We start from the raw sequence: 57,328 nt of genomic DNA on the forward strand, positions 1-57,328 counted from the left end.
TGGCGGCAGCTTGCGTTGGGCTGCTGCGCGGTAATCGGTAGCGGCAGAAATGATCATGGGGTCTCGCAGCGTTGGGTGAAGGGGAGCTGCCGGGCGCACCACAACGCGCGCCCGGCCCCTGACACTTTAGTGAACCAGCATGCCGGTCAGCCAATAAGCCTGGATCAAGGTGATCAGGCCAACGATAGTGGCGAAGAACAAGCTGTGCTTGAGGGTGAAGCGGAACAGGTCCGACTCTTTGCCGACCAGGCCGGTAGCGGCGCAGGCCACGGCGATCGACTGCGGCGAAATCATTTTGCCGGTCACGCCGCCGCTGGTGTTGGCGGCCACCAGCAGGGTGTCGTTGACCCCGATCTGGTGCGCGGTGGTGGCCTGCAGCGAGCTGAACAGGGCGTTCGACGAAGTATCGGAACCGGTCAGGAACACGCCCAGCCAGCCGAGGAACGGCGAGAAGAACGGGAACGCCGCGCCAGTGCCGGCCAGTACCAGGGCCATGGTCGACGACATGCCCGAGTAGTTGGTGACGAAGGCAAAGGCCAGGACCATGCCTATCGACAGGATCGGCCAGCGCAGTTCGAAGAAGGTCTCTTTCAAAGTGGTCAGACCAGTTTTGAAATTGATCTTCAGCACCAGCATCGAGATCAGCGCCGAGAAGAAAATCGCGGTACCGGTGGCAGAAATCGGGTCGAGCTTGAACACCGCCGGGATCGCCGTCGGGGTGGCGACGATCGGTGCGGTCTTGATCACCAGTTGGTCAAGGTGCGGGATGGCGAAGTTGAATACCCAGCTGTACATCGAGCCACCGGCGGCGAAAGCGGCCTTGAACGGCTTGAGGGTCCAGATGGTGACCAGCACGGTGAGGATCAGGAACGGCGACCAGGCTTTGAAGATCTCGCCGAAGCTGTACGGCGAAGGCTGGCTGCCACCGCTCTGTACCACAGCGGCGCCAACACTACCGGGGGCGGCGGCGAACGAACGCTTGGGCTGCCAGACCTTGAGGAACAGGGTCAGGGAAATCAGGCTGGCCAGGGCCGAGGTGATGTCCGGCAGTTCCGGGCCAATGAAGTTCGAGGTGAAGTACTGGGTTACGGCAAAGCTCAGGCCGGCCACCAGGGCGGCTGGCCAGGTCTCTTTGACGCCGCGCAGGCCGTCCATCATGAACACCAGCCAGAACGGTACGAACAGCGACAGCAAGGGCAACTGGCGGCCGGTCATGGCGCCGATCTTGAACGCATCGATACCGGTCACCTGGCCGGCCACGATGATCGGGATGCCCAGGGCGCCAAAGGCCACAGGCGCGGTGTTGGCGATCAGGCACAGGCCGGCGGCGTATAGCGGGTTGAAGCCCAGGCCCACGAGCAGGGCGGCGGTGATCGCCACCGGGGCGCCGAAACCTGCCGCACCTTCAAGGAAGGCGCCGAAGCAGAAACCGATCAACAGCACCTGCAGGCGCTGGTCGTCGGTAATCGACAGCACCGAGCTGCGGATCACTTCGAACTGGCCGCTCTTGACCGTCAGCTTGTACAGGAACACTGCGGCGACAATGATCCAGGCAATCGGCCACAGGCCATAGGCAAAGCCGTATCCGGCGGCGGCAAGGGCCATGTCGGCAGGCATCTGGAAAGCAAAGATCGCCACCAGGATCGACAGGCCCAGCGTGATGCTGCCAGCCACATGACCCTTGAGGCGGAACACCGCCAGCGCGAGGAAGAAGAACACGATCGGGATGACTGCCGCGAGCGCGGACAGGCCAAGACTACCAAGCGGACTGTAAAGCTGTTGCCAGGTTTGCATATGGGGTGGCCCCTAATTGTTGTTGGTCAGGCACTGGCATTGGATAATTGGTAAGACCAATTTACAATGTCGAGGCGCTAGGTTAAAAGCCTCGAAGTGGCTGTGTCAATTTGTCCCAGGAAACTTTTCTTGGGATGGTTGAAGGGGAGCGGGCCTGAACGGCAGGGAAATTTGCCAACTGATTAGTGTCGGCGGGTCGCGGATGCGCCAGAATAGACAGCCCCGAACGCACTCGGGATTGTGGAGAGCATGTGATGGTTTTTGATCAGGTCCGCCAACGCCGTTTGTCCGACGATATCGTCGAACGGCTGGAAGGGATGATTCTCGAAGGCACCTTGACGGCCGGTCAGCGCCTGCCTGCCGAGCGGGCGCTGGCCGAGCAGTTCGGCGTGTCACGACCGTCGTTGCGCGAAGCGATCCAGAAGCTGGTGGCCAAGGGCTTGTTGGTCAGCCGCCAGGGCGGTGGTAACTATGTGGCCGAATCGCTCGGCTCGACCTTCAGTGACCCGCTGCTGCAGTTGCTCGAAAGCAACCCTGAAGCGCAGCGCGACTTGCTGGAATTTCGGCATACTCTGGAGGCATCCTGTGCCTATTATGCGGCGATCCGTGCCACCGAGCCGGATCGCCTGCGGCTCAAGGCGGCGTTCGATACCCTGCAGGACTGCTACGCCCGCGCTGATGAAGTCGACCGGGCCGAGGAGGGCGCGGCCGATGCGCGTTTTCATCTGGCAATCGCCGAAGCCAGTCATAACGCGGTGTTGTTGCACACCATTCGCGGCCTGTTCGACCTGCTCAAGCGCAACGTGGTGACCAACATCGGCGGCATGTACAAACAGCGCAGCGAAACCCGCGACATGCTCATCAGCCAGCACCGCGAGCTGTACCTGGCGATTGTCGAAGGGCGTGCCGAAGATGCACGCGAAGTCTCCAGCCGGCACATTACCTATGTGCAGGAAGTGCTCGATGAAGTGCGCCAGGAGGTTCAGCGGGTGGCGCGGGCGGAGCGGCGCAGCGGGCGCTAGCAATCGTGGGGCAAACTCGCCCCTGTAGGAGCGGGCTTGCCCCGCGATGAGGGCGCTTCAGGCTGGAATCAGTCTTCCTTGCCCTTGTTGCGTACCGCGCGCTGCAACTCGCGGTCGGAATCGCGCTCGCGCTGGGTATCGCGCTTGTCGTATTCCTTCTTGCCCTTGCCCAGTGCGATTTCGCACTTGATCAAGTGCTTGCTCCAATAGATCGACAAGGCCACGCAGGTGTAGCCCTTCTGCTGGACAGCCGCATGCAGGCGTTCCAGCTCTCGACGGTTGAGCAGCAGTTTGCGGGTACGTGTCGGGTCGGCGATGACGTGAGTACTGGCGGCTGTCAGCGGCGTGATGTGGCTGCCCATCAGCCAGGCCTCGCCATCCTTGAGCACCACGTAACTGTCGGTCAGGTGCGCCTTGCCGGCACGCAGACTTTTTACTTCCCAACCGGACAGGACCAATCCGGCCTCGAACTTGTGCTCGATGAAGTAATCGTGACGCGCCTTTTTATTCTGCGCGATAGTCCCTGTCGGATGTTTCTTTTGTTTAGCCATAGGGGCGGCATTATAGGCAGTCGCCGCGCTGTCGGCTATGGGTAGCGGTGCGCTTGAGCCATTGCCGTGAATCCCGGACAATGCGCGCACTTGATGCGCTCAATGGCGCCCATCGGCATTCGGGTTGCGTTTGCCGCTCAGCTTTGGAATCGACCCCTGGATGACTACCCATATTCAACGTTCGGCCCTGCTGCCATATCCCGCCCAGGCCCTGTACGACCTGGTCAATGATGTCGCGCGCTACCCGGAGTTCCTGCCCTGGTGTTCGTCCAGCACCGTGATCGAAGAAAGCGACACGCACATGCGCGCACGCCTTGAGGTAGCCAAGGGCGGGATGAGCCAGCAGTTTGTAACCAGCAATGTGCTGGTGCCGGGCCAGTCCATCGAAATGAACCTTGAAGAAGGGCCATTTTCCCAGCTGCATGGTGTCTGGGTGTTCAAGCCGTTGGGCGAGAAAGCCTGCAAGATCAGCCTCGACCTGTCGTTCGATTACGCCGGGCCATTGGTGCGTGCCACCTTGGGGCCGTTGTTCAACCAGGCCGCCAACACTCTTGTCGATGCTTTCTGCCAGCGTGCCAAGCAGCTCCATGTCTGAAGCCTTGCTGACCGTCGAGGTGGTGTATGCCGTGGCTGAGCGGCAGGTGCTGCTCAGTGTTGAGGTGCCGGCGGGTGCGACTATCAATGAAGCAGTAAAACTGTCGGGGATCGCCGCGCATTTTCCCGAGGCCGATATTCAGGCCTGCCCGGTCGGGGTCTTTGGCCGGGTGATCGCCAATCCTGAAGCGCACAAGGTTGAGGCGGGTGATCGCATCGAGCTTTATCGGCCCTTGCTGGCAGACCCGAAAGAGGTGCGCAAGCAGCGCGCGGCCAAGGTCGCTCGGGTATTCAAGAAAGCCAAACGCTGAATTTCAGGCAATAAAAAGCCCGGACGGGTCCGGGCTTTTTTGTACGCGCTGCAGGCTTACTGCGGCGAGGTATCCAGTGGCTCGGGCACCGGCACCGGGATAACCTCAATGGTATCGACGTCTTTCTGGATGGTGTCTTCCAGCGAGCCTGGCTTGGCAGGTTTTTCCTGCGCAGCGGGTTCGGTGCTGCCAGTCGGGCTGACAGTCGTATCGCCGCTGCCACCGAGGATTTCCTGGTCGCGGCTGACACCTGGCATGAAGTCGCCGGACAGGCTGCTGAGCTGATCGTTCTCGTTGAAGAAGATGCTCATGCGCTCCTGTTGGCGCTCACCGCCGCCAGGCTGCAGGCTGTACAGGTAATCCCAGCGATTGGTATGGAACGTATCCTGGATCAGCGGGTTGCCCATGATAAACCGTACTTGCCGACGGGTCATTCCGGGGCGCAATTGGTCTATCATGTCTTGCGTGACGACATTGCCCTGCTGGATGTCGATTTTGTAAACCCCGGGGAACGAGCAACCGGCGAGTGCGAGCAGTCCCACGAAGGTGAGGCTGGTTAGCAAGAGCTTGGTGTTTTGCATCGGTGGGCGACTTCCACTATCTTGGCTGGACAACGTAAACCCCGATCATACCCGTATTCAGAGAAGCTGCGAAGCAGCATCGGCGAGAAAGCTGACCATGGTTGAAAATAGCGAACTGCGCAAAGCCGGTCTCAAGGTGACACTGCCTCGAGTGAAAATTCTACAGATGCTCGACTCTACCGAGCAGCGTCACATGAGTGCTGAGGATGTCTACAAGGCGCTGATGGAGGCAGGCGAGGACGTCGGTCTGGCCACGGTTTACCGTGTTCTGACTCAGTTCGAAGCCGCAGGCCTGGTCGTGCGCCACAACTTCGATGGCGGCCACGCCGTGTTCGAGCTGGCTGACGGTGGTCACCACGATCACATGGTCAACGTCGATTCCGGCGAAGTCATCGAGTTCTTCGACAGTGAAATCGAGAAGCGCCAGAAGCAAATCGTGGAAGAGCACGGTTTCGAGCTGGTGGACCACAATCTGGTCCTGTACGTACGCAAGAAAAAGTAAGCAATTATTACATTGCTGCATATGTACTGAAGGCGACCCTGGGGTCGCCTTCGTGCTTTCTGGCTGGCAGCTTTTTATAGCCGCGCGTTTCAGGCCTTGCTGGTGACCACCATCTTGCGGGCGTGGGCCAGGGACTCTTTGGTGAGGTCGATGCCGCCGAGCATGCGTGCAACCTCTTCAACGCGCTCGCGCTTGCCCAGGTTGGCCACTGCGGTGTGGGTGGCATCGCTGTCGCGCACCTTGTGCACGAACAGGTGGTGATGGCCCTGGGCTGCTACTTGAGGCAAGTGAGTGACGGTCAGCACCTGGCCGCGTTCACCCAGGCGGCGCAGCAGTTGGCCGACGATCTCTGCCGTTGGCCCGCCGATGCCCACGTCGACTTCGTCGAACACCAGGGTCGGGATGCGCGAGGTCTGCGCAGTAATCACCTGGATTGCCAGGCTGATCCGCGACAGCTCGCCACCGGAAGCCACCTTGGCCAGGGCCTTGAGCGGCTGCCCGGGGTTGGCGCTGACCAGCAGCTCGACCTGCTCCAGGCCCTGGGGTTGCAGTTCGTCGCTGCTGTTGGGTCGCAGCTCGATGCTGAAACGCCCGCCTGGCATGCCCAGGCGCTGGATTTCCTGCTCCACTGCACTGGCCAGCTGGCTGGCGGCTTGCTGGCGCAGGGCGCTCAGTTCGCCGGCCTTGTCCTGGTAGTGGCGGGCATAGGCGGCCAGTTCTTCACCCAGGCGCTCGATCGATTCGTCGTTGGCGTTGAGGTTCTCCAGCTCCTCCATCAGGCGCTGCTGCAGGCCAGCCAGCTCGGTGGGGTGCACCCGGTGTTTGCGGGCGAGGGTATAGATGGTGTCGAGGCGCTCTTCGAGCTGCTGCAGGCGCGCCGGGTCGGCGTCGAAGTTGTCGAGGAAGCGGTTCAGCTCGCCAACCGCTTCTTCTACCTGGATCTGCGCACTGGCGATCATGCTGGCTGCCTCGCCCAGGGCCTTGGGCGCGTTGTGCACGGCGGTCAGGCGGTTGAGGCTGGCGGTCAGGGCATTGAGCACGTTGCCCGAGTCGTTCTCGCTGCAGTGGTCGATGACCTGGCGGCAGATGCCGAACAGTGCTTCGGCGTTGGTCAGGTTCTTGTGTTCCTGCTCCAGCAGTTCCAGCTCGTTCTCGCCCAGGCCAAGGTTGTCGAGTTCTTCGAGCTGATAGCTGAGCAGCTGGTGCTGCGCGCGCTGCTCATCGCCGGAATTGGACAGCCGCTCCAGCTCCTGGCGGGTCTGGCGCCAGCGCTGGGCGGCAAGCTGGACCTGGCGGGCGAGGTCGGTGGCGCCGGCGTATTCATCGAGCAGGCGCCGATGCGTGTCGGTTTTCAGCAGTGACTGGTGTTCGTGCTGGCTGTGGATGTCGATCAGCAGCTCGCCCAGGGCCTTGAGGTCGCCGAGCGGGCAGGGCGTGCCGTTGATATAGCCACGGCTACGGCCTTCGGCGGTGATCACCCGGCGCAGGATGCACGGGCCGTCGCTGTCGAGGTCGCGTTCGGCGAGCCAGCTGCGCGCCTCGGGGATGTCGACCAGGTCGAAGGTGGCAAGGATGTCGGCCTTGTCGGCCCCTGGGCGCACCACGCCACTGTCGGCGCGATCGCCCAGGGTCAGGCCCAGGGCGTCGAGCATGATCGATTTGCCGGCCCCGGTTTCACCGGTGATGACGCTCATCCCGCGAGCGAGCTCGAGGTCCAGGTGTTCGACGATGGCGTAGTTGTGTACGGACAGGTGCACCAGCATTGGGGCGGCTCCCAGGCGTTAGGTCTGGTTATTTATACAGTGTTTTTAAATCCACTGACAATGCTGATGTTTAGTTCAATTTGGTAATCGCGGCGCGGTTCTGATTGCGCTGGGTTATGAGCGAATGTGTACAAGCTGTGTTGCCGGCCCTTGAACCTGGGTTTTGCGACCCCATATAGCCGGCAGACGCGCGAGTAATGCTCGCAGACCTTATTCGAGAGGAGAGATTTTATGGCTGACGAACAGCTGGATGAACAGAATCTGAACGCCGAAGCGACTGGCGACCAAGAGCTGAGCGCCCGCGTGCAGGTGCTCGAAGAGCAGCTGGCGGCGGCCCAGGATCAATCCCTGCGCACCGCCGCCGACCTGCAGAACGTGCGCCGCCGCGCCGAGCAGGACGTAGAAAAGGCGCACAAGTTCGCCCTGGAAAAATTCGCCGGTGACCTGCTGCCGGTCATCGACAGCCTCGAGCGCGGCCTGGAACTGTCCAGCCCCGACGACGAGAGCATTCGCCCGATGCGCGAAGGTATCGAGCTGACCCTGAAGATGTTCCACGACACCCTCAAGCGCTACAACCTCGAGGCCATCGACCCGCACGGCGAACCGTTCAATGCCGAGCACCATCAGGCGATGGCCATGCAGGAAAGCGCCGAGGTCGAGCCCAACAGCGTGCTCAAGGTGTTCCAGAAGGGCTACCAGCTCAACGGTCGCCTGCTGCGCCCGGCCATGGTCGTGGTCAGCAAGGCCCCAGCGGTTTCGCCGTCGATTGACGAGCAGGCTTGAAATCGTTTTCGGCGCCCCCATCTAGGTGTCAAGCATTCAAGTATTACCGCAGTTAGCCACCACTGCTGCGGCAACCAAATTCAAGTTTCGGGAGAGTTAACATGGGTAAAATCATCGGTATCGACCTGGGGACCACCAACTCCTGTGTCTCCATTCTGGAAAACGGCAACGTCAAGGTCATCGAGAACGCCGAAGGCGCTCGTACCACGCCGTCGATCATCGCCTACGCCAACGACGGCGAAATCCTGGTTGGCCAGTCGGCCAAGCGCCAGGCGGTCACCAACCCGCACAACACCCTGTACGCGGTAAAACGTCTGATCGGTCGTCGCTTCGAAGAAGAAGTGGTGCAGAAAGACATCCAGATGGTTCCGTACAAAATTGTCAAAGCTGACAACAACGACGCCTGGGTTGAAGTGAACGGCCAGAAAATGGCGCCGCCACAAATCTCGGCTGAAATCCTGAAAAAGATGAAGAAGACCGCCGAAGACTACCTCGGCGAGCCAGTGACCGAAGCGGTGATCACCGTTCCGGCCTACTTCAACGACAGCCAGCGCCAGGCCACCAAAGACGCCGGTCGTATCGCCGGTCTGGACGTCAAGCGGATCATCAACGAGCCGACCGCGGCTGCGCTGGCCTATGGCATGGACAAGGCCAAGGGCGATCACACCGTGATCGTTTATGACCTGGGTGGCGGTACCTTCGACGTTTCGGTAATCGAAATCGCCGAAGTCGATGGCGAGCACCAGTTCGAAGTTCTGGCCACCAACGGTGACACTTTCCTCGGTGGTGAAGACTTCGACATCCGCCTGATCGACTACCTCGTCGACGAGTTCAAGAAAGAAAGCGGCATGAACCTCAAGGGTGACCCGCTGGCTATGCAGCGCCTGAAAGAAGCCGCTGAAAAGGCCAAGATCGAGCTGTCTTCGAGCCAGATGACCGACGTCAACCTGCCGTACATCACTGCAGACGCCACCGGTCCTAAGCACCTGAACGTGAAGATCTCCCGCGCCAAGCTGGAATCGCTGGTAGAAGACCTGGTTCAGCGCACCATCGAGCCATGCCGCATCGCCATGAAAGACGCCGGTATCGACGTCAGCAAGATCGACGACGTGATCCTGGTCGGCGGTCAGACCCGTATGCCGCTGGTGCAAAAAGCGGTTACCGACTTCTTCGGCAAAGAAGCGCGTAAAGACGTCAACCCGGACGAAGCGGTTGCCATGGGTGCTGCCATCCAGGGTGCGGTACTGGCCGGTGACGTCAAGGACGTATTGCTGCTGGACGTCAGCCCGCTGACCCTGGGTATCGAAACCATGGGCGGCGTGATGACCGCGCTGATCGAGAAGAACACCACTATTCCGACCAAGAAGTCGCAAGTGTTCTCGACTGCCGATGACAACCAGGGCGCCGTGACCATTCACGTGCTGCAAGGTGAGCGTAAGCAGGCTGCTCAGAACAAGTCCCTGGGCAAGTTCGACCTGGCCGACATTCCACCTGCTCCACGTGGTGTGCCACAAATCGAAGTGACCTTCGATATCGACGCCAACGGCATCCTGCACGTCGGCGCCAAAGACAAGGCCACTGGCAAGACCCAGTCGATCGTGATCAAGGCCAACTCCGGCCTGTCTGATGAAGAAATTCAGCAGATGATCCGCGACGCTGAAGCGAACTCGGAAGAAGACCGCAAGTTCGAAGAGCTGGCCGCTGCCCGTAACCAGGGTGATGCACTGGTTCACTCGACTCGCAAGATGGTCGTTGATGCTGGTGACAAGGTCACTGCTGACGAGAAAACCGCGATCGAAGCGGCCGTGGTTGCCCTGGAAGCCGCCATCAAGGGCGACGACAAGGCTGCCATCGACGCTAAAGTCGAAGAGCTGTCGAAGGTCTCGGCTCCGGTTGCCCAGAAGATGTACGCCGAGCAGTCGGCTGAACAGCCTCAGGGTGGCGCTCAGCAAGCTGAGCCGGAAGCCAAGCACGACGACGTCGTCGATGCCGAGTTTGAAGAAGTCAAAGACAACAAGTAATTGCTACAGGTTGTCGGCCAGTTGACTGTTTATTGATGGTTGGCTGGTAGGATGTCGCCGCGCGGGGGCTTGCTCCCGCGTTGGCGTGTCTGCAATACCCGAATTTTTACAGCATCTGTCAGCCGCCCGTGGGGCAGGTGAGGCGGGTGCTGGCGGCACAGCGCGGAATGCGCAGAGGTTTGCCGAACGTCCTCAAGAGTGCAAAGACTTATGGCAAAGCGTGACTATTACGAAGTTCTGGGAGTTGAGCGCGGCTCCAGTGAAGCGGACCTGAAGAAGGCCTATCGCCGCCTGGCGATGAAGCATCACCCGGACCGTAATCCTGATGACAAGGACTCGGAAGAGAAATTCAAGGAAGCCAACGAGGCTTACGAAGTGCTCTCCGATGCCAGCAAGCGTGCGGCCTATGACCAGTATGGTCATGCCGGCGTGGATCCGAGCATGGGTGGCGGCGGTGCCGGTTTCGGCGGCGCGAACTTCTCGGATATCTTCGGCGATGTGTTCAGCGATTTCTTCGGCGGTGGCCGTGGTGGTTCGCGCGGTGGCGCCCAGCGTGGCAGCGACCTGCGCTACACCCTGGAACTGAACCTGGAAGAAGCCGTGCGCGGCACCACGGTCAATATCCGTGTGCCGACGCTGGTCAACTGCAAGCCGTGCGACGGTTCCGGGGCCAAGAAAGGCTCGTCGCCGTCGACCTGCCCGACCTGCGGCGGTATCGGCCAGGTGCGCATGCAGCAGGGCTTCTTCTCGGTCCAGCAGACCTGCCCGCGCTGCCACGGCCAGGGCAAGATCATCACCGACCCGTGCGACTCGTGCCACGGCGAAGGGCGCATCGAAGAGTACAAGACACTGTCGGTCAAGGTCCCGGCTGGCGTTGATACCGGCGACCGTATTCGTCTGTCTGGTGAAGGTGAAGCCGGTTCGCACGGCGGCCCGACTGGCGACCTGTACGTTGTCATCAACGTGCGTGAGCACCCGATTTTCCAGCGCGACGGCAAGCACCTGTATTGTGAAGTGCCGATCAGCTACACCGACGCTGCCCTGGGTGGCGAGCTGGAAGTGCCGACCCTCGATGGCCGGGTCAAGCTGAAGATCCCGGAAGGCACCCAGACCGGCAAGCAGTTCCGTCTGCGCGGCAAAGGTGTGGCACCGGTTCGCGGTGGTGGTGCCGGTGACCTGATGTGCCGGGTCGCGGTGGAAACCCCGGTCAACCTCAGCCGTCGCCAGCGTGAGCTGCTCGAAGAGCTGCGTGATTCGCTGGAGGGCGACAGTTCCCACTCGCCGAAAGCCAATGGCTGGTTCGAAGGCGTGAAACGCTTCTTCGGCGATCTGTAAGAAGGAATAGGGCATGCGACGTATAGCGGTAATGGGCGCTGCAGGGCGCATGGGCAAGACCCTGATCGAAGCGGTGCAGCAAACCCCGGGTGCCGGGCTGACCGCAGCGATCGATCGCCCGGACAGTTCGCTGGTCGGCGCTGATGCCGGTGAACTGGCGGCTCTGGGCCGAATCGGTGTGTTGCTGTCGGACGACCTGGCCAAGGTTGCCGACGAGTTCGACGTGCTGATCGACTTCACTCACCCCTCGGTGACCCTGAAGAACCTGGCGTTCTGCCGCAAGGCAGGCAAGGCGATGATCATCGGCACCACCGGTTTCTCGGTCGAAGAAAAGCAACTGCTGGCCGAGGCGGGCAAGGACATTCCTATCGTCTTCGCCGCCAACTTCAGCGTTGGCGTCAACCTCAGCCTCAAGTTGCTGGACATGGCGGCGCGGGTGCTGGGCGATGATGTCGATATCGAGATCATCGAGGCGCACCACCGGCACAAGGTCGATGCGCCGTCGGGTACCGCGCTGCGCATGGGTGAAGTGGTTGCCAATGCCCTGGGCCGTGACCTGCAGGAAGTGGCGGTATATGGCCGTGAAGGCCAGACCGGCGCCCGTGATCGCAAGACCATCGGTTTTGCCACTGTGCGCGCTGGCGATGTGGTCGGTGATCACACCGTGCTGTTCGCTGCCGAAGGTGAGCGCCTGGAGATCACCCACAAGGCCTCCAGTCGCATGACCTTCGCCAAGGGTGCGGTACGTGCCGCGCTGTGGCTGGACGGGCGCGAGCCTGGCTTGTACGACATGCAGGACGTGCTCGACCTGCGTTGACCTGCGCTGTATCCCCTGTGGGAGCGGGCTTGACCCGCGATTGCGGTTTGTCTGTCACGCCGCAATCGCGGGTCAAGCCCGCTCCCACAAGACCCTCCCAGTGCGCCCTGTCGCATTCCTGCGCCTTTCAGGCACATCAGTGGTAGACCAAAAAAGCGTTTTTCTGTAAGCTACAGCTTTAGTGTGTCCACTAAAAGCGCGCAGATAATTCGACGAAGAAAGCGGGGTGACGTGTCTATACGTCATTCCGCTTTTTTGCAACCTGCGATCGCCCCTTCAGGCTTGATTTACGGGAGGTCTTCTTGACTAAGCCAGCCATACTCGCCCTTGCCGATGGCAGCATTTTTCGCGGTGAAGCCATTGGAGCCGACGGACAAACCGTTGGTGAGGTGGTGTTTAACACCGCAATGACCGGCTATCAGGAAATCCTGACTGACCCTTCCTATGCGCAGCAAATCGTTACCCTGACTTACCCGCACATCGGCAACACCGGCACCACGCCGGAAGACGCCGAGTCCGACCGCGTCTGGTCGGCGGGCCTGGTGATTCGCGACCTGCCTCTGATCGCGAGCAACTGGCGCAACAAGCAATCCCTGCCTGACTACCTCAAGGCCAACAACGTAGTGGCGATCGCAGGTATCGACACCCGTCGCCTGACCCGCATCCTGCGTGAGAAGGGCGCGCAGAACGGCTGCATCCTCGCCGGCGACAACATCAGCGAAGAGGCTGCAATCGCCGCCGCTCGCGGTTTTCCGGGCCTGAAGGGCATGGACCTGGCGAAAGTCGTCAGCACCAAGAGCAGCTACGAATGGCGCTCCAGCGTCTGGGAGCTGAAGACCGACAGCCACGCCACAATCGAGGCGTCCGAGCTGCCTTACCACGTGGTTGCCTACGACTTCGGCGTCAAGCTGAACATCCTGCGCATGCTGGTTGCCCGCGGTTGCCGCCTGACCGTAGTGCCGGCGCAAACCCCGGCCAGCGAAGTTCTGGCACTCAACCCTGATGGCGTGTTCCTGTCCAACGGCCCTGGCGATCCGGAGCCTTGCGACTACGCGATCCAGGCGATCAAGGACATCCTCGAAACCGAGATCCCGGTATTCGGCATCTGCCTGGGCCACCAGTTGCTGGCCCTGGCCTCCGGTGCCAAGACCGTGAAAATGGGTCATGGTCACCACGGCGCCAACCACCCGGTCCAGGACCTGGACACCGGCGTGGTCATGATCACCAGCCAGAACCACGGCTTTGCGGTTGACGAAGCGACCCTGCCGGGCAACGTGCGCGCCATCCACAAGTCGCTGTTCGACGGTACCCTGCAGGGTATCGAGCGCACCGACAAGAGCGCGTTCAGCTTCCAGGGCCACCCTGAAGCCAGCCCGGGCCCGACCGACGTCGCGCCACTGTTCGACCGTTTCATCGATGCCATGGCCAAGCGCCGCTGAGCATCTGGCGAGAAGGCCCTGGACCGGTGCAAGCCGCGTTCAGGTGCCGCCCCCAAGATTGTTCAATGCGGCTTGCCGACTGACCTGCGGAATTGAGTGACAACCCATGCCAAAACGTACAGACATCAAAAGCATCCTGATTCTCGGCGCTGGCCCGATCGTGATCGGCCAGGCCTGCGAATTCGACTACTCCGGCGCCCAGGCCTGTAAAGCCCTGCGCGAAGAGGGCTACCGCGTCATCCTGGTGAACTCCAACCCGGCCACCATCATGACCGACCCGGCCATGGCCGACGCCACCTACATCGAGCCGATCAAGTGGCAGACCGTTGCCAAGATCATCGAGAAGGAGCGTCCTGACGCGCTGCTGCCGACCATGGGTGGCCAGACTGCCCTGAACTGCGCCCTGGACCTGGAGCGCGAAGGCGTTCTGGAAAAGTTCGGCGTAGAGATGATCGGCGCCAACGCCGATACCATCGACAAGGCTGAAGACCGTTCGCGCTTCGACACCGCCATGAAGGCCATTGGCCTTGAGTGCCCGCGCTCCGGCATCGCCCACAGCATGGAAGAGGCCAACGCGGTGCTCGAGAAGCTCGGCTTCCCGTGCATCATCCGTCCGTCCTTCACCATGGGTGGCACCGGTGGCGGCATCGCCTACAACCGTGAAGAATTCGAAGAAATCTGCGCCCGTGGTCTGGACCTGTCGCCAACCAAAGAGCTGCTGATCGACGAATCGCTGATCGGCTGGAAAGAGTACGAGATGGAAGTGGTCCGCGACAAAAAGGACAACTGCATCATCGTCTGCTCGATCGAGAACTTCGACCCGATGGGCGTGCACACCGGTGACTCGATCACCGTGGCGCCAGCACAGACCCTGACCGACAAGGAATACCAGATCATGCGCAACGCCTCGCTGGCGGTGCTGCGTGAAATCGGTGTCGAGACCGGCGGTTCCAACGTGCAGTTCGGTATCTGCCCGGACACCGGCCGCATGGTCGTGATCGAGATGAACCCGCGGGTTTCCCGTTCCTCGGCGCTGGCCTCGAAAGCCACCGGCTTCCCGATCGCCAAGATCGCCGCCAAGCTGGCCGTCGGTTACACCCTCGACGAGCTGCAGAACGACATCACCGGCGGCCGTACCCCGGCGTCCTTCGAGCCGTCGATCGACTACGTCGTCACCAAGCTGCCGCGTTTCGCCTTCGAGAAATTCCCGAAAGCCGACGCCCGCCTGACCACCCAGATGAAATCCGTGGGTGAAGTCATGGCCATCGGCCGGACCTTCCAGGAATCGCTGCAGAAAGCCCTGCGCGGCCTGGAAGTTGGCGTTTGCGGCCTGGACCCGAAAGTCGACCTGGCCAGCCCTGACGCTGCCAGCATCCTCAAGCGCGAGCTGACCGTGCCGGGCGCCGAGCGCATCTGGTACGTCGCCGACGCCATGCGTTCGGGCATGACCTGCGACGAAATCTTCGCCCTGACCGGTATCGATCACTGGTTCCTGGTGCAGATGGAAGACCTGATCAAGGAAGAAGAGAAGGTCAAGACCCTGGCCCTGTCGGCGATCGACAAGGACCTGATGCTGCGTCTGAAGCGCAAGGGCTTCTCTGACCAGCGTCTGGCCAAGCTGCTGGGTATCACCGACAAGAACCTGCGTCGTCACCGCCACAAGCTGGAAGTGTTCCCGGTCTACAAGCGCGTCGACACCTGCGCCGCCGAGTTCGCCACCGACACCGCCTACCTGTACTCGACCTATGAGGAAGAGTGCGAGGCCAAGCCGTCGACCCGTGACAAGATCATGATCCTCGGTGGCGGTCCTAACCGTATCGGCCAGGGTATCGAGTTCGACTACTGCTGCGTGCACGCAGCACTGGCCCTGCGTGAAGACGGTTACGAGACCATCATGGTCAACTGCAACCCGGAAACCGTCTCCACCGACTACGACACTTCCGACCGCCTGTACTTCGAGCCGCTGACCCTGGAAGACGTGCTGGAAGTGGTTCGCGTCGAGAAGCCCAAAGGCGTGATCGTCCATTACGGCGGCCAGACCCCGCTGAAACTGGCCCGCGCCCTGGAAGAAGCCGGCGTACCGATCATCGGTACCAGCCCGGACGCCATCGACCGCGCCGAAGACCGCGAGCGTTTCCAGCAGATGGTTCAGCGCCTGAACCTGCTGCAGCCGCCAAACGCCACCGTGCGCAGCGAAGACGAAGCGATTCGTGCTGCCGGCGTGATCGGTTACCCGCTGGTGGTGCGCCCGTCCTACGTACTGGGCGGCCGCGCCATGGAGATCGTCTACGAGCTGGACGAGCTCAAGCGCTACCTGCGTGAAGCGGTGCAAGTGTCCAACGACAGCCCGGTGCTGCTCGACCACTTCCTCAACTGCGCGATCGAGATGGACGTGGATGCGGTCTGCGACGGCACCGATGTGGTGATCGGCGCGATCATGCAGCACATCGAACAAGCCGGCGTTCACTCCGGTGACTCGGCGTGCTCGCTGCCACCGTACTCGCTGCCGGCCCATGTGCAGGACGAAGTCCGCGAACAGGTCAAGAAAATGGCCCTGGAGCTGGGCGTTGTCGGCCTGATGAACGTGCAGCTGGCCCTGCAGGGCGACAAGATCTACGTGATCGAAGTCAACCCGCGCGCCTCGCGTACCGTACCGTTCGTCTCCAAGTGCATCGGCACCTCGCTGGCGATGATTGCCGCGCGCGTCATGGCTGGTAAATCGCTGAAGGAAATCGGCTTCACCAAGGAAATCATTCCTAACTTCTACAGCGTCAAGGAAGCGGTGTTCCCGTTCGCCAAGTTCCCGGGTGTTGACCCGATCCTCGGCCCTGAGATGAAATCCACCGGTGAAGTCATGGGTGTCGGCGACAGCTTCGGTGAAGCCTTCGCCAAGGCCCAGATGGGTGCCAGCGAAGTGCTGCCGACTGGCGGTACCGCGTTCATCAGCGTGCGTGACGACGACAAGCCACAAGTGGCCGGCGTTGCCCGCGACCTGATCGCCCTGGGCTTCGAAGTGGTTGCCACCGTCGGTACCGCCAAGGTCATCGAAGCGGCTGGCCTGAAAGTGCGTCGCGTGAACAAGGTGACCGAAGGTCGTCCGCACGTGGTCGACATGATCAAGAACGACGAAGTGTCGCTGATCATCAACACCACCGAAGGTCGTCAGTCGATCGCCGACTCCTACTCGATTCGTCGCAATGCGTTGCAGCACAAGATCTACTGCACCACCACCATTGCGGCCGGTGAAGCCATCTGCGAAGCGCTGAAGTTTGGTCCGGAAAAGACCGTTCGCCGCTTGCAGGATCTGCATGCAGGACTCAAAGCATGAGCATTACCAAGTACCCGATGACCGTCCAGGGCGCTCGCGCCCTGGAGGAAGAGCACCTGTTCCTGAGCAAGACCGAGCGTCCGCGCCTGAGCCAGGCCATCGGTGAGGCCCGTGAGCTGGGCGACCTCAAGGAAAACGCCGAGTACCACGCTGCCCGTGAAGAGCAGGGTATGGTCGAGGCGCGTATCCGCGATATCGAAGGCCGTCTGCAGAACTCGGTGGTGATCGACGTCACCACCATTGCCCATACCGGCAAAGTGATTTTCGGCACCACCGTAGTGTTGGCCAACACCGAAACCGACGAAGAGGTGACCTACCAGATCGTTGGTGAGGACGAGGCGGACGTCAAGAACGGCAAGCTCTCGGTCGGTGCGCCGATCGCTCGCGCCATCATCGGCAAGGAAGAGGGCGATACCGTGGTGATCAAGACGCCAAGCGGTACGGTCGAGTACGAGATTGTCGAAGTCAAACACATCTGACCGACGCCGCGGCTTTGCCGCGGCCGCGGTGATCTGGCAACTGACCCAGGTGTTCTGGGTTGGCGGCCTGTGGATGTTGCATTTCGGTTTGCTGCCGGCGTTGGGCAAGATTGGCCTGGCGCCGCTGCTGATCGAGGATATCGGCAGCCTGATGGCATCGTTGCTGGTCGCGTTTGCGGCGTTTTGCGCAGGCGTGCAGGCATTGGTGCTGATGCAGGCTCAGGGCCTGGCCAGTCTGTGGCGGGATATGCGGGGGCAATTGCTGTCGATGGCGATGCTGGCGTGCGTGGTGTATTTCGCCTTGCGCGTGGGCATGCCGGAGGAGTTGCGCTGGCAGCTGTTCTGCTACCTGGTGCTGGGCCTGACCGGCCTGCTGCTGGTCATGCAACCCGTGCCGGGCAGGGCGCGCAAGGCGCGCCACTGACCGCGGCGAACATCACTTGTAACGGTGGATGTTCGACAGCTGTTTGTTCGGCTGTGGATTGCGGCGATAGATCAGCGCCTTCTTGCCGATGGTCTGTACCAGTTCGGCGCGGCCGGCCTTGCACAGCGCGGCGATTGCGGCGGCACGTTCTTCGCGGTCTTCGGAGCGAATTTCGACCTTGATCAGCTCGTGATCGGCCAGGGCGCGTTCGAGTTCGGCGATAACCCCTTCAGTCAGCCCATTGCCTGCCACAATCAGAACTGGTTTCAGATCGTGGCCAATGGATTTGTACTGTTTCTTCTGCTCGTTATTGAGCGGCATAATCTGACCCTTTGTCTGATTCTGTAAAAATGGCGGCCATTTTACCCGAGGGCCCGTGGATCCGCCCAGTTAATCACGACCCTTATCATCGAGGTGCCCAATGGCGCGTTCCAAGACAAGCCTTGGCTGGCTGAAAGAACACTTCAACGATCCTTACGTTAAAAAAGCGCAAAAGGATGGTTATCGCTCGCGTGCGAGCTATAAATTGCTGGAAATCCAGGAAAAGTACCGGATTATCCGCCCCGGCATGAGTGTCGTCGACCTCGGCGCGGCGCCCGGTGGCTGGTCGCAGGTGACCAGTCGTCTGATCGGCGGTCAGGGCCGTTTGATCGCCTCCGATATCCTCGAAATGGACAGCATTCCCGACGTTACCTTCATCCAGGGCGACTTTACCCAGGACGAAGTGCTGGCGCAGATTCTCGAAGCAGTGGGTAATTCACACGTAGACCTTGTGATTTCCGATATGGCCCCCAATATGAGTGGTACGCCTGCCGTGGATATTCCCAAGGCCATGTTTCTCTGTGAGCTGGCCCTTGATCTGGCGACCCGGGTACTCAAGCCGGGTGGCGATTTTTTGATCAAGATTTTCCAGGGCGAAGGGTTTGACGTATACCTCAAGGACGCTCGTCAGAAATTCGACAAGGTCCAGATGCTCAAGCCTGATTCTTCGCGGGACCGCTCCCGCGAGCAGTACTTGCTGGCGCGGGGGTATCGCGGCGAGTAGGGGCGTCAGGCCGGCGGCTTCCAGGGTATCCGATAGTTTTTTCCAATCGGCTCTCCTGCCTGACCTGGATGTACTTCGTGTAGTCTAGGTTTCACAAAGGGTTACAGACGGCGCCTGCAGATGTGTAGGTTATGTAGTAAGTTAAGCCGGTGAATATCATGCGAGGCACGGCTGCGCCGTCAGCCGGCTTCAGAGGGTAGCTAATTGAACGATATGGCAAAGAACTTGATCCTGTGGTTGATCATCGCGGCTGTCCTGGTGACGGTGATGAACAACTTCTCCAGCCCGAATGAGCCGCAGACCCTCAACTATTCCGACTTCATTCAGCAGGTCAAGGATGGCAAGGTCGAGCGCGTTGCGGTCGACGGCTACGTCATTACCGGTAAACGCACCGATGGCGACAGCTTCAAGACTATCCGTCCGGCCATTCAGGACAACGGCCTGATCGGTGATCTGGTCGACAACCACGTCGTGGTTGAAGGCAAGCAGCCAGAGCAACAGAGCATCTGGACCCAACTGCTGGTCGCCAGCTTCCCGATCCTGGTCATCATTGCCGTATTCATGTTCTTCATGCGCCAGATGCAGGGCGGCGCCGGTGGCAAGGGCGGGCCGATGAGCTTCGGCAAGAGCAAGGCGCGCCTGCTCTCCGAAGACCAGGTAAAAACTACCCTGGCCGACGTTGCCGGTTGCGACGAAGCTAAAGAAGAAGTCGGCGAGCTGGTTGAGTTCCTGCGCGATCCGGGTAAATTCCAGCGCCTGGGCGGTCGTATTCCGCGCGGCGTGCTGATGGTCGGCCCGCCAGGTACCGGTAAAACCCTGCTGGCCAAGGCCATTGCCGGCGAAGCCAAGGTGCCGTTCTTCACCATTTCCGGTTCCGACTTCGTCGAGATGTTCGTCGGTGTCGGTGCCAGCCGTGTTCGCGACATGTTCGAGCAGGCCAAGAAGCACGCACCGTGCATCATCTTCATCGACGAAATCGACGCCGTCGGTCGCCATCGTGGCGCCGGCATGGGTGGCGGTCACGACGAGCGCGAGCAGACCCTCAACCAGTTGCTGGTAGAGATGGACGGCTTCGAAATGAACGACGGCATCATCGTCATCGCCGCGACCAACCGTCCGGACGTACTCGACCCGGCGCTGCTGCGTCCAGGCCGTTTCGACCGCCAGGTTGTCGTTGGCCTGCCGGATATCCGCGGTCGTGAGCAGATCCTCAAGGTGCACATGCGCAAGGTGCCGATTGGCGACAACGTCAATCCAGCCGTTATTGCCCGTGGTACCCCGGGCTTCTCCGGTGCCGACCTTGCCAACCTGGTCAACGAAGCCTCGTTGTTCGCTGCCCGTGGCGGCAAGCGCGTGGTCGAGATGAAAGAGTTCGAGCTGGCCAAAGACAAGATCATGATGGGCGCCGAGCGCAAGACCATGGTCATGTCCGAGAAAGAGAAGCAGAACACTGCTTATCACGAAGCTGGCCATGCCATTGTCGGTCGCGTCGTGCCCGAGCACGATCCGGTCTACAAAGTGTCGATCATCCCTCGCGGCCGGGCATTGGGTGTAACCATGTTCCTGCCTGAGGAAGACCGTTACAGCCTGTCCAAGCGCGCGCTGATCAGCCAGATCTGCTCGCTGTACGGCGGCCGCATCGCCGAAGAAATGACCCTGGGCTTCGATGGCGTCACCACCGGTGCCTCCAACGACATCATGCGGGCCAGCCAGATTGCCCGCAACATGGTCACCAAGTGGGGGCTGTCGGAAAAACTGGGTCCTTTGATGTATGCCGAAGAAGAGGGCGAGGTGTTCCTTGGTCGCAGCGCTGGTTCCCAGCACGCCAGCGTCTCCGGTGAAACCGCCAAGCTGATCGACTCCGAAGTGCGCAGCATCATTGACCAGTGCTATGCCACGGCCAAGCAGATCCTCACCGAGAACCGCGACAAGCTCGACGCCATGGCCGACGCGCTGATGAAGTACGAGACCATCGATGCCGATCAGATCGACGACATCATGGCCGGTCGCGAGCCACGCGAGCCGCGTGACTGGGAAGGTGGGTCAGGCACTCCGGACGCCTCGGCTCCACGCCCAGAGTCGCCGATCGGCGGTCCAGCGGCGCAAGTCTAAGGGCATATATGACCTCACAGCAGTACCCGACCCGGTTGCCTTGCGGCAACCGGGTTCTTGATTTGTCCCGTACCCATGTCATGGGTATCCTCAATATCACCCCCGATTCCTTCTCCGATGGCGGTCGCTTCACCCAGCGCGATGCGGCCTTGCGCCACGCCGAGGCGATGGTGGCTGCCGGCGCAACCCTGGTCGATGTCGGTGGCGAGTCCACTCGCCCAGGCGCTCGCGCGGTGTCGGCACTGGAAGAGCTGGAGCGTGTCGCGCCTATCGTCGAAGCGATCAATCGCGAACTCGATGTGATCATCTCGGTCGATACCTCGACGCCAGCCGTAATCCGCGAGTCGGCCAGGCTTGGTGCCGGGTTGATCAACGATGTGCGCTCGCTCAGTCGTGATGGCGCCCTGGATGCTGCGGCAGCCACTGGTTTGCCGGTGTGCCTGATGCACATGCGCGGTGAGCCCGGCGACATGCAGGACGATCCTCAATACCAGGATGTCACCGCCGAGGTGGCGAGCTATCTTGAAGAGCGAATGGCTGCGTGTGCGGCCGTGGGCATCGAGGCCGAACGGATCATCCTTGATCCGGGTTTCGGCTTTGCCAAGACCCTCGGGCACAACCTCAGCCTGTTCAAGCACATGGACGCGCTCTACCGCTTGGGGCGTCCGTTGCTGGTGGGCGTTTCACGCAAGAGCATGATCGGTCTGGCCCTGGGCCGTCCGGTCGGTGAGCGGCTCTATGGCAGCCTGGCCCTGGCTGCGCTGGCGATGACCAAGGGCGCGAGCATACTGCGCGTTCACGATGTCGCCGAAACCGCCGATGTAGTGCGGATGATTGCTGCGGTGCAAGCCGCCGAATAAGAGTGATGGAGCATCTATGAGCAGAAAATATTTTGGTACCGACGGTATTCGTGGCCGTGTCGGCGAATACCCCATCACCCCTGACTTCATGCTCAAGCTCGGCTGGGCGGCTGGCATGGCCTTTCGCAAGCAGGGTGCCTGCCGGGTGTTGGTGGGTAAAGACACGCGCATTTCCGGCTACATGTTCGAGTCGGCTCTGGAAGCAGGCCTTTCCGCCGCCGGCGCCGATGTGATGCTGCTGGGGCCGATGCCGACCCCGGCCATCGCCTACCTGACCCGTACCTTCCATGCCGAAGCGGGCATCGTCATCAGTGCCTCGCACAACCCCCATGACGACAACGGCATCAAGTTCTTCTCCGGCCAAGGCACCAAGCTGCCGGATGAAGTCGAGCTGATGATTGAAGAGTTGCTCGACCAGCCGATGACCGTGGTCGAATCGAGCAAGCTGGGCAAGGTCTCGCGCATCAACGATGCGGCCGGTCGCTACATCGAGTTCTGCAAGAGCAGCGTGCCGAGCAGCACCGATTTCGCCGGCCTCAAGCTGGTGGTCGACTGCGCCCACGGCGCTACCTACAAGGTTGCGCCCAGCGTGTTCCGCGAGCTGGGTGCTGATGTCACCGTGCTATCGGCGCAGCCTGACGGCCTGAACATCAACGAGAACTGCGGCTCGACCCATATCGAGTCGCTGCAGGCGGCGGTGCTGGTTGGTCATGCCGATCTGGGTATTGCCTTCGATGGCGACGGCGATCGGGTGCTGATGGTGGACCACACGGGCACCATCGTCGATGGTGACGAACTGCTGTTCATCATCGCCCGTGACCTGCACGAGCGCGGCAAGCTGCAGGGCGGGGTGGTGGGTACCCTGATGAGTAATCTGGGCCTGGAACTGGCCCTGAAGGACCTGGATATCCCGTTCGTGCGCGCCAAGGTCGGTGACCGCTACGTGATGGCTGAGCTGCTGGAGCGCGATTGGGTGATCGGTGGCGAGAACTCCGGGCACGTGGTGTGCTGCAACCACACCACCACCGGTGATGCGATCATCGCCGCGCTGCAGGTGCTGATGGCCCTCAAGCGCCGTGAGGAAACCCTCGCCCAGGCTCGCCAGGCCCTGCGCAAATGCCCGCAGGTACTGATCAATGTGCGCTTCGGCGCGAGCAAGGTCGACCCGCTTGAGCATCCGGCCGTTCAGGAAGCCAGTGCCAAGGTTACCGAGGCCCTGGCCGGTCGTGGCCGTGTGCTGCTGCGCAAGTCCGGGACAGAGCCTCTGGTGCGGGTAATGGTCGAAGGCGAGGACGAAAGTCAGGTGCGCGGCCACGCCGAAGCCCTGGCAAAACTGGTAAGTGAAGTTTGCGTTTGAAATAGGCTTGCCAGAGGTGATCGGGTTGGGTAACATCTGCGCCCTCTTTGACCGACGAGGTACAGCATGCGTCGCCCTATGGTAGCTGGTAACTGGAAGATGCACGGTACCCGCGCCAGCGTCGCTGAGCTGATCAAGGGCTTGAGTAATCTCGCCCTGCCGAGCGGTGTCGAGGTCGCGGTGTTTCCCCCCGCCCTGTACATCAATCAGGTAATTGATGGCGTACAAGGCAAGGCGATCGCCGTCGGCGCTCAGAATTCTGCGGTACAGCCTGAGCAAGGCGCACTGACCGGTGAGATTGCACCGAGTCAACTGGCCGAGGCAGGTTGCGAGCTGGTACTGATTGGGCACTCCGAACGCCGCCAGATCATTGGCGAGAACGACGAAGTCCTCAATCGCAAGTTCGCTGCGGCACAGGCTTGCGGTTTGAAGCCGGTGCTCTGTGTAGGGGAAACCCTCGAAGAGCGCGAAGCGGGTAAAACGCTTGAGATTGTCGGGCGTCAGCTGGACAGCGTCATCGAAGCGTTCGGTGTCGAAGTCTTCGCCAGTGCGGTGATTGCCTATGAGCCTGTATGGGCCATCGGTACAGGGCTGACGGCCTCGCCACAGCAGGCTCAGGATGTGCATAAAGCCATTCGCGAGCAGCTGGCGGCAAAGAACCCGGAAGTCGCGGCGAATGTGCGGCTTCTATACGGCGGCAGCGTGAAGGCGGCCAATGCGGCTGAACTGTTCGGCATGCCGGATATCGATGGGGGCCTGATTGGTGGGGCTTCCCTGAACGCAGACGAATTCGGTGCAATTTGTCGCGCCGCAGGAAACTGAAAAATGCTGGAAACAGTGATCGTTGTTTTGCATCTGTTGGGCGCGCTGGGTTTGGTAGTGCTGGTGTTGCTGCAACAGGGTAAAGGTGCGGAAGCGGGTGCATCTTTCGGCGCAGGTGCTTCAAATACTGTGTTCGGAAGCCAAGGTTCTGCTACCTTTCTGAGTAAGTTTACTGCTATACTAGCTGCCTCTTTCTTCTTAACTGCTCTTGGGTTAGGATACTTTGCTAAGGAGAAAGCTCACGAGCTGACTCAAGTAGGGTTGCCAGATCCAGCGGTCTTGGAAGTGAAGCAGCAAAAGCCGGCAACAGATGATGTACCGGTGCTCCAGGAGCAGAAGAACGAAGCCACTAACACTGGCGATGTTCCTCCCGCTCAAGAGCAGAAGTAACGGGTTTCAAAGTAGTATTGCCGAGGTGGTGGAATTGGTAGACACGCAACCTTGAGGTGGTTGTGCCCATAGGGTGTAGGGGTTCGAGTCCCCTTCTCGGTACCAATTGAAACAAGACAGCCCGCTACAGCGGGCTTTCTTGTAGGTGGAGGTTAGATTGACCCTGTCGGGGTTCGGTCGTATACTTTCGCCCCAGCTTTGTCGCGGGGTGGAGCAGTCTGGTAGCTCGTCGGGCTCATAACCCGAAGGTCGTTGGTTCAAATCCAGCCCCCGCAACCAGTTTCAGCGGAGCCCCTTTTGCAGGGGCTTTTTCTTGGCTGAACAGTCATAACGCCGGTATTCAACGGCGTATCAGGGATGGGCGCTTTGCCCATTTTTTATTTGCATAGCATGCACGAGGGGGTTCAGGTGTCGAGCAAGCTAGAACAGTTGCAGGCCTTGTTGGCCCCGGTGGTCGAGGCTCTTGGCTATCAATGCTGGGGGATCGAATTCATCTCTCAAGGCAAACATTCGGTACTGCGTATCTATATCGATAAAGAGGATGGAATCCTGGTTGATGACTGCGCGATTGTCAGTCGTCAAATCAGCGGTGTTCTCGATGTCGAAGATCCGATCAGTTCCGAGTACACCCTTGAAGTGTCCTCTCCTGGCATGGAACGCCCACTGTTCACCTTGGAACAGTTCGCTTCGCATGCCGGTGAACAAGTGAAGATCAAGCTGCGTACGCCCTTTGAAGGTCGTCGTAACTTTCAGGGCCTTCTCCGTGGCGTGGAGGAGCAGGATGTTGTGGTCCAGGTGGATAACAACGAATTCCTGTTGCCGATCGACTCGATCGACAAGGCCAACATTATTCCCAGTTTTGACTGAGACGTGCCGGATCCCGCGGACCGCGCGGATCCAATGGCTTGCGAAAGGCGAGGCGTACGATGAGCAAAGAAGTACTGCTGGTTGTTGAGTCGGTATCCAACGAAAAGGGCGTACCGGCCGGCGTAATTTTTGAAGCGCTGGAAGTGGCCCTGGCCACTGCAACCAAAAAACGTTTTGACGACGAAGTCGACCTGCGTGTGGAAATCAACCGCCACACCGGTAGCTACGAAACCTTCCGTCGCTGGACTGTCGTCGAAGAAAAGGATCTGGACGATCCGGCGATCGAAGTGTGGCCAGCGAAGATTCAGGACACCCATCCTGAAGCCAAGGTCGGTGACGTGATCGAAGAGAAGATCGAGTCGATCGAGTTCGGCCGCATTGCCGCCCAGACCGCCAAGCAAGTCATCGTCCAGAAGGTCCGTGAAGCCGAGCGCGCTCAAGTGGTAGATGCCTACCGCGAGCGTCTGGGCGAGATCATCTCCGGCACCGTCAAGAAGGTCACCCGTGACAACGTCATCGTTGACCTGGGCAACAACGCCGAAGCGTTGCTGGCCCGTGAAGACATCATCTCCCGCGAGACTTTCCGTGTCGGTGTGCGCCTGCGTGCACTGCTCAAGGAAATCCGCACCGAGAACCGCGGCCCGCAGTTGATCCTGTCGCGTACCGCGCCACAGATGCTGATCGAACTGTTCCGCATCGAAGTGCCGGAAATCGCCGAGGGCCTGATCGAAGTCATGGCCGCGTCCCGTGATCCGGGTTCGCGCGCCAAGATCGCCGTGCGCTCCAAGGACAAACGCATCGACCCGCAAGGTGCCTGTATCGGCATGCGCGGTTCGCGTGTCCAGGCGGTGTCCGGTGAACTGGGTGGCGAGCGTGTGGACATCGTCCTCTGGGACGACAACCCTGCACAGTTCGTCATCAACGCCATGTCGCCGGCTGAAGTCGCGGCGATCATCGTCGATGAAGACGCCCACGCCATGGACATCGCCGTGGGTGCCGACAACCTGGCCCAGGCGATTGGCCGTGGTGGCCAGAACGTGCGCCTGGCCAGTCAGTTGACCGGCTGGACCCTGAACGTGATGACCGAATCGGACATCCAGGCCAAGCAGCAAGCTGAAACCGGTGACATCCTGCGCAACTTCATCGACGAGCTGGAAGTCGACGAAGAGCTGGCACAGGTGCTGGTCGATGAAGGCTTCACCAGCCTGGAAGAGATTGCCTACGTACCGCTGGAAGAAATGCTCAACATCGACGGCTTTGACGAAGACATCGTCAACGAGCTTCGTGCTCGCGCCAAGGATCGCCTGTTGACCAAAGCCATCGCTACTGAGGAAAAGCTGGCAGACGCCCATCCGGCCGAAGACCTGCTCTCGCTTGAGGGTATGGACAAGGATTTGGCGATGGAACTGGCGGTGCGCGGCGTAGTTACCCGCGAAGACCTGGCCGAGCAGTCGATTGATGACCTGCTCGACATCGACGGCATCGACCAAGAGCGTGCCGGCAAGTTGATCATGGCCGCCCGAGCCCACTGGTTCGAGTAATTAGGCGCGGCCTGAGGAGAGAAGTGCATGACGCAAGTCACGGTGAAAGAATTGGCCCAAGAGGTCGCTGCACCGGTAGAGCGCCTGCTGCAGCAGATGCGTGAGGCAGGTCTGCCGCACACCGACGCCGGTCAGGTAGTGACCGACAATGAGAAGCAGGCATTGCTGGCTCATTTGAAGAGCAGCCACAAGGCAAAAGTGGAAGAGCCGCGCAAGATCACCTTGCAGCGCAAAACCACCAGCACCCTGCGTGTCGCCGGTAGCAAGAGCATCAGCGTAGAAGTACGCAAGAAGAAAGTATTCGTTCAGCGCAGCCCGGAAGAAATCCAGGCCGAGCAGAAGCGCGAGCTGGAAGAGCGCCGTGCAGCGGAAAACGCTGCCCGCGAAAAGGCCGATGCCGAAGCACGTCAGCGTGCCGAGGAAGAGTCCCGTCGCCAGCCAGCCGCTGCCAACGCCGCACCGGCTGCTGCCGCTGCGCCGGCTCCAGCGCCTGTAATCGAAGCCGCAGCCGCCGATGCTCCGGCACCGGTTGCCGAGCGCAAGAAAGACGACGTGCGTCGCAGCGACAAGTCGCGTGACGACGAGCGCCGTGGCGGCGAGCGCCGTAACGAAGCGCCGCGTGTTTCGGTCAAGGTCAAGGAAAAGGAAAAGGCGCCTACCCCGCGTGCCGCTCCGCGTACCACCGACGAAGAAAGCGATGGCTTCCGTCGTGGTGGCCGTGGCAAGGGCAAGCCGAAGAAGCGCAACGCCCACGGTTTCCAGAACCCGACCGGTCCGGTTATCCGCGACGTGCAGATCGGCGAGACCATCACGGTTTCCGACCTGGCCAACCAGATGTCCGTCAAGGGCGCTGAAGTGGTCAAGTTCATGTTCAAACTGGGCACTCCGGTGACCATCAACCAGGTGCTCGACCAGGAGACAGCTCAGCTGATCGCCGAAGAGCTGGGCCACAAGGTCACCCTGGTCAGCGACACCGCCCTGGAAGATTCCCTGGCCGAGTCGTTGAAGTTCGAAGGCGAGACCTTCTCCCGTGCACCAGTCGTGACCGTAATGGGCCACGTTGACCACGGTAAGACCTCGCTGCTCGACTACATCCGTCGTGCCAAGGTTGCTGCTGGCGAAGCCGGTGGTATTACCCAGCACATCGGTGCGTACCACGTGGAAACCGACCGCGGCATGGTCACTTTCCTCGACACCCCTGGCCACGCCGCGTTTACCGCCATGCGTGCCCGTGGTGCCAAGGCAACCGACATCGTGATCCTGGTGGTTGCGGCGGACGACGGCGTGATGCCGCAAACCCGCGAAGCGGTCCAGCACGCCAAGGCTGCCGGTGTTCCGCTGGTGGTTGCGGTGAACAAGATCGACAAGCCAGGTGCCGACCTCGATCGTATCCGTAACGAACTGGCCGTCGAAGGCGTCACTTCCGAGGACTGGGGTGGAGATACCCCGTTCGTCAAGGTGTCGGCGAAGATGGGTACCGGTGTCGACGAACTGCTCGAAGCGGTCCTGCTGCAAGCCGAGATCCTCGAACTCAAGGCCACTCCATCGGCCCCGGGTCGTGGTGTGGTAGTTGAATCGCGTCTGGACAAGGGCCGTGGCCCGGTGGCTACCGTACTGGTTCAGGACGGTACCCTGCGTCAAGGCGACATGGTCCTGTGCGGTTCCAACTACGGTCGCGTACGGGCAATGCTCGACGAGAACGGCAAGCCTGTTAAGGAAGCCGGCCCGTCGATCCCGGTCGAGATCCTCGGCCTGGATGGCACTCCGGACGCCGGTGACGAGCTGTCGGTAGTGGCTGACGAGAAGAAAGCCCGTGAAGTTGCCCTGTTCCGTCAAGGCAAGTTCCGCGAGGTCAAACTGGCTCGCGCTCACGCTGGCAAACTCGAGAACATCTTCGAGAACATGGGCCAGGAAGAGAAGAAGACCCTCAACATCGTGCTCAAGTCCGATGTTCGTGGTTCTCTCGAGGCCCTGCAGGGCTCCCTGAGCGGCCTGGGCAACGACGAAGTACAGGTTCGCGTGATTGGCGGCGGTGTCGGTGGTATCACCGAGAGCGATGCCAACCTGGCCCTGGCGTCCAATGCAGTACTGTTCGGCTTCAACGTGCGTGCCGATGCCGGCGCGCGCAAGATCGTCGAGCAGGAAGGTCTGGATATGCGTTACTACAACGTGATTTACGACATCATTGAAGACGTCAAGAAAGCCCTGACCGGCATGCTCGGCAGCGATGTTCGCGAGAACATCCTGGGTATCGCCGAAGTGCGTGACGTGTTCCGTTCGCCGAAGTTCGGCGCCATCGCCGGCTGCATGGTCGTCGAGGGTGTGGTCTACCGCAACCGTCCGATCCGCGTACTGCGCGAGGACGTGGTGATCTTCGAAGGCGAGCTGGAATCGCTGCGTCGCTTCAAGGACGATGCGTCTGAAGTACGTGCCGGCATGGAATGCGGTATCGGCGTCAAGAGCTACAACGACGTCAAGGTCGGCGACAAGATCGAAGTCTTCGAGAAAGTCCAAGTGGCTCGTACGCTCTAAGCCGCGAGCATGGGAACCGCCAATCGCCCGCACCAGGGCGCCGCTTGGCGGCTCTGAACGCAACGCCCGGTCCGGCTCTAGCCTGGCCGGGCGTTTGCCGCTTTAGTTACAGGTAGCAAAAATGGCAAAAGAATATAGCCGTACCCAACGCATCGGCGATCAGATCCAGCGCGAGCTGGCCCAGTTGATCCGTCGTGAAGTCAAGGACCCGCGCGTCGGCGTGGTCACCATTACCGCTGTGGATGTCAGCCGCGATGTCGGCCATGCCAAGGTGTTCATCACCTCCATGGGCCAGGAAGGCGCGGAAGACATCAAGCAGACCCTCAAGGTGCTCAACGGCGCGGCCAGTTTCCTGCGCGTGCACCTGGGCAAGGAAATGCAACTGCGTAGCGTGCCGCAACTGCATTTCCACTATGACGAAAGCATCAGTCGCGGTGCCCACCTGTCGGCCCTGATCGAGCGCGCCGTCGCCGAAGACAAGCTGCACCAGGCTGCCGACACGCCCCTGGACACCAAGGAGTAAGCGGTGGCTCAGGTCAAGCGTATCCGTCGTAACGTCAGCGGCATCATCCTGCTCGACAAGCCGTTGGGGTTCACCTCCAACGCTGCCCTGCAGAAGGTCCGCTGGCTGCTCAATGCCGAAAAGGCCGGGCACACCGGCAGCCTCGATCCACTGGCCAGCGGCGTGCTGCCGCTGTGCTTCGGTGAGGCGACCAAGTTCTCGCAATACCTGCTCGATTCCGACAAGGGCTACGAGACGGTCATGCAACTGGGTCAGACCACCACCACGGGCGATGCCGAAGGTGAAGTGCTGAAAACCCGTGACGTGACCGTTGGTCGCGCCGATATCGAAGCGGTTTTGCCACAATTTCGTGGTCAAATCAGTCAGATACCGCCGATGTACTCGGCCCTCAAGCGTGACGGCCAGCCGCTGTACAAGCTTGCCCGTGCAGGTGAAGTAGTGGAGCGCGAGGCGCGTTCTGTTACTATTAACCGCTTGGAATTGCTCGAGTGCGAAGGCACCCGTGTCCGGTTGTCGGTCGGCTGCAGCAAAGGCACCTACATCCGCACCCTGGTCGAGGACATCGGCGAGGTGCTCGGTTGCGGAGCCTATGTCGCTGAACTGCGTCGTACGCACGCCGGTCCTTTCGAGCTGGCCCAGACCGTGACCCTCGAAGAACTCGAAGCGGTCCACGCCGAAGGTGGCAACGAAGCGGTCGATCGTTTCCTGATGCCATCGGACAGCGGTCTGCTGGACTGGCCACTGTTGCAGTTCTCCGAGCACAGTGCGTTCTACTGGCTCAATGGTCAGCCGGTCAGAGCCCCCGACGCGCCGAAGTTCGGCATGGTCCGGGTACAGGATCACAACGGTCGCTTCATCGGCATCGGTGAAGTGAGCGAAGACGGGCGCATCGCGCCGCGTCGCTTGATTCGGTCAGAATGATCGAAACCTTCAGTGTCAGGCCCAGGCCTGGCACTGGTGGTAAAGAGGATGGCTGTTAATAGGCACGGTCACGCCTCACTTTATGAATACAGGGAGCAGTCCCTGGCCTATTGGAAGCCGTTTGTTCGGTTTCCCTTGATTTGGAGAAGCCAGATGGCACTCAGCGTTGAAGAAAAAGCAAAGATCGTTGGCGAATACCAGCAAGCCGCCGGTGACACCGGTAGCCCGGAAGTACAGGTTGCTCTGCTGACCGCCAACATCAACAAGCTGCAAGGCCACTTCAAGGCCAACGGCAAAGACCACCACTCCCGTCGTGGTCTGATCCGCATGGTTAACCAGCGTCGCAAGCTGCTGGACTACCTGAAAGGCAAGGACACCACCCGTTACAGCGCCCTGATCGGTCGTCTGGGTCTGCGTCGCTAATAGCGGCCTGGCCAGTGGTGTGCACGGCGTGCTGCAGTCACCGCACGGAGCCTTTGGCCCCCGTGTCGGTGAGCACGCCTTGCCTATCTATGAGGTTGGCTGTCTGTCTCGCCTGAGCGGTTTACCGCGAGGGCAGGGCAGGCTCCCAACCTCTAGTTTTATCTGGACTGCCAACAGGGCCGATTCCCTGTTCTGCCCAAGAATTCGCAAGAACCCGTTCCCCCAGAGCCACTGAAAAAGGTAGGAAACCGTGAACCCGGTAATCAAGAAATTCCAGTTCGGTCAATCGACCGTTACCCTCGAGACGGGCCGTATTGCTCGTCAAGCGTCCGGCGCCGTATTGGTCACCGTCGACAACGATGTCACCGTACTGGTGACCGTGGTCGGTGCCAAACAGGCCGATCCAGGCAAAGGCTTCTTCCCCCTGTCCGTTCACTATCAGGAAAAGACCTACGCCGCCGGCAAGATCCCTGGTGGTTTCTTCAAGCGTGAAGGCCGTCCTTCCGAGAAAGAGACCCTGACCTCGCGTCTGATCGACCGTCCGATCCGTCCGCTGTTCCCGGAAGGCTTCATGAACGAAGTGCAGGTTGTCTGCACCGTCGTTTCCACCAGCAAGAAGACCGATCCGGACATCGCTGCGATGATCGGTACCTCGGCTGCCCTGGCCATCTCCGGCATTCCGTTCGAAGGCCCGATCGGCGCCGCCCGCGTTGCTTTCCACGAAAGCACCGGCTACCTGCTGAACCCGACCTACGAGCAACTGGCTGCCTCGAGCCTGGACATGGTCGTTGCCGGTACCTCCGACGCCGTACTGATGGTTGAATCGGAAGCCAAAGAGCTGACCGAAGACCAGATGCTGGGCGCCGTACTGTTCGCCCACGACGAATTCCAGGCTGTGATCCAGGCTGTCAAAGAGCTGGCCGCCGAAGCTGCCAAGCCGACCTGGGACTGGACTGCCAAGGCCGAGAACACCCCTCTGCTGAGCGCCATCCGTGGCGAATTCGGTGCTGCGGTTTCCGACGCCTACACCATCACCGTCAAGGCTGACCGTTATGCTCGCCTGGGCGAACTGCGCGAGCAAGTGATCGCCAAGTTCTCCGGTGAAGAAGGCCAACCTTCGGCTTCCGAAGTCAAAGAAATCTTCGGCGAAATCGAATACCGCACCGTTCGCGAAAACATCGTCAACGGCAAGCCACGTATCGACGGCCGCGACACCAAGACCGTACGTCCGCTGAACATCGAAGTCGGCGTACTGCCAAAGACCCACGGTTCGGCGCTGTTCACCCGTGGCGAAACCCAGGCCCTGGTCGTTGCGACCCTGGGTACTGCCCGTGACGCCCAGCTGCTGGATACCCTCGAAGGCGAGAAGAAAGACCCCTTCATGCTGCACTACAACTTCCCGCCGTTCTCGGTCGGCGAGTGTGGTCGCATGGGCGGTGCTGGCCGTCGCGAAATCGGTCACGGCCGTCTGGCCCGCCGTTCGGTCCAGGCCATGCTGCCTGCTGCCGACGTGTTCCCGTACACCATCCGCGTTGTTTCGGAAATCACCGAATCCAACGGTTCCAGCTCCATGGCTTCGGTCTGTGGTGCATCCCTGGCACTGATGGACGCTGGTGTGCCGATGAAGGCGCCGGTTGCCGGTATCGCCATGGGCCTGGTGAAAGAAGGCGAGAAATTCGCCATTCTGACCGACATCCTCGGTGACGAAGACCACCTGGGCGACATGGACTTCAAGGTCGCCGGTACCGCCAAAGGTGTTACCGCGCTGCAGATGGACATCAAGATCAACGGCATCACCGAAGAGATCATGGAAATCGCCCTGGGCCAGGCCCTGGAAGCGCGCCTGAACATCCTCGGCCAGATGAACCAGATCATTGGTCAGTCCCGTAGCGAACTGTCGGAAAACGCTCCGACCATGATCGCCATGAAGATCGACACCGACAAGATCCGTGACGTCATCGGTAAAGGCGGCGCGACCATCCGTGCCATCTGCGAAGAAACCAAGGCTTCGATCGACATCGAAGACGACGGTTCGATCAAGATCTTCGGTGAGACCAAAGACGCCGCTGAAGCTGCTCGCCAGCGCGTTCTGAGCATCACTGCCGAGGCCGAGATCGGCAAGATCTACGTCGGTAAGGTTGAGCGCATCGTCGACTTCGGTGCCTTCGTCAACATCCTGCCTGGCAAGGACGGTCTGGTTCACATCTCGATGCTGAGCGATGCTCGCGTCGAGAAAGTGACCGACATCCTTAAAGAAGGCCAGGAAGTTGAAGTACTGGTACTGGACGTGGACAACCGCGGCCGTATCAAGCTGTCGATCAAGGACGTTGCCGCTGCCAAGGCATCGGGCGTCTAAGATCGCCGCTTAAGAAAAAGGACCTTTCGGGGTCCTTTTTTTATGCCTGCAGAAATTGTCTTGCGGACTTGCATCTTGCATGCAGGATTTTGCCACTGCTTGCAAAATGCACGATCCAGTTTTTTGCTTGATTAGATAAGCTACTGTTTTATAAGGAGAAAATTATTCACAAAAGCTGGCACAGGCCCTGCAATAGTATTCATACCCCTGCTGCCAGGACTTACGGCGCAGACTTTTCGAAAAACAGGAGTGTCTCGTATGAAGAAGTTCGCTATTGCTGCCGCTACTGCCACCGCCCTGACCCTGACCCTGGCTAACGCGGCGTTTGCCCAACAGCCTTCCCAGGCTCCGCTGACCGTTGCTGCTGGTGAAGTTACCAAAGCAAAAGAAGCGACCTCCGACACCTGGATCACCACCAAGGTAAAAGCTGACCTGATGACCGAGAAAGGCATTCCGGGTAGCGACATCAAGGTCGAAACCAACAAAGGCGTGGTCTCCCTGTCTTCCGAGGTTGCCGTGACCGATTCGCAGAAAGACATGGCGGTCGCTATCGCCAAAAAAATCAAAGGCGTTCAAGCCGTCTCGGCTGATGGCCTGAAAAGCAACTAAGGCGTTTGTCCCGACTCGCTGACCCTTACAGGTTCATGCGAAAGACCAAAAGGACTTGGTCACTCAAAGCCCCGGCACTGGTTGCCGGGGCTTCTTTTTTGGGGGAAAGGAGGGGAAGAAGAGGTGGTTATTCCGCGTCCAGATGCAGCGGCGAGATCACTCGGCCATCCGCCTCGGCCTGGCCCAGGCTGGCATCGACGAAGTACACCCGGTCATCCGCCAGCTGGCCTTTATCTACCAGGTAGTCCTTGATACTGCTGGCCCGGGCCTGACCCAACTGGCGCAGCAGCAGGGCGCTTTCGCCCCAGGACTTGAGCACGGCATCGCGCAACTGGGTGGTGCGCTGTGCGCGATCGAGTTGTTCCCACTCCGCTGGAGGCTGTTTCTTCATGCGGGTACGGTAGATGCCTTCAAGCATCGCCGGCTTGTCGCCATCCGGTACTTTCAGCTCGGAGGCCTGGGCTGGCACCTTGTCGCCGCGGCGCTGGAGGATCTTGTAGTAGGTACTCTGGTACTCACGCTCCAGGCGCTGCTGGGCAATCAACGGTCCGTCGCTGCTCTGGGCGCTGGTGCCTTCGATCTCCAGGCGCAAGGCAGGGCGCTCTTTGAGCGCTGTCGCCAGCTTGTCCAGGGCGCTTTGCGCATCCGGGCCCAGGTCGCTGGAGCCAGCGGCAAAGGCGACGTTGCCCAGGTCCTGGGAATCGCCGCCGCTGACCAGCCCGCCGATGAACTTGAAGGGCGCCTGGGCCGCGCGCAGCACCAGGTTGCGCAGGGTCTGCCAGACAATCGGCATGACGCTGAACTGCGGGTCATTGAGGTCGCCAGTCACCGGTAGCTCGATGGAGATCTTGCCGTCGGTGTCCTTGAGCAAGGCCACTGCCAGGCGAATCGGCAGGTCCACCGCATCCGGGCTGTCGACCTTCTCACCCAGCTGCAGTTGCTCGACCACTACCTTGTTCTCGGCCTTGAGCTTGCCTTGGGTGATCACGTAGTGCAGGTCGATGTTCAGCCGGCCCTTACGGATGCGAAAGCCGGCGAACTTGCCCGAGTATGGCGTCAGGGTGGTCAGCTCGACGCGTTTGAAGCTGGTGGCGATGTCCAGGGCGGCCATCGGGTCGAAGGGGTTCAGCGAGCCTTTGATGGTCACCGGTGCATAGCGATCGACCTTGCCCTTGATATCGACCTTGGCCGGTTTTGGCTGACGGTTGTCGATGGTGCCGATCTGGCCGTTGAGCTGCTGGATGGCGGTGGCGAAGTTCGGGGTCAGGCTGAAGTCGGCAAAGTTGGCCGAACCGTCATTAATATCGATTTCACCGATACGGATGCCCAGTGGTTTTTCCGCAGGCGCCTTGGCTGTGGCCGGCGCCTTGGACTGCGCGGTAGCCGGTTGCGGGATCAGCAGGTCATCGACGTTGGTGGTGCGGTCTTCGTTGATCATGAAGCGCGCGTAGGGCTGCTTGAGGGTCACTTTGCCGATGCTCAGGGCGTCACCGTGGCGGTACGACAGACCATCGAGGTTCAGCTGCTGCCATTTGACGAAGTCGCGATCCTTGATGGTGTCCAGGGTGTGCAGCTGGTTGACCTGAGCCTTGCCGTCAATGCTGAAGGCCAGCGGCTCGGTGCTCTTGAGGTCGACGTTGAGGTCGCTGCCGAGCATGCCGCTGCGCAGTTCCAGGCGGATGTACGGGCTGATGTAGGCCTGGGCGACACGCAGGTCGATGTCCTGGGTGTTGACCTTGAGCTTGGCGCTCACCGGCGCCAGGTTGACCTCACCGGCCGCCTGCAGCTTGCCTTGCTTGCCGACACCGGTATCGAGCTTGAGGGTGAAGGGCGACTGGTTGAGGCTGTCGAAATTCTGCAGGTCGAGGTTCAGCGGGCCAACCTCGAGGGCGACCGGTTGTTTCTGCGAACGGTCGGCCAGGTGTACCTGGTAATTGCGCAGTTGCACGTCTTTGAGCAGCACTTGCCATGGCTTGCCCGGTGCCTCGGCGGCGGCCTTTTCCTTGGCATCCGGCTCGGCGGCGGCAGGTTCGGCTTTCTCTTTGGCCGTGGCTTTGGCCGGCTGGCTGGCAAACAGCTTCTGCCAGTCGAGCTGGCCATCGGACTCTACCGCCGCCCAGGTTTCGAGTTTTTCGCTGCGGATCTTGCCAACGGTGACCAGTTGCTTGGCCAGGTCAATCGAGGTTTCGCTGACATCCAGACGCGCCAGGCGTGCCAGCGGGCGGCCATCCGGTGCCTTGATGGCAAAGGGTGCAATGCTCACCGAGGTGTTGTCCAGCAGCAGCTCGGTTTCCTTGGACAGGTTCAGCTTGTAGTGGGTATCGAGGCTGACCACACCTTCTTCCAGCACCAGCGGCACGGCATCGCGCACATAAGGCCAGAAGGCTTTCATCTTGCCGTCGGTGACCTTCAGGGTGCCTTCGGAGGCGATCGGTACCAGGCTGAAGTTGCCGGCCCAGTCGATGCGCCCGCCCGCCGGACCATTGGCCACCAGGGTCATTTCGGTACTGTCTTCGGGCAGGGTGCTGAGGTTCTTCAGTTCCAGGTTCATCGAGTCGTAGAGAAACTCGATCGGCTCGCTCGGGCGCAGGTCCTGGAAATGCAGGTAGCCTTCGCTGAGCTTGATACTGCCGATGCGCAGCGGGAACGGATCGCCGGCGGGTTCTTGCGGCTTGGGCTCGCTCGGCGGCAGCTTGAACAGTTGCGTCAGGTTGAGGCTGCCGTCCTTGGCGAACAGCAGCTCGGTACGCGCCTTGTCCAGCTCGACACTGTCCAGGTGCAGGGCACCGCTCCACAGGCTGTTGATTTGCAGGTTGGCGTACAGGCGTTCGAAGCCGACCTGCTCTTTGCCCGGCTCGCCAATCTGCAGGCCCCAGAGGGTCAGTTCGAGGCTGAACGGGTTGAGCTCGATCCGCTGCAGGTGCGCCGGCACCGTGGCGTAACTGGTCAGTTGCTGGTTGGCGATACGCAGGGCAACCCCTGGGAGAATCAGAAAGCCTAGCAGGCTGTACAAGGCCACTGCGGCCAGCATGGCGCCGAGGGCGCGTTTCAATCCTTTGGGCATGTGTGGCGTCGTCTGTCTCGAACGGGAGTGCTTGGAGTATGGCACGTAAAAACGGTTCCGAAGCTACTCCGAAAATTAACGAAATTTTGTTTCAGAGCTGAAGAATCAAGGTCTTCAGTGGCGGCTGGCCATCCTGCGACGGAAAGTCGCCGGCAGGTTTGAGCACTTGCCAGTCGCGTACCGGGCGCCCGGCTTTCTCGGCGCAGCGCAGCACTTGCTCGCGCCAGTCGTCGAGACTGACCTTGGCCAGGTTGTTACAGCAAATCAGTACGCCGTCGTCGGCGGTGCTAAACAGGGCCGGCTTGAGCAGGCTCTGGTAGTCGCGCAGCAGGTCGACGGTGCCGAAGGCGCTCTTGGCCCAGGCCGGCGGGTCGAGGAACACCAGGTCGAACTGGCGCTGCTCCAGGCGCGGATACGGCGGCAGCTTGTGGCCGCGACGCTGGCTGACCGGCAAGCCGGCGAACTGGCGGATCGCCGGAAAGTAATCGGACTGGATAAAGCTCATCGGCAACAGTTGCGGGTTGAGTGCGCCGTTCTCCTTGCCGACCGCCAGGTTGCCTTCGGCGAAGTCCAGGTTGCACACCTCGCGCGCGCCGCCCGCTGCGGCGCTGAGGCCGACGCCGCAGGTATAGGCAAAGAGGTTGAGCACGCTTTTGCCGGCACTGTGCTGCTTGACCCAGCCACGGGCATTGCGCAGGTCGAGGAACAGTAGCGGATCCTGCCCGGCATGGCGGCCACGTACCCGGTAGTTCAGGCCCCATTCGTGGCCGACATGATCGGCCAGCGCGGCCTCGCTCGCCTGATACACCGGGTCGCGACGATCGATGCGGCTGTTGCCCTGGGAGCGGTCGTTGTAGACCAACAGCAGTTCCAGGCCCAGGTGCGCTTGCACCGCCGCGTGCAGCTCCAGCAAGGCGCCGGTCTCAAGGCTTTGGTGGAAGCTTTGCACCAGCAACTGCGGGCCGTAGCGGTCGATGGTCAGGCCGCTGGCGCCTTCCTGGCTGCCATGGAACAGGCGATAGCAGTCGGTGCCCTGGGCATGCAGTTCGGCGAGAAGGCCCTGGCGGGCGTCGAGGGCGGCGCGCAGCGCCTGATTCAAGAGGGACATGCACGTGGCCTTGGTTTGCGGACGTGCATGTTATCAGTTCAGGCCAGGGGAGGGGCCGTTGCAGCCCCTCCCGCAGTGATCAGCGCTCGATCGCCAGGGCCACGCCCTGACCACCGCCGATGCACAGGGTCGCCAGGCCTTTGCTGACGTCACGCTTGATCATTTCGTGCAGCAAAGTTACCAGCACCCGACAACCCGAGGCGCCAATCGGGTGCCCCAGGGCAATCGCGCCGCCATTGACGTTGACCTTGCTGGCGTCCCAGCCCAGCTCCTTGCCCACCGACAGGGCCTGGGCGGCAAAGGCTTCGTTGGCCTCGATCAGATCGAGGTCGCTCAACTGCCAGCCGGCCTTGTCCAGGCAGCGGCGGGTGGCGCTGACCGGGCCGATGCCCATGATCGCCGGATCAACCCCGGCGTTGGCATAGGCCTTGATCCGCGCCAGGATCGGCAGGCCCAGCTGTTGCGCCTTGGCCGCACTCATCAGCAGTACCGCTGCCGCACCGTCGTTGAGCGACGAGGCGTTACCGGCTGTTACCGTGCCGTCTTTCTTGAACGCCGGCTTGAGCTTGCCCAGCGACTCTGCGGTAGTGCCGGCGCGGGGTTGCTCGTCGGTGGCGAAGGCCACCGGCTCGCCCTTGCGCTGCGGAATCAGGATCGGGGTGATTTCGTCGACGAAGCGCCGGGCTTCGATGGCTGCGGCGGCTTTCTGCTGCGAGGCGGCGGCGAAGGCGTCCTGTTCTTCCCGGCTGATGCTGTATTTTTCCACCAGGTTCTCGGCGGTGATGCCCATGTGGTAGTCGTTGAACGCATCCCACAGGCCGTCGCTGATCATGCTGTCGATCAGTGTGCTGTGGCCCATGCGCAGGCCGGTACGGGCACCCGGCATGACGTAGTTGGCCAGACTCATGTTCTCCTGGCCGCCGGCGATGATCACCTCGGCATCGCCGCAGCGAATTGCCTGGGTCGCCAGGTGCAGGGCCTTGAGGCCCGAGCCGCAGACCTTGTTCAGGGTCATGGCCGGTACCGCGTGGGGCAGGCCGGCCTTGATCGCGGCCTGACGCGCCGGGTTCTGCCCGGCACCGGCGGTCAGTACCTGGCCGAGGATGACTTCATCGACCAGTTCGGCATCGATGCCGGTCTGGGTCAGCAACTGGCGGATCACCGCAGCGCCGAGGTCGACGGCAGGAATGTTGGCCAGCGCCCCCTGGTAGCTCCCGACAGCAGTACGGGTGGCGGCAACGATTACGACATCTTGCATGGCGCGGGTCCTCACTCTTATTGGATTTGGCGTCAGAACGGTTCAGGCCCCAGGGCCTGGATAGACCGGCATGGTGGCATAGATGAGCGGGCGAGGGCTATTGGCGTACCGCTCAGGCGATTCCCATACGCCGCCGGGCGCGATGGGCCGAGCCGTCGCGCATGGCCCAGCGCAGCACCGGAGCAGTGCTGTGGATGCCCAGGCGAATCAATCGGCGTTGCAGCGGGTTCTGGCCCAGCTCGAGCATCGCGCTGGCCCATTCCGGCAGCAGGTCGATACCGGCGCGCAGCATCAAGGCGCCGACCGGTTGCGCCAGGCGGCTGGGCGCCGGCGCGTCGAGCAGCACCTGCACCACTTCATGGCTGCGCGCGTCGCACAGCAGTTGCGGGCGCATGGCCTGCAGGTAGTCGGCAATTTGCTGGCGTGAGCGCGGCACGTTGCGCGCGCCCAGGCGCTCGGCGATCAGGGCGATCTCGGCGTAGTAGGCGTCCTGTTCGGTGACCGGCATCTGCGGGTTGCGGTAGCGCATGTGGGCGGCAAGAAAGCTGCTGACCTCGGCCACATGCACCCAGGTCAGCAGGTCCGGGTCGCTGGCGGCATAGGGCCGGCCATCGGCAGCGCTGCCGACCACCTGCAGGTGAATGGTGCGCACTTTTTCGATCAGCCAGTTGGCATCCCGGCTCGAACCGAAGGTGGTGCCGGAGATGAACTGGCTGGTGCGGCGCAAGCGGCCGAGCAGGTCCTGGCGAAAGTTGGAATGATCCCACACGCCAGCCAGCGCCAGCGGGTGCAGCAACTGCAGGAGCAGGGCACTGATGCCGCCGATCAGCATGCTCGGGAAGTCGCCGTGCACACGCCAGCTGAGGCTGTCCGGGCCGAACAGGCCGGGGTCGCCCTTGGGGTTTTCCAGGTCGAGCTGACCCAGGGACAAGCCGGTCAGGCTCATTACCTGGGTTTCGATACGGCGGCGAATCGCTTCCATGGTTACCTTGTGTTCAAGGCAGCCGATCAGCGCTGCCGCTTAAGTGTTCAGGCGTTTGTCGATCAGGCCCTGGACCACGCTCGGGTCGGCCAGGGTCGAGGTATCGCCGAGGCTGTCGAGCTCGTTGCAGGCGATCTTGCGCAGGATGCGCCGCATGATCTTGCCCGAACGGGTCTTGGGCAGTGCCGGCGCCCACTGGATCAGCTCGGGTTTGGCGAAGCTGCCAATCTCTTTGCTGACCAGGGCCAGCAGCTGCTGCTTGAGGCTGTCGTCCGGGGTCACACCGTTCATGGGCGTGACAAAGGCATAGATGCCTTGGCCCTTGAGATCGTGAGGGTACCCGACAACGGCCGCTTCGGCGATGCTGTCGTGCAGTACCAGAGCGCTTTCCACCTCGGCGGTGCCGATCCGGTGCCCGGAGACGTTGATCACGTCATCGATGCGCCCGGTTATCCACAGGTCGCCGTCTGCGTCGCGGCGCGCACCGTCGCCGGTGAAGTAATAGCCCGGCAGCGGCTTGAAGTAGGTATCGATCATCCGCTGCGGATCGCCGTACACGCCGCGGATCTGCCCAGGCCAGCTGGCCTTGATCGCCAGCATGCCGCTGCCGGGGCCTTCGATCAGCTTGCCTTTTTCGTCCAGCAACACCGGTTGCACGCCGAACAGCGGCTGGGTGGCGCACCCGGGCTTGATTCGCCGGGTGCCCACCAGCGGGCTGATCATGATGCCGCCGGTTTCGGTCTGCCACCAGGTGTCGACGATCGGGCAGCGCTTTTCGCCTACGGCCTCGAAGTACCATTCCCAGGCTTCCGGGTTGATTGGCTCACCGACGCTGCCGAGCAGGCGCAGGCTCTTGCGCGAGGTGCCCGCCAACGGGCCCTGGCCTTCGCGCATCAGCGCGCGCAGGGCGGTGGGCGCGGTGTAGAAGATATTGACATGGTGCTTGTCGACCACCTGCCAGAAGCGCGAGGCATCGGGGTAGTTGGGCACGCCTTCGAACATCAGGGTAATTGCACCGTTGGCCAGCGGCCCGTAGACGATATAGCTGTGGCCGGTCACCCAGCCGACATCGGCGGTGCACCAGAACACCTCGCCCTCGCGGTAATCGAACACGGTCTTGAAGGTCAGCGCCGCCTGCAGCAGGTAGCCGGCGGTGGTGTGCAGTACGCCCTTGGGTTTGCCAGTGCTGCCGGAGGTATAGAGGATGAACAGCGGGTCTTCGGCGTCCATCGGCTCGGGTGGGCAGTCATCGCTGACCTGCTTGATCGCTTCGTGGTACCAAAGATCGCGGCCTTCGCGCCAGTCGATCTTGCCGCCAGTACGCTTGATCACCACCACCGTACTGACATCCGGGCAACTGAGCAGGGCCTTGTCGACGTTGTGCTTCAGCGCCACGCTCTTGCCGCCGCGCACGCCTTCATCGGCGGTGATCAGCGTGCGACAGTCGGCGTCGAGAATCCGGTCACGCAGGGCATCCGGCGAGAAGCCACCGAACACCACCGAGTGAATGGCGCCAATGCGGCTGCAGGCGAGCATGGCGTAGGCCGCCTCCGGGACCATGGGCATGTAGATGCACACCCGGTCGCCTTTTTTCACCCCGCGCTGCTTGAGTACGTTGGCCAGGCGACAGACCTGCTGGTGCAGTTCGCGGTAGGTGATGACGCTGGAGTCGGCAGGGTTGTCGCCTTCGCGAATGATCGCCGGTCGATCGCCCCGGGTGGCCAGGTGACGATCGATGCAGTTGTAGCTGACATTGAGTTGCGCGCCCTTGAACCAGGCGGCCTGGCCGGTCTTCATGTCGCTCTGCTGGACCTGGCTCCAGGGCTTGATCCAGTCCAGGGCCTTGGCCTGTTCGCACCAGAAGGTGTCCGGGTCGTCGATGGACTGGCGGTACAGGCGCTGGTAGTCGGCCTGGCTCAGTTGCGCCGCTCTGCTGACGGCATCGGCTTGGGGAAAGTCGCTGATATCGAACATGGCGGGGTCCTGTTCTGACGGATTGTTTTTGTCAGGACAGTGTAGCCGCTGCCCCCGGCCGTGTTCGTTCGGCCAGGGGCAGCGCGGGCGGTCAACCGCGGTGACGGCTGCGGAAGAAGTTGATCAGGCCCTGGGTCGAGGCGTCTTCGGCAGGCTCTTCAATGCCGCCGGTCAGGCGCTGGTAGACGCCCTTGCCGAGCTCCTTGCCCAGCTCCACGCCCCACTGGTCGAAGGCGTTGATACCCCAGATGACGCTTTGCACGAATACCTTGTGCTCGTACATCGCCACCAGTGCGCCAAGACGCCGTGGGCTGATGCGCTCGACCACCAGGGTATTGCTCGGGCGGTTGCCCGGAATCACCTTGTGCGGTGCCAGCTTCTGGATCTCGGCTTCGGCCATGCCTTTGTCACGCAGCTCGGCTTCGGCTTCGCTGCGGGTCTTGCCCAGCATCAGCGCCTGGCTCTGCGACAGGCAGTTGGCGTACAGCCACTGGTGATGGTCGGCGACCGGGTTGAAGCTGACCACCGGGACGATGAAGTCGGCCGGAATCAGCTGGGTGCCCTGGTGCAGCAACTGGTGGTAGGCATGCTGGCCGTTGCAACCCACGCCGCCCCAGATGACCGGGCCGGTGTCGTGGTTGACCGGCGTGCCGTCCTGGCGGACGCTCTTGCCGTTGGATTCCATGTCCAGCTGTTGCAGGTGCTTGGTGATGTTACGCAGGTAGTGGTCGTACGGCAGGATCGCGTGGCTTTGCGCGCCCCAGAAGTTGCCGTACCACACGCCGAGCAAGGCCAGCAGCACCGGCATGTTCTGTTCGAACGGTGCGTTCTGGAAGTGCTGGTCCATGGTGTAGGCACCGGACAGCAGTTCCTTGAAGTTGGCGGTACCGATGGCCAGCGCAATCGGCAAGCCGATGGCTGACCACAGCGAATAACGCCCGCCTACCCAGTCCCACATCGGGAAAATGTTTTCTTCACGGATGCCGAAGGCCACGGCGGCGGCCTTGTTGCTGGAAACAGCGATGAAGTGCTTGTACAGCTCGGCTTCCGAACCACCCTGGGCCAGGTACCAGGCGCGGGCGGCCTGGGCGTTCTTCAGGGTTTCGAGGGTGTTGAACGACTTGGACGAAACGATGAACAGCGTGGTTTCGGCGCGCAGCTTGGCCGACAGCTCGTGAAACTCGCTGCCGTCGATGTTCGCCAGGTAATGGCAGCGCACGCCGCGCTGGGCGTAAGGCAGCAGGGCTTCGGAGACCAGCTCGGGGCCGAGGAACGAGCCACCGATGCCGATGTTGACCACGTCGGTGATCGGCTTCTCGCTGTAGCCGCGCCACAGGCCATCATGGATGCGGCCAACCAGCTCGGTCACCTGGTTGAGGACCTTGTGCACCTCGGGCATCACGTTGACGCCGTTGACGCTCAGCTTGTCGCCCACCGGGCGGCGCAGGGCGGTATGCAGGGCCGGGCGGCCTTCGGAGGCGTTAAGGATTTCGCCGGCGAACAGGCCCTTGATGGCCTCTTGCAGACCGACCTCGTTGGCCAGGCCCACCAGCAGCTCGCGGGTCTGGGCGTTGATCAGGTTTTTCGAGTAGTCGAGGAACAGCCCGCAGGTGCTCAGGGAGAATTCTTCGAAGCGCTTTGGCTCGGCAGTGAATGCGTCGCGCATGCTGAAGTCCTGCATGGCTTCGCGGTGTTGCTGGAGCGCCTGCCAGGCGGGCAGGGCGGTAACATCATGAGGGGTGCGGTAATACGCCATCGCTGCAGGTTTCCTTATTGCGTGAACTGCCTTGGACACTGAAAACAGCGCCCCGTTTGCAGGCTGATGCCAATTATAGGCATGCAGCCTGCGTTACAGGGAGAGGCAGCTCAGCGGGCGACCGGGTTACTTGTCGTCAAGGTTCAGGTGCAGGTTGTCGATCAGGCGGGTAGCGCCGAGGAAGGCGGCTACCAGGATCACCAGATCGCGGTCTTCAGGCGTCGCCGGGCGCAGGCTCAGGGCCTGGCGGACTTCCAGGTAGTCCGGGCGAAAGCCTGCTGCAGCCAGTTGCTGCTGGCCGTTGGCGATAAGCGCCGGGTAGTCGCGTTCGCCTTGCTCGATGGCGGCGGCCATCTGGCTCAGCAGGCGATACAGCGCTGGCGCCGTGGCGCGCTGCTCGTTGCTCAGGTAGCCGTTGCGCGACGACAGCGCCAGGCCGTCTTCGGCGCGCACGGTTGGCTCGCCGATGATCTGGATCGGCATGTTCAGGTCGCGCACCAGCGCGCGGATTACCGCCAGTTGCTGGAAGTCTTTCTGGCCAAATACCGCCAGGTCCGGCTGGACCATGTTGAACAGCTTGCTGACCACCGTCGCCACGCCTTCGAAATGGCCCGGACGGCTGGCACCACAGAGCCCGTCGGACAGCTGCGGGACGCTGACCCGGGTCTGCCCGGCCATGCCGTCGGGGTACATTTCTTCGACCGTGGGGGCGAACAGCAGGTGGCAGCCGGCCTGGAGCAGTTTCTCCTGGTCGGCGGCGAGGGTCCGCGGGTACTTGTCGAGGTCTTCGCTGGGGCCGAACTGCAGCGGGTTGACGAAGATGCTGGCGACGACGAAGTCGACCCGTTGCGCGGCCTTGGTCACCAGCGCGGCATGGCCGCTGTGCAGGTTGCCCATGGTCGGCACGAAGCCGATGCGTTTGCCCTCACTGCGCGCCCGCGCCACGGCGGCGCGCAGTTCGAGGACGGTCTTGACTGTATTCATGCACTGAACCCGTGTTCGCTGGCGGGGAAGCTGACTTCCTTGACGGCGGTTACATAAGCCTTGAGCGCACCTTGAATGTCGCTCTGGCCGGCCATGAAGTTCTTCACGAACTTCGGTACCCGGCCGGTCAGCGACAGGCCGAGCATGTCGTGCAGCACCAGGACCTGGCCGTCGGTGGCGCTACCGGCACCAATACCGATGACCGGAATGCTCACCGCCTGGGTGATCTCGGCGGCAAGTTCAGTCGGCACGCACTCGAGCAGCAACATGGCCGCGCCGGCTTGCTCCAGGGCGATGGCGTCGGCACGCATCTGCCGGGCCTGGTTTTCCTGGCGGCCCTGGACCTTGTAGCCACCGAGGATGTTCACGGTTTGCGGGGTCAGGCCCATGTGCGCGCACACCGGCACGCCACGTTCGGCCAGCAGGCGGATGGTCTCCGCCAGCCAGGCGGCGCCTTCGACCTTGACCATGTGCGCGCCGGCTTGCATCAGCGCGCCGCTGTTGGCGAACGCCTGCTCGGTGGTGGCGCAGGCCATGAACGGCAGGTCGGCAAGAATCAGCGCACCTTCGTTGCCGCGTTTGACGCAGGCAGTGTGATAGGCCATCTCGGCATTGGTTACTGGCAAGGTGCTGTCATGGCCCTGGAGGACCATGCCCAGGGAGTCACCCACCAGCAATACTTCCACGCCGGCACGGCTGGCGGCCTGGGCAAAGGTCGCGTCGTAGCAGGTCAGCATGGTTATTTTCTCACCCTTGGCCTTGAGGCTCTGCAGGGTGGTCAGGGTTACTTCTGGCATGAAAAGGAATCCTCGTTCAGGCGCTGTGAAAAACGACTGCGTACAACGCGTGTATTCATCTTCTGGAACAGCACATCATCGATCGTGGTGTTTGAATTACGACCTGTTCCAGGCCTATATACGCCTTTTTGCGACGCTCGGGGCGCCACGGGACGCCTATAGTCGTGAGCGAGGGGGCTGAAGTCAATTACCCTGTTACCGCATTGTTACTAATGCGCTGTTACGGGCGTTACCGGCTGGGGGAGCGCCCGGCTACAGGCGCTCGAGGCCGACGAACGGGCAATCTGCCAGTAATTGGGACAGGGGCCTTTGATCGGCCAGGCAGAAGTCTTCGGGTACCAGCTCGGCCAGCGGGTAGAGGACGAACGGTCGCGCCTGCATGTGGTAATGCGGCACTTTCAGGCGTGGCACATCGATGACCTGGTCGCCGTACAGCAGGATATCCAGGTCGAGGGTGCGCGGGCCCCAGCGCTCTTTGCGCTCGCGGCCCTGATCGGCCTCAATGGCCTGCAGCGCATCGAGCAGCTCAAGCGGCGCGAGGGCGGTATCCAGCGCTGCCACGGCGTTGGTGTAGCGCGGCTGCCCGGGCGATAGCGATTCGCTGCTGTAGAAAGCCGAAACCCCGGCCAGGGCGCTTTCATGCAACTGCCCCAGCGCCTCGACGGCGCTGCGCAATTGCTGCTCGGGATCGGCCAGGTTGCTGCCCAGGCCAATGAAGGCGCGGACCATCGGTTACTCGCCTGCAGCGCCGTCGGCGCGCTTGCGTTTGCTCGGGCTGCGCTTGCGTTTGCGCGGGCCGGCACCGGCGCCTTCGTCACGGCTGCCGAGCTCACGAATCATGTCGCGGCGCTCGCTGTCGTTGCAGTCCTGGTAGTCAGTCCACCATTGGCCGAGGCCATCGGTTTCTTCGCCCGCGCTTTCACGCAGCAGCAGGAAGTCGTAACCGGCGCGGAAACGCGGGTTGTCGAGCAACAGGTCGGCACGCTTGCCGCTGCGCCGTGGCAGGCGCTCCTGCATGTCCCAGATCTCGCGGATCGGCATGGTGAAGCGCTTGGGGATCGCAATGCGCTGGCATTGTTCGGCGATCAGCTCGTGGGCGGCTTCGTTCATCGCCGGGATCGGCGGCATGCCACGGCTCTGCAGGCGCAGGGCGCGACCCGGCAGGGCTGGCCAGAGCATCGCGGCGAACAGGAAGGCCGGAGTCACCGGCTTGCCCTGCTTGACGCGCAGGTCGGTGTTGATCAAAGCCTGGCTGATCAGGGTGTGGGTGTAGGTCGGATGTTCTTCGAGCGCTTCGGCACTGGCCGGGAACAGCGGGTTGAACAACTCCAGGTCGACGAGCATTTCAAAGGTGTCGGCAGCCTGCCCGGAGAGGAACAGCTTGAGCGATTCTTCGAACAGGCGCGCCGCCGGGATCTCGCGCAGCATCGGCGCCAGTTGGCGAATCGGCTGCACGGTGTGCTTCTCGATACCGAAGTTGAGCTTGGCGGCGAAACGCACAGCACGCAGCATGCGCACCGGGTCTTCCTGGTAGCGCTGGGTCGGGTCGCCGATCAGGCGGATCAGGCGGTTGCGGATGTCGTGTACGCCGTTGGCGTAGTCGAGGATGCGCTCGCTGACCGGATCGTAATACAGGGCGTTGATGGTGAAGTCGCGGCGTTGGGCGTCTTCTTCCAGGGTGCCGTAGACGTTGTCGCGCAAAATTCGCCCACTCTCGTTACGCGACGAGGTGTGGCTGTTCTCTTCTTCGCTTTCCGGGTGGTTGGCGCGGAAGGTGGCGACTTCGATGATTTCACGGCCGAAATGGATGTGAACCAGCTTGAAACGGCGACCGATGATACGGGCGTTACGAAATTCGCCGCGGACCTGTTCAGGGGTGGCGCTGGTGGCGACGTCGAAGTCCTTGGGGGTGATGCCCAGGAGCTGGTCGCGTACGCAGCCACCCACCAGGTAGGCCTGGTAGCCAGCGTTTTGCAGGCGCTCGACGATGTTCACCGCGTGGCGGCTGAACTGGCCACGTTGCAGCGAATGTTGACCACTATTGATCACTTCGGGCGTGGTGCGGATATGGTGCTGGCCACGCACGGTAGGACGGAATGACTGGAACAGCTTCTTCAGCATGGGATGCACTGTTTGAAGGAATGTTCGGCCAAAAACGAAGAATGGCCGCATGATGGGCGGGGATTCTAGCATTTACTCGGTGGATGGTGTAGGCGGTCGCGTCGGACGACGCGCGGGCAGGCTGGGGCGGCAGAAACTACAAGGGGAGCCGAAGCTCCCCAAGAAGTAGTTGCGTGCTCTTATTGTTTTTTTGCCGGGCTTCTTGTTTTTGTTGAGTGCCCTGCCCACAAAAAAAGCTTGTGGGCGGTCTCCCTAACCGGGATCAAGAGCAAACGGATTGCTTTGGTCGCTGAGGTTGCAATGATCATGCGATCCAACCAGTTCAGGCCCTGCTTGAGTGCAGTTTTTATTGTTCTCTGCCTGGTTGTGGGGCAAGCCCCAAATACAACTCCTCTCCAAAAGAATCAGTTAGCTGCGCCTCCGCCGTCTTGTTCTTATTGTGCGTGAGCCGATTCGTCTTATTTTTATTGTCTTTTGCAGTGCTTGTTATTGTTCTTGTACCAAACATATAGCAGGTGCCGTGCCAACTTTTGCAAAGCCCAGTAAAACAAGGGCTTGGAGCGGTTTTGCTTGGTTCGCGGGGCGAAAAAAAACCGGGGCTTCGTTACCGTAAGCCCCGGTTTTTGTTACGACTTCGTGCTGCGGTAACAGTTTGTCGCAAGGTGACAGTGTTACCGCCGCCCACCGTCGAAAACTGCTGAAACGCCTCAGCCTTCGCTGGTGGCCCCGCTCTTGCGCCGCGGGATACCCAGGCGCTGACGACGTTCCCACAGGCACTTGCGACTGACTCCGAGTTTGCGTGCAAGCTCGGTCTCGGTCATGTGGTCCTGGTGCTCGAGGACGAAATGCTGGAAGTAGTCCTCCAGCGACAGGTCTTCAGTCGGCTCGTGGCTGGTGTTGCTGGCATTGCTGCCGGTACCCGGCAGGCTGGCAAACGGATCGTCGTCTTCCAGATCGCTCAGTTCGATGTCGATGCCCAGCAGGTCGGCGGAAATTTCCGGGCTCTCGCAGAGGATTACCGCACGCTCCACGGCGTTTTCCAGCTCGCGCACGTTACCTGGCCAGGAGTAATGCCGGATCGCCTGCTCGGCGTCGTGGCCAAAGCGCAGGTCGTTACGCCCCACGCGCGCACTCTGGCGAGCGAGGAAGGCATTGGCGATCTCGTTGACGTCGGCGCCCCGCTCGCGCAGGGCGGGCAACTTGAGGGCGATGACGTGCAGGCGGTAGTAAAGGTCTTCGCGGAACTGGCCGACCTTGGCCAGGTTCTTGAGGTCGCGGTGGGTCGCGGCAATCAGGCGCACATCGACCTTTTGCGATTGCACCGAGCCGACCCGGCGAATCTCGCCTTCCTGCAGCACGCGCAACAGGCGGGCCTGGGCTTCGAGCGGCAGTTCGCCGATTTCGTCGAGGAACAGCGTACCGCCATCGGCGGCTTCGACCAGGCCGGCACGACCGGCGCTGGCACCGGTAAAGGCGCCTTTCTCGTGGCCGAACAGTTCCGATTCGATCAGGGTCTCGGGAATCGCCGCGCAGTTCACCGAGATCATCGGCGCCTTGGCGCGCCGCGAGAGGTTGTGCAGGGCGCGGGCCACCAGCTCTTTACCGGTACCCGACTCGCCCTGGATCAATACATTGGAATCGGTTGGCGCAACCTTGCGGATCTTGCCGTACAGGTCCTGCATCGGCGGGCAGGAACCGATGATGCCGATCTCGCCGTTGGCTGCAGTGCTGGCCGCCTTGTCGCCGGGCACCGCCTTGCCGTTGCCGCGCTCGGCCGGGGCGGCCGGCGCGTTCTGCCGGTCTCGCAGGATGCGCGCCACGGCCTGGAGCATTTCGTCGTGATCGAACGGCTTGGCGATGTAGTCCACCGCGCCCATTTTCATCGAGTCTACGGCAGAGCGCAGGCTGGCGTAGCTGGTCATGATCAGCACCGGCGTGCCCTGGCCGAGCTTGATCAGTTCGGTGCCCGGTGCGCCGGGCAGGCGCAGGTCGCTGACAATCAGGTCGAAGGTCGCAATGCTGAAGCGTTCCTGGGCTTCCTGCACCGAGCCGGCCTCGCTGACCTGGTACTGGTTGCGCTCGAGCAATCGGCGCAACGCCGAGCGGATGATGGTTTCGTCTTCGACGATCAGAATATGCGGCATTGATTCAATTCTCTCGACGGTCTCAGTTCACAGCGGACGTCGCTACGACATGGCGCGGCAGGGTCACTCGGATCCGGGTGCCGCGTTGGCTCTGGCTATCGGCCGGGCTGTCGATGGTGATTTGTCCATAATGCTCTTCCACGATGGAATAGACCAGAGCAAGCCCCAGTCCGGTGCCTTCGCCCGGGTCCTTGGTGGTGAAGAAGGGTTCGAACAGACGATCCATGATGTTTTTCGGGATGCCGCTGCCTTCGTCCTCGACGATCAGGTCGACGGTATGCTCGCTGGCTTCGCTCTTGACCCGCACGGCGCTGCCGGGCGGGGAGGCGTCGCGGGCGTTGGACAGCAGGTTGATCAGCACCTGGGCCAGGCGTTGTGGGTCGCCCTCGACCCAGTGGTCCGGGTCGCACAGGTTGAAGAACTGTACTTCGAAATTGCGCCGGTTCAAGGCCAGCAGACCGATGGCGTCCTGGGCCACTTCGGCCAGGCACACCGGCTCGTCGCTGTGTTGGTGGCTGCCGGCATGGGCAAAGCTCATCAGCGACTGGACGATGCGCGAGATGCGTTTGGTCTGCTCCAGGATCTGGCTGCTCAGCTCGGTGATCTCGCCGTCCTCTTCGCGCTCTTCGCGCAGGTTCTGCGCAAGGCAGGCGATACCGGTGACCGGGTTGCCGATCTCGTGGGCCACCCCGGCAGCCAGGCGGCCGATGCTGGCCAGGCGCTCGGAGTGCACCAGCTTGTCTTCCAGGGCCTGGGTCTCGGTGAGGTCTTCAACCAGCAGCACCAGGCCGCTGTTACCCGGTGCCAGTGGCTCGTCGATGGCCGCCTTGTGCAGGTTCAGCCAGCGGGTCTGGCCATCGAGGCCCAGGCGTTGTTTGTGCAAGTGTTCGTCGGGCACGTTAATGAAGCCCAAAAGCAGGCCGCGCCAGGGGTCGGCAATGGTGGTCAGGCGCGAGCCGACCACGCGCTTGGCGGGGATGCCGGTGAGCTCTTCCATGGCCTTGTTCCACATCAGGATCTCCTGGTCCTTGGCCAGCGAGCAGACGCCCATCGGCAACTCCTGCAGGGTCTGGCGGTGGTAACGGCGCAGGGCATCGAGCTCGGCGGCAAGGCCGGTCAGGCGCGAGTGGTAGTCTTCCAGGCGGCTTTCGATGAAGTGGATGTCTTCGGTCACGTAGTTTTCGTTACCGGACTTGTAGGGCAGGAAGGTCTCGACCATGTCCTGGGCCACACTCGGGCCCATCAGCCCCGACAGGTTGGCCTCGATGCGGTCGCGCAGGCGGCGCAGGGCATAGGGTCGGCGCTCGTCGAATGGCAGGTAGAGGTCGCGCAGGGCTTGCTCCACTTCCTTCTGCGCAGCCTTGGCACCCAGCGGCTTGGCCAGTTGCGTGGCGAATTCCTGCGGCGAGGCCGCGTGCAGCTCACGGCGCTGCGGGCGGCGCACGTTATCCACCGCGCAGGCCTCGGCGGCGCTGACTTCTTCACTGCTGGCGTTGGTGAACAGCGAGATCAGGGTAAACAGCAGCACGTTGGCGGCCAGCGAGGCGATCGCAGCCATGTGCCAACTGGTGTCGTCGAGCACATAGATCATGTTCAGCAGCGGGATGTAGAAGCCTTGCAGGTTGCCCACCAGCGGCAACAGCATGGTCACCATCCACACCAGGATCCCCGCCAGCAGGCCGGCAATGAAGCCGCGGCGGTTGGCGGTCGGCCAGTACAGCACCGAGAGCACGCCCGGCAGGAACTGCAAGGTGGCGACGAAGGCGACGATGCCGAGGTTGGCCAGGTCCTGCTGGCTGCCCAGGGTCAGGTAGAAGCCGAAACCGGCGGCGATGATGGCGACGATCAGCGCCCGCCGGGTCCATTTCAGCCAGCGGTAGATGTTGCCCTCGGCCGGTGGCTGGTACAGCGGCAGCACCAGGTGGTTGAGGGCCATGCCCGAAAGCGCCAGGGTGGTGACGATGATCAGCCCGCTGGAGGCCGAGAGCCCACCGATATAGGCCAATAGCGCCAGTGCCTGGTTGTTGGCGGCGATGCCCAGGCCCAGGGTGAAGTATTCCGGGCTGGTGCTGGCGCCCATTTTCAGGCCGGCCCAGAGAATCAATGGCACCGCCAGGCTCATCAGCAGCAGGAACAGCGGCAGGCCCCAACTGGCGCTGACCAGCGAGCGCGGGTTGAGGTTTTCGGTAAAGGCCATGTGGTACATGTGCGGCATGACGATGGCCGAGGCGAAGAACACCAGCAGCAGCGTGCGCCATGGGCCTTCCTGCAAGGGGGTGTGCAGGGCGGCGAGGGCGGTCTGGTTCTGCAGCAGCCAGACTTCCAGCTCATGCGGGCCGCCAAACACGCCGTACAGCGCATACAGGCCAATGCCGCCGAGGGCCAGCAGCTTGATCACCGATTCGAAGGCAATGGCGAACACCAGGCCCTCGTGTTTCTCCCGGGTAGCGATGTGCCGCGAACCGAAGAAAATGGTGAACAGGGTGATCAATGCGCAAAAGGCAAAGGCGACCCGCGCCTTGACCGGTTCGCCGGTCAGAATGCTGATCGAGTCGGCCACCGCCTGGATCTGCAGGGCCAGCAGCGGCAGCACGCCGATCAACATGAAGATGGTGGTCAGCGCCCCGGCCCAGGTACTGCGAAAGCGGAAGGCGATCAGGTCGGCCAGCGACGACAATTGGTAAGTACGGGTGATCTTCAGGATCGGGTACAGCAGCACCGGTGCCAGCAGAAAGGCCCCGGACACCCCCAGGTAACAGGCGAGAAAGCCGTAGCCGTATTGGTAGGCCAGGCCCACCGAGCCATAAAAGGCCCAGGCACTGGCATAGACGCCCAGCGACAGGGTGTAGGTCAGCGGGTGGCGGATGATCGAGCGCGGGATCATCCCGCGTTCGCTGACCCAGGCCACGCCGAACAGCACCAGCAGGTAGGCGGCGCTGATCAGGATCATCTGGGTCAGGCTAAAGCTCATCGGCATCACGTTGGCTCTGCAGGATAAAGGTCACGACGATCAGGATCAGCCAGAGCAGGTAAGGGCGATACCAGGCTCCGGTTGGCTCGATCCACCAGTCCATGATGGCCGGGGAGAACAGGTAGATCCCCACGACCAGAAGCAGGACCAAACGATAGATATACATGCTGGCCTCAAAGGTTAGGGCGCTGCGGCTTGGACTTATTATTGGCGCAAATGGCTGCGGCGATGGTAACGGGCTTGTGGGTTTTTGCCAAAGAATTGAATTTACTGGGCTTTCTGTGGGGCTGGGCCCCCCAGGGATCAGTGCAGATCGGCCTCGGGCACGCTCAGGCACCGGGGCAGGGCGTCGGGGTTCCAGTGCAATGCGGCATGCGCCAGCACTTCGCCCGGGGTACCGTACTCCATGCCTGCTTCGGTGTTTTGCCCCAGTGCGCGCAGGGCGCGCAGTAGCAGGGGCGTGGCCTGGTCGGCGGCCAGTGGTGGCGAGCGGTAGGACTTGCCCAGCTTGTGCCCGTCAGGCTGCACGATCAGCGGCACGTGTAGGTAACGCGGCTGCGACAGGCCCAGCAGTTCCTGCAGGTACAGCTGGCGCGGGGTGTTATCCAGCAGGTCGGCGCCGCGCACGATATCGGTCACACCCTGCCAGGCATCATCAAGCACCACCGCCAGTTGATAAGCGTACAGGCCATCGCGACGGCGAATGACAAAGTCACCCACCTCACGGCCCAGGTGCTGTTCGAAACGGCCCTGCACGCGGTCATCGAAATGGTAGGCCAGCTCCGGCACCCGCACGCGGATGGCGGCGCCTTCGCAGGCATGCCCGGCATTGCGGCACAGGCCCGGGTAAACGCCGTTGTAGCCTTCGAGTTGCTTGCGCGAGCAGGTGCAGGCGTAGGCCAGGCCCTGGCGGAACAGGCGCTCGAGCACTTCGGCATAGGCCGCGTGGCGCTGGCTTTGGTAGACCACCTCGCCGTCCCATTTCAGGCCGTAGCTTTCCAGGGTTTGCAGAATGGCGGCCTGGGCGCCGGGAGCTTCGCGGGGCGGGTCGATGTCTTCCATGCGCACCAGCCAGGTGCCGCCGACTGCCCGGGCATCCAGCCACGAGGCCAGGGCCGCGACCAGCGAACCAAAGTGCAGAAATCCACTGGGCGTGGGGGCGAAGCGTCCGATGTAGCGGGAGTCGTTCATGGCGAGCAGGTATGAAAATGAAACGGGGCGCCTGATGCGCCCCGTTCGGATGGGAGAAGGATCAGCCTTTGCCGACCGTTTTTTCTTTCTTCTCCGCGATTTCCTTGCAGTCAAAGCACAGGTCCGCGGTAGGGCGGGCTTCCAGTCGGCGAAGACCGATTTCAACGCCGCAGGCGTCGCACCAGCCGTATTCTTCGTCCTGGATCTTCTGCAGGGTCTTGTCGATTTTCTTGATCAGCTTGCGCTCGCGATCGCGGTTGCGCAGTTCAAGGGCAAATTCTTCTTCCTGGCTGGCGCGGTCGGCGGGGTCCGGGAAATTGGCCGCCTCGTCCTTCATGTGGTCCACAGTCCGGTCCACACTGGTCATCAGCTCCTGCTTCCAGGCACCCAGGAGTTTGACGAAGTGCTTGCGCATGGGATCGCCCATGTACTCTTCACCCTTGGTTACCTGATAGGGCTCGACACCGTACATGGTCTGAGTTTTTTGCTTTTCTAGGGTGGACATGAATAGACCGCCTCTCACTTTTCTAATCCATTGCGCAGGCTGCTCCATCTCCGGCGCCCGCCGGCCCTGCGACTGCGAGCCGCCGAACTTACCAGATCGAATCGGGGTGCGCTACTCCCGGTTGTCAAGGCCAGGGCAACGCTACCTGGCCTTGATGATCTTTGCAGTGGACCGCAGCTTTTGCCACACGTTCGACCCCGCGCGTGGGTAGAATCATTATTCTAGACCCTTTTGAGAGAAGGCTAATGGCCCAGCCCTACAGTGCGCGCAGCCGCGCCATCGAACCTTTCCACGTGATGGCCCTGCTGGCCCGCGCCAACGAGCTGCAAGCGAGCGGCTGCGACGTGATCCACCTGGAAATCGGCGAACCGGATTTCACCACCGCCGCGCCGATCATCGAGGCCGGCCAGGCCGCACTGGCCCAGGGGCATACCCGTTATACCGCTGCCCGCGGGCTGCCGGCGCTGCGCGAAGCGATTGCCGGGTTCTACCAGCAGCGCTACGGGCTGAGCATCGACCCGCAGCGCATCCTCATCACCCCGGGCGGTTCCGGCGCCTTGCTGCTGGCCGCCAGCCTGTTGGTCGACCCGGGCAAGCACTGGCTGCTGGCCGACCCCGGCTACCCGTGCAACCGGCATTTTTTGCGCCTGGTCGAAGGCGCCGCACAACTGGTGCCGGTCGGCCCCGAGGCCAATTACCAACTCACCGCCGACCTGGTCGAGCGCTACTGGGACCAGGACACCGTCGGCGCCCTGGTGGCGTCACCTGCCAACCCCACCGGCACGGTGCTCGATCGCGATGAGCTGGCAAGCCTCTCGGCTGCCACCCGCGCGCGTAACGGCCATTTGGTGGTGGACGAGATCTACCACGGCCTGACCTACGGCATGGATGCACCGAGCGTGCTGGAAGTCGACGACGAAGCCTTCGTCCTGAATAGTTTTTCCAAGTATTTCGGCATGACCGGCTGGCGCCTGGGCTGGCTGGTGGCGCCACCGGCTGCGGTGGCTGACCTCGAAAAGCTGGCGCAGAACCTCTACATCAGTGCCCCGAGCATGGCCCAGCATGCCGCCCTGGCGTGTTTCCAGCCTGGCACCCTGGCGATTCTCGAAGAACGTCGGGCCGAGTTCGCCCGCCGCCGCGATTTCCTCTTGCCGGCCTTGCGTGAGCTGGGCTTCAAGATAGCCGTAGAGCCACAGGGTGCCTTTTATCTGTACGCCGACATCAGCGCCTTTGGCGGCGATGCCTTTGCCTTCTGCCGGCACTTCCTCGAAACCGAGCACGTGGCCTTCACCCCGGGCCTGGACTTCGGTCGCCACCAGGCCGGGCACCATGTGCGCTTTGCCTACACCCAGAGCTTGCCGCGCCTGCAGGAGGCGGTCGAGCGGATTGCCCGCGGACTACGGAGCTGGCAAGGCTGATGCGCTTTTCTCCACCCCTTGAAACCGCACGTTTGCTGCGCCGCTACAAGCGCTTCCTGGCTGACATCGAGCTGGCCAGCGGCGAGCAAATGACCATCCATTGCCCCAATACCGGCTCGATGTTCAATTGCATGGTCGAGGGCGGCCAGGTCTGGTTCAGCCGCTCCAACGACCCTAAGCGCAAGCTGCCCGGCACCTGGGAAATCAGTGAAACCCCGCAGGGGCGCCTGGCCTGTGTCAACACCGGGCGCGCCAACGCGCTGGTGGAAGAAGCCTTGCGTGCTGGCGTCATCAGCGAACTGGCCGGATTTACCGGGCTCAAGCGCGAAGTGGCTTACGGCGAGGAGAACAGCCGGGTGGATTTTCGCCTGGAGTTTGCCGAAGGGCCGGCCTATGTCGAGGTCAAGAGCGTCACCCTGGGCTTTGACGACTCGGCAGTCGCCGCCTTCCCTGACGCCGTCACCCAGCGCGGTGCCAAGCACCTGCGCGAGCTGGCGACCCTGGCCCGCCAGGGTGTGCGCGCGGTGCAGCTATATTGTGTGAACCTCAGCGGGGTCGAAGCCGTACGCCCTGCCGACGAGATCGACAGCGCCTATGCCGATGCCCTGCGCGCAGCGGTGGCCGATGGCGTCGAAGTGCTTGCCTACGGCACGCGGATCGATGGCGAACAGGTTTATATCGATCGGCCTTTGCCGGTGTTGCTCAGTCGATAAGCCAGATGCCCTGGCTGTCTTCGCGACAGTTCAGGGCCGTCAATTGCTCGCCCTCGCAAGGGCCGGCCACGCATTCGCCGGACTCGATCAGAAACAGCGCGCCGTGGCGCCCGCAGGCAATCAGGCTGGCGCTGCTGTCGAGAAAGGCGTCAGGTTCCCAATTCAGGGGGATGCCACGATGAGGGCATTGATTGCGGTACAGGTAGACTGTGCCCGCACGCCGGACCGCGAAAATCCCCA

General features: G+C 61.8%; 50 protein-coding genes and 2 tRNA genes (2 of these 52 cut by a window edge). 30 read left to right on the top strand and 22 right to left on the bottom strand.

The genetic code is table 11. The features are described from left to right. Nucleotides 1-57 carry the 5' portion of an FMN-dependent L-lactate dehydrogenase LldD gene (gene lldD, locus ACIOVF_RS22585; RefSeq protein WP_401292596.1) on the bottom strand. 1,089 nt of this gene lie to the left of the window's left edge, so 57 of the gene's 1,146 nt are visible here — the first part of the coding sequence; it begins with the start codon at nt 55-57; the stop codon falls past the left edge of the window. Between the two features lie 69 nt (nt 58-126). Next, nucleotides 127-1,794: a lactate permease LctP family transporter gene (locus tag ACIOVF_RS22590; protein WP_093379286.1), complete on the bottom strand. Its 1,668-nt coding sequence runs from the start codon at nt 1,792-1,794 to the stop codon at nt 127-129. Between the two features lie 254 nt (nt 1,795-2,048). On the opposite strand from ACIOVF_RS22590, the gene ACIOVF_RS22595 reads away from it, so the two are divergent. Next, entirely contained in the window at nt 2,049-2,816 is a 768-nt protein-coding gene (locus ACIOVF_RS22595) for a GntR family transcriptional regulator (RefSeq protein WP_045199761.1), read from the top strand. 68 nt (nt 2,817-2,884) lie between these two features. Here the strand turns inward: ACIOVF_RS22595 and smpB are convergent, their stop codons facing one another. Then, on the bottom strand, nt 2,885-3,367 hold the full coding sequence (gene smpB, locus ACIOVF_RS22600; protein WP_028944546.1) for an SsrA-binding protein SmpB: 483 nt from the start codon (nt 3,365-3,367) through the stop codon (nt 2,885-2,887). A 160-nt stretch (nt 3,368-3,527) separates the two neighbouring features. Here smpB and ACIOVF_RS22605 point away from each other — a divergent pair, with 160 nt between their 5' ends. After that, nucleotides 3,528-3,962 carry a type II toxin-antitoxin system RatA family toxin gene (locus ACIOVF_RS22605; protein WP_045199756.1) on the top strand — a complete coding sequence of 145 codons (435 nt, stop codon included), beginning with the start codon at nt 3,528-3,530 and terminating at the stop codon, nt 3,960-3,962. Beyond that, nucleotides 3,955-4,272: an RnfH family protein gene (locus tag ACIOVF_RS22610; protein ID WP_045199754.1), complete on the top strand. Its 318-nt coding sequence runs from the start codon at nt 3,955-3,957 to the stop codon at nt 4,270-4,272. The genes ACIOVF_RS22605 and ACIOVF_RS22610 overlap by 8 nt, the downstream gene beginning before the upstream one ends. A gap of 56 nt (nt 4,273-4,328) precedes the next feature. On the opposite strand, the gene ACIOVF_RS22615 is transcribed toward ACIOVF_RS22610, so the two are convergent. Next, a complete protein-coding gene (locus tag ACIOVF_RS22615; protein ID WP_045199752.1) occupies nt 4,329-4,853 on the bottom strand; it encodes an outer membrane protein assembly factor BamE in 525 nt (174 codons plus the stop codon). 97 nt (nt 4,854-4,950) lie between these two features. On the opposite strand from ACIOVF_RS22615, the gene fur reads away from it, so the two are divergent. Continuing rightward, a complete protein-coding gene (gene fur, locus ACIOVF_RS22620; protein WP_045199750.1) occupies nt 4,951-5,355 on the top strand; it encodes a ferric iron uptake transcriptional regulator in 405 nt (134 codons plus the stop codon). Between the two features lie 89 nt (nt 5,356-5,444). Here the strand turns inward: fur and recN are convergent, their stop codons facing one another. Further along, nucleotides 5,445-7,118 carry a DNA repair protein RecN gene (gene recN / locus ACIOVF_RS22625; RefSeq protein WP_195885067.1) on the bottom strand — a complete coding sequence of 558 codons (1,674 nt, stop codon included), beginning with the start codon at nt 7,116-7,118 and terminating at the stop codon, nt 5,445-5,447. 231 nt (nt 7,119-7,349) lie between these two features. Here recN and grpE point away from each other — a divergent pair, with 231 nt between their 5' ends. From grpE to ACIOVF_RS22665, 8 genes are all read left to right on the top strand, one after another. Continuing rightward, nucleotides 7,350-7,901 (top strand): nucleotide exchange factor GrpE, encoded by a 552-nt coding sequence (gene grpE, locus ACIOVF_RS22630; protein ID WP_401292603.1) that lies wholly within the window; start codon nt 7,350-7,352, stop codon nt 7,899-7,901. Nucleotides 7,902-8,002: 101 nt separating this feature from the next. After that, nucleotides 8,003-9,922 carry a molecular chaperone DnaK gene (gene dnaK, locus ACIOVF_RS22635; protein WP_038998651.1) on the top strand — a complete coding sequence of 640 codons (1,920 nt, stop codon included), beginning with the start codon at nt 8,003-8,005 and terminating at the stop codon, nt 9,920-9,922. A 210-nt stretch (nt 9,923-10,132) separates the two neighbouring features. Continuing rightward, the gene (gene dnaJ / locus ACIOVF_RS22640; RefSeq protein ID WP_045199742.1) at nt 10,133-11,257 is read left to right on the top strand and encodes a molecular chaperone DnaJ; all 1,125 of its coding nucleotides are present in this window, start codon (nt 10,133-10,135) and stop codon (nt 11,255-11,257) included. A 13-nt stretch (nt 11,258-11,270) separates the two neighbouring features. Beyond that, nucleotides 11,271-12,074, top strand: coding sequence for a 4-hydroxy-tetrahydrodipicolinate reductase (gene dapB, locus ACIOVF_RS22645; protein WP_038998653.1), 804 nt, complete (start codon nt 11,271-11,273; stop codon nt 12,072-12,074). A gap of 302 nt (nt 12,075-12,376) precedes the next feature. After that, nucleotides 12,377-13,513 carry a glutamine-hydrolyzing carbamoyl-phosphate synthase small subunit gene (gene carA, locus ACIOVF_RS22650; RefSeq protein ID WP_045199740.1) on the top strand — a complete coding sequence of 379 codons (1,137 nt, stop codon included), beginning with the start codon at nt 12,377-12,379 and terminating at the stop codon, nt 13,511-13,513. Nucleotides 13,514-13,619: 106 nt separating this feature from the next. Then, nucleotides 13,620-16,841, top strand: coding sequence for a carbamoyl-phosphate synthase large subunit (gene carB / locus ACIOVF_RS22655; RefSeq protein ID WP_045199739.1), 3,222 nt, complete (start codon nt 13,620-13,622; stop codon nt 16,839-16,841). Next, complete coding sequence (gene greA / locus ACIOVF_RS22660) at nt 16,838-17,320, top strand: transcription elongation factor GreA (protein WP_176794211.1); 483 nt, start codon at nt 16,838-16,840, stop codon at nt 17,318-17,320. The genes carB and greA overlap by 4 nt, the downstream gene beginning before the upstream one ends. A 28-nt stretch (nt 17,321-17,348) precedes the next feature. Continuing rightward, nucleotides 17,349-17,744: a hypothetical protein gene (locus ACIOVF_RS22665; RefSeq protein WP_045199737.1), complete on the top strand. Its 396-nt coding sequence runs from the start codon at nt 17,349-17,351 to the stop codon at nt 17,742-17,744. 12 nt (nt 17,745-17,756) lie between these two features. On the opposite strand, the gene yhbY is transcribed toward ACIOVF_RS22665, so the two are convergent. Next, nucleotides 17,757-18,065, bottom strand: coding sequence for a ribosome assembly RNA-binding protein YhbY (gene yhbY / locus ACIOVF_RS22670; protein ID WP_038606752.1), 309 nt, complete (start codon nt 18,063-18,065; stop codon nt 17,757-17,759). Between the two features lie 100 nt (nt 18,066-18,165). Here yhbY and rlmE point away from each other — a divergent pair, with 100 nt between their 5' ends. The 16 genes from rlmE (at nt 18,166) to ACIOVF_RS22750 (ending at nt 34,102) form a co-directional block, all read left to right on the top strand. Next, nucleotides 18,166-18,789 (top strand): 23S rRNA (uridine(2552)-2'-O)-methyltransferase RlmE, encoded by a 624-nt coding sequence (rlmE, locus tag ACIOVF_RS22675; RefSeq protein ID WP_010222974.1) that lies wholly within the window; start codon nt 18,166-18,168, stop codon nt 18,787-18,789. A 213-nt stretch (nt 18,790-19,002) separates the two neighbouring features. Beyond that, nucleotides 19,003-20,901: an ATP-dependent zinc metalloprotease FtsH gene (ftsH, locus tag ACIOVF_RS22680; protein ID WP_038998658.1), complete on the top strand. Its 1,899-nt coding sequence runs from the start codon at nt 19,003-19,005 to the stop codon at nt 20,899-20,901. Between the two features lie 8 nt (nt 20,902-20,909). Beyond that, entirely contained in the window at nt 20,910-21,761 is an 852-nt protein-coding gene (gene folP / locus ACIOVF_RS22685; RefSeq protein ID WP_045199728.1) for a dihydropteroate synthase, read from the top strand. Nucleotides 21,762-21,777: 16 nt separating this feature from the next. Then, nucleotides 21,778-23,118 carry a phosphoglucosamine mutase gene (gene glmM, locus ACIOVF_RS22690; RefSeq protein ID WP_045199725.1) on the top strand — a complete coding sequence of 447 codons (1,341 nt, stop codon included), beginning with the start codon at nt 21,778-21,780 and terminating at the stop codon, nt 23,116-23,118. A gap of 66 nt (nt 23,119-23,184) precedes the next feature. Next, nucleotides 23,185-23,940: a triose-phosphate isomerase gene (gene tpiA / locus ACIOVF_RS22695; RefSeq protein ID WP_045199723.1), complete on the top strand. Its 756-nt coding sequence runs from the start codon at nt 23,185-23,187 to the stop codon at nt 23,938-23,940. A gap of 3 nt (nt 23,941-23,943) precedes the next feature. Continuing rightward, on the top strand, nt 23,944-24,330 hold the full coding sequence (secG, locus tag ACIOVF_RS22700; RefSeq protein WP_258594966.1) for a preprotein translocase subunit SecG: 387 nt from the start codon (nt 23,944-23,946) through the stop codon (nt 24,328-24,330). Between the two features lie 19 nt (nt 24,331-24,349). Beyond that, a tRNA-Leu gene (locus tag ACIOVF_RS22705) sits at nt 24,350-24,435 on the top strand. A gap of 97 nt (nt 24,436-24,532) precedes the next feature. Beyond that, nucleotides 24,533-24,609: transfer RNA gene (locus ACIOVF_RS22710), tRNA-Met, on the top strand. 129 nt (nt 24,610-24,738) lie between these two features. Next, nucleotides 24,739-25,197 carry a ribosome maturation factor RimP gene (gene rimP, locus ACIOVF_RS22715; protein ID WP_045200046.1) on the top strand — a complete coding sequence of 153 codons (459 nt, stop codon included), beginning with the start codon at nt 24,739-24,741 and terminating at the stop codon, nt 25,195-25,197. A 59-nt stretch (nt 25,198-25,256) separates the two neighbouring features. Beyond that, on the top strand, nt 25,257-26,738 hold the full coding sequence (nusA, locus tag ACIOVF_RS22720; protein WP_010222981.1) for a transcription termination factor NusA: 1,482 nt from the start codon (nt 25,257-25,259) through the stop codon (nt 26,736-26,738). A 27-nt stretch (nt 26,739-26,765) separates the two neighbouring features. Beyond that, nucleotides 26,766-29,270 (top strand): translation initiation factor IF-2, encoded by a 2,505-nt coding sequence (infB, locus tag ACIOVF_RS22725; RefSeq protein WP_045199720.1) that lies wholly within the window; start codon nt 26,766-26,768, stop codon nt 29,268-29,270. A gap of 121 nt (nt 29,271-29,391) precedes the next feature. Beyond that, entirely contained in the window at nt 29,392-29,793 is a 402-nt protein-coding gene (gene rbfA / locus ACIOVF_RS22730; protein WP_045199718.1) for a 30S ribosome-binding factor RbfA, read from the top strand. Between the two features lie 3 nt (nt 29,794-29,796). Then, nucleotides 29,797-30,714 (top strand): tRNA pseudouridine(55) synthase TruB, encoded by a 918-nt coding sequence (gene truB / locus ACIOVF_RS22735; RefSeq protein WP_010222984.1) that lies wholly within the window; start codon nt 29,797-29,799, stop codon nt 30,712-30,714. A gap of 153 nt (nt 30,715-30,867) precedes the next feature. Continuing rightward, entirely contained in the window at nt 30,868-31,137 is a 270-nt protein-coding gene (rpsO, locus tag ACIOVF_RS22740) for a 30S ribosomal protein S15 (RefSeq protein WP_010222985.1), read from the top strand. Nucleotides 31,138-31,387: 250 nt separating this feature from the next. Continuing rightward, on the top strand, nt 31,388-33,493 hold the full coding sequence (pnp, locus tag ACIOVF_RS22745; protein WP_038998668.1) for a polyribonucleotide nucleotidyltransferase: 2,106 nt from the start codon (nt 31,388-31,390) through the stop codon (nt 33,491-33,493). A gap of 258 nt (nt 33,494-33,751) precedes the next feature. Next, nucleotides 33,752-34,102: a BON domain-containing protein gene (locus ACIOVF_RS22750; protein WP_093379313.1), complete on the top strand. Its 351-nt coding sequence runs from the start codon at nt 33,752-33,754 to the stop codon at nt 34,100-34,102. A gap of 127 nt (nt 34,103-34,229) precedes the next feature. Here ACIOVF_RS22750 and ACIOVF_RS22755 read toward each other — a convergent pair whose 3' ends face one another. The 15 genes from ACIOVF_RS22755 to dksA form a co-directional block, all read right to left on the bottom strand. Next, entirely contained in the window at nt 34,230-37,166 is a 2,937-nt protein-coding gene (locus tag ACIOVF_RS22755; RefSeq protein ID WP_401292622.1) for a DUF748 domain-containing protein, read from the bottom strand. A 91-nt stretch (nt 37,167-37,257) separates the two neighbouring features. Continuing rightward, nucleotides 37,258-38,274 carry a class I SAM-dependent rRNA methyltransferase gene (locus tag ACIOVF_RS22760; RefSeq protein ID WP_401292625.1) on the bottom strand — a complete coding sequence of 339 codons (1,017 nt, stop codon included), beginning with the start codon at nt 38,272-38,274 and terminating at the stop codon, nt 37,258-37,260. A gap of 79 nt (nt 38,275-38,353) precedes the next feature. Next, nucleotides 38,354-39,532: an acetyl-CoA C-acetyltransferase gene (locus ACIOVF_RS22765; RefSeq protein ID WP_195885064.1), complete on the bottom strand. Its 1,179-nt coding sequence runs from the start codon at nt 39,530-39,532 to the stop codon at nt 38,354-38,356. Between the two features lie 112 nt (nt 39,533-39,644). Continuing rightward, nucleotides 39,645-40,514: an oxygenase MpaB family protein gene (locus ACIOVF_RS22770; protein WP_045199709.1), complete on the bottom strand. Its 870-nt coding sequence runs from the start codon at nt 40,512-40,514 to the stop codon at nt 39,645-39,647. A 39-nt stretch (nt 40,515-40,553) separates the two neighbouring features. Continuing rightward, on the bottom strand, nt 40,554-42,488 hold the full coding sequence (gene acs / locus ACIOVF_RS22775; RefSeq protein WP_401292629.1) for an acetate--CoA ligase: 1,935 nt from the start codon (nt 42,486-42,488) through the stop codon (nt 40,554-40,556). Between the two features lie 91 nt (nt 42,489-42,579). Then, entirely contained in the window at nt 42,580-44,244 is a 1,665-nt protein-coding gene (gene pgi / locus ACIOVF_RS22780) for a glucose-6-phosphate isomerase (RefSeq protein ID WP_045199707.1), read from the bottom strand. Nucleotides 44,245-44,370: 126 nt separating this feature from the next. Continuing rightward, complete coding sequence (panC, locus tag ACIOVF_RS22785) at nt 44,371-45,228, bottom strand: pantoate--beta-alanine ligase (RefSeq protein ID WP_045199706.1); 858 nt, start codon at nt 45,226-45,228, stop codon at nt 44,371-44,373. Continuing rightward, nucleotides 45,225-46,025 (bottom strand): 3-methyl-2-oxobutanoate hydroxymethyltransferase, encoded by an 801-nt coding sequence (gene panB, locus ACIOVF_RS22790; RefSeq protein ID WP_045199705.1) that lies wholly within the window; start codon nt 46,023-46,025, stop codon nt 45,225-45,227. The genes panC and panB overlap by 4 nt, the downstream gene beginning before the upstream one ends. Before the next feature lie 252 nt (nt 46,026-46,277). Further along, nucleotides 46,278-46,754, bottom strand: coding sequence for a 2-amino-4-hydroxy-6-hydroxymethyldihydropteridine diphosphokinase (gene folK / locus ACIOVF_RS22795; RefSeq protein ID WP_093379337.1), 477 nt, complete (start codon nt 46,752-46,754; stop codon nt 46,278-46,280). A 3-nt stretch (nt 46,755-46,757) separates the two neighbouring features. Beyond that, entirely contained in the window at nt 46,758-48,146 is a 1,389-nt protein-coding gene (locus ACIOVF_RS22800; RefSeq protein WP_045199703.1) for a polynucleotide adenylyltransferase PcnB, read from the bottom strand. 707 nt (nt 48,147-48,853) lie between these two features. Further along, on the bottom strand, nt 48,854-50,290 hold the full coding sequence (locus ACIOVF_RS22805) for a sigma-54 dependent transcriptional regulator (protein WP_045199702.1): 1,437 nt from the start codon (nt 50,288-50,290) through the stop codon (nt 48,854-48,856). 22 nt (nt 50,291-50,312) lie between these two features. Beyond that, nucleotides 50,313-53,267 (bottom strand): sensor histidine kinase, encoded by a 2,955-nt coding sequence (locus ACIOVF_RS22810; RefSeq protein WP_176794212.1) that lies wholly within the window; start codon nt 53,265-53,267, stop codon nt 50,313-50,315. After that, nucleotides 53,251-53,427, bottom strand: a complete 177-nt coding sequence (locus ACIOVF_RS22815) for a hypothetical protein (RefSeq protein WP_003250005.1) — start codon at nt 53,425-53,427, stop codon at nt 53,251-53,253. Before ACIOVF_RS22815 ends, ACIOVF_RS22810 begins: the two co-directional genes overlap by 17 nt. Before the next feature lie 137 nt (nt 53,428-53,564). Beyond that, complete coding sequence (gluQRS, locus tag ACIOVF_RS22820; RefSeq protein WP_401292635.1) at nt 53,565-54,452, bottom strand: tRNA glutamyl-Q(34) synthetase GluQRS; 888 nt, start codon at nt 54,450-54,452, stop codon at nt 53,565-53,567. Nucleotides 54,453-54,513: 61 nt separating this feature from the next. Beyond that, nucleotides 54,514-54,957 carry an RNA polymerase-binding protein DksA gene (gene dksA, locus ACIOVF_RS22825; protein WP_045199697.1) on the bottom strand — a complete coding sequence of 148 codons (444 nt, stop codon included), beginning with the start codon at nt 54,955-54,957 and terminating at the stop codon, nt 54,514-54,516. A 245-nt stretch (nt 54,958-55,202) separates the two neighbouring features. Here dksA and ACIOVF_RS22830 point away from each other — a divergent pair, with 245 nt between their 5' ends. Together ACIOVF_RS22830 and sfsA are read left to right on the top strand one after the other, a co-directional pair. Continuing rightward, nucleotides 55,203-56,375: a pyridoxal phosphate-dependent aminotransferase gene (locus tag ACIOVF_RS22830; protein ID WP_045199695.1), complete on the top strand. Its 1,173-nt coding sequence runs from the start codon at nt 55,203-55,205 to the stop codon at nt 56,373-56,375. Further along, nucleotides 56,375-57,088: a DNA/RNA nuclease SfsA gene (gene sfsA / locus ACIOVF_RS22835; RefSeq protein WP_401292638.1), complete on the top strand. Its 714-nt coding sequence runs from the start codon at nt 56,375-56,377 to the stop codon at nt 57,086-57,088. Before ACIOVF_RS22830 ends, sfsA begins: the two co-directional genes overlap by 1 nt. Here sfsA and ACIOVF_RS22840 read toward each other — a convergent pair. After that, nucleotides 57,078-57,328 carry the 3' portion of a Rieske (2Fe-2S) protein gene (locus ACIOVF_RS22840; protein ID WP_401292641.1) on the bottom strand. Its footprint extends 67 nt past the window's final position, so the window shows 251 of its 318 coding nt (coding positions 68-318); the start codon falls outside the window, past its right edge; it ends in the stop codon at nt 57,078-57,080. The two genes, sfsA and ACIOVF_RS22840, sit on opposite strands and share 11 nt — an antisense overlap.

It is taken from the genome of Pseudomonas sp. NPDC087612 (genome assembly GCF_044743505.1).
Taxonomy (GTDB): domain Bacteria; phylum Pseudomonadota; class Gammaproteobacteria; order Pseudomonadales; family Pseudomonadaceae; genus Aquipseudomonas.

Coding starts and splice junctions, on each gene's coding strand:
- ACIOVF_RS22590 (WP_093379286.1), bottom strand. CDS start 1,794: ATGCAAACCTGGCAACAGCTTTACAGTCCGCTTGGTAGTCTTGGCCTG.
- ACIOVF_RS22595 (WP_045199761.1), top strand. CDS start 2,049: ATGGTTTTTGATCAGGTCCGCCAACGCCGTTTGTCCGACGATATCGTC.
- smpB (WP_028944546.1), bottom strand. CDS start 3,367: ATGGCTAAACAAAAGAAACATCCGACAGGGACTATCGCGCAGAATAAA.
- ACIOVF_RS22605 (WP_045199756.1), top strand. CDS start 3,528: ATGACTACCCATATTCAACGTTCGGCCCTGCTGCCATATCCCGCCCAG.
- ACIOVF_RS22610 (WP_045199754.1), top strand. CDS start 3,955: ATGTCTGAAGCCTTGCTGACCGTCGAGGTGGTGTATGCCGTGGCTGAG.
- ACIOVF_RS22615 (WP_045199752.1), bottom strand. CDS start 4,853: ATGCAAAACACCAAGCTCTTGCTAACCAGCCTCACCTTCGTGGGACTG.
- fur (WP_045199750.1), top strand. CDS start 4,951: ATGGTTGAAAATAGCGAACTGCGCAAAGCCGGTCTCAAGGTGACACTG.
- recN (WP_195885067.1), bottom strand. CDS start 7,118: ATGCTGGTGCACCTGTCCGTACACAACTACGCCATCGTCGAACACCTG.
- grpE (WP_401292603.1), top strand. CDS start 7,350: ATGGCTGACGAACAGCTGGATGAACAGAATCTGAACGCCGAAGCGACT.
- dnaK (WP_038998651.1), top strand. CDS start 8,003: ATGGGTAAAATCATCGGTATCGACCTGGGGACCACCAACTCCTGTGTC.
- dnaJ (WP_045199742.1), top strand. CDS start 10,133: ATGGCAAAGCGTGACTATTACGAAGTTCTGGGAGTTGAGCGCGGCTCC.
- dapB (WP_038998653.1), top strand. CDS start 11,271: ATGCGACGTATAGCGGTAATGGGCGCTGCAGGGCGCATGGGCAAGACC.
- carB (WP_045199739.1), top strand. CDS start 13,620: ATGCCAAAACGTACAGACATCAAAAGCATCCTGATTCTCGGCGCTGGC.
- greA (WP_176794211.1), top strand. CDS start 16,838: ATGAGCATTACCAAGTACCCGATGACCGTCCAGGGCGCTCGCGCCCTG.
- yhbY (WP_038606752.1), bottom strand. CDS start 18,065: ATGCCGCTCAATAACGAGCAGAAGAAACAGTACAAATCCATTGGCCAC.
- rlmE (WP_010222974.1), top strand. CDS start 18,166: ATGGCGCGTTCCAAGACAAGCCTTGGCTGGCTGAAAGAACACTTCAAC.
- ftsH (WP_038998658.1), top strand. CDS start 19,003: ATGGCAAAGAACTTGATCCTGTGGTTGATCATCGCGGCTGTCCTGGTG.
- folP (WP_045199728.1), top strand. CDS start 20,910: ATGACCTCACAGCAGTACCCGACCCGGTTGCCTTGCGGCAACCGGGTT.
- glmM (WP_045199725.1), top strand. CDS start 21,778: ATGAGCAGAAAATATTTTGGTACCGACGGTATTCGTGGCCGTGTCGGC.
- tpiA (WP_045199723.1), top strand. CDS start 23,185: ATGCGTCGCCCTATGGTAGCTGGTAACTGGAAGATGCACGGTACCCGC.
- secG (WP_258594966.1), top strand. CDS start 23,944: ATGCTGGAAACAGTGATCGTTGTTTTGCATCTGTTGGGCGCGCTGGGT.
- nusA (WP_010222981.1), top strand. CDS start 25,257: ATGAGCAAAGAAGTACTGCTGGTTGTTGAGTCGGTATCCAACGAAAAG.
- infB (WP_045199720.1), top strand. CDS start 26,766: ATGACGCAAGTCACGGTGAAAGAATTGGCCCAAGAGGTCGCTGCACCG.
- rbfA (WP_045199718.1), top strand. CDS start 29,392: ATGGCAAAAGAATATAGCCGTACCCAACGCATCGGCGATCAGATCCAG.
- rpsO (WP_010222985.1), top strand. CDS start 30,868: ATGGCACTCAGCGTTGAAGAAAAAGCAAAGATCGTTGGCGAATACCAG.
- ACIOVF_RS22750 (WP_093379313.1), top strand. CDS start 33,752: ATGAAGAAGTTCGCTATTGCTGCCGCTACTGCCACCGCCCTGACCCTG.
- ACIOVF_RS22755 (WP_401292622.1), bottom strand. CDS start 37,166: ATGCCCAAAGGATTGAAACGCGCCCTCGGCGCCATGCTGGCCGCAGTG.
- ACIOVF_RS22760 (WP_401292625.1), bottom strand. CDS start 38,274: ATGTCCCTCTTGAATCAGGCGCTGCGCGCCGCCCTCGACGCCCGCCAG.
- ACIOVF_RS22765 (WP_195885064.1), bottom strand. CDS start 39,532: ATGCAAGATGTCGTAATCGTTGCCGCCACCCGTACTGCTGTCGGGAGC.
- ACIOVF_RS22770 (WP_045199709.1), bottom strand. CDS start 40,514: ATGGAAGCGATTCGCCGCCGTATCGAAACCCAGGTAATGAGCCTGACC.
- acs (WP_401292629.1), bottom strand. CDS start 42,488: ATGTTCGATATCAGCGACTTTCCCCAAGCCGATGCCGTCAGCAGAGCG.
- pgi (WP_045199707.1), bottom strand. CDS start 44,244: ATGGCGTATTACCGCACCCCTCATGATGTTACCGCCCTGCCCGCCTGG.
- panC (WP_045199706.1), bottom strand. CDS start 45,228: ATGAATACAGTCAAGACCGTCCTCGAACTGCGCGCCGCCGTGGCGCGG.
- panB (WP_045199705.1), bottom strand. CDS start 46,025: ATGCCAGAAGTAACCCTGACCACCCTGCAGAGCCTCAAGGCCAAGGGT.
- folK (WP_093379337.1), bottom strand. CDS start 46,754: ATGGTCCGCGCCTTCATTGGCCTGGGCAGCAACCTGGCCGATCCCGAG.
- ACIOVF_RS22800 (WP_045199703.1), bottom strand. CDS start 48,146: ATGCTGAAGAAGCTGTTCCAGTCATTCCGTCCTACCGTGCGTGGCCAG.
- ACIOVF_RS22805 (WP_045199702.1), bottom strand. CDS start 50,290: ATGCCGCATATTCTGATCGTCGAAGACGAAACCATCATCCGCTCGGCG.
- ACIOVF_RS22810 (WP_176794212.1), bottom strand. CDS start 53,267: ATGCCGATGAGCTTTAGCCTGACCCAGATGATCCTGATCAGCGCCGCC.
- ACIOVF_RS22815 (WP_003250005.1), bottom strand. CDS start 53,427: ATGTATATCTATCGTTTGGTCCTGCTTCTGGTCGTGGGGATCTACCTG.
- gluQRS (WP_401292635.1), bottom strand. CDS start 54,452: ATGAACGACTCCCGCTACATCGGACGCTTCGCCCCCACGCCCAGTGGA.
- dksA (WP_045199697.1), bottom strand. CDS start 54,957: ATGTCCACCCTAGAAAAGCAAAAAACTCAGACCATGTACGGTGTCGAG.
- ACIOVF_RS22830 (WP_045199695.1), top strand. CDS start 55,203: ATGGCCCAGCCCTACAGTGCGCGCAGCCGCGCCATCGAACCTTTCCAC.
- sfsA (WP_401292638.1), top strand. CDS start 56,375: ATGCGCTTTTCTCCACCCCTTGAAACCGCACGTTTGCTGCGCCGCTAC.